The sequence below is a fragment of the Micromonospora sp. NPDC049201 genome (assembly GCF_055586805.1).
The window spans coordinates 1-57,671 of sequence record NZ_JBVJHM010000018.1; the positions used below are offsets into that span (position 1 = coordinate 1).

At 73.1% G+C, this 57,671-nt stretch carries 46 protein-coding genes and 2 pseudogenes (1 of these 48 running past the window's edge); 23 read left to right on the plus strand and 25 right to left on the minus strand.

The genetic code is table 11. From position 1 onward, the window contains the following. Positions 1–265: 265 nt before the first annotated feature. From ACZ6O5_RS29300 to ACZ6O5_RS29315, 4 genes are all read left to right on the plus strand, one after another. Positions 266–679: an Asp23/Gls24 family envelope stress response protein gene (locus ACZ6O5_RS29300; protein ID WP_465981322.1), complete on the plus strand. Its 414-nt coding sequence runs from the start codon at positions 266–268 to the stop codon at positions 677–679. A 173-nt stretch (positions 680–852) separates the two neighbouring features. Further along, positions 853–2,541: an acyl-CoA mutase large subunit family protein gene (locus ACZ6O5_RS29305; RefSeq protein ID WP_357303405.1), complete on the plus strand. Its 1,689-nt coding sequence runs from the start codon at positions 853–855 to the stop codon at positions 2,539–2,541. Positions 2,542–2,676: 135 nt separating this feature from the next. Beyond that, positions 2,677–3,594, plus strand: coding sequence for a tetratricopeptide repeat protein (locus ACZ6O5_RS29310; RefSeq protein WP_465981324.1), 918 nt, complete (start codon positions 2,677–2,679; stop codon positions 3,592–3,594). Between the two features lie 65 nt (positions 3,595–3,659). Beyond that, positions 3,660–4,871, plus strand: a complete 1,212-nt coding sequence (locus tag ACZ6O5_RS29315) for an arginase family protein (protein ID WP_465981326.1) — start codon at positions 3,660–3,662, stop codon at positions 4,869–4,871. Between the two features lie 190 nt (positions 4,872–5,061). Here the strand turns inward: ACZ6O5_RS29315 and ACZ6O5_RS29320 are convergent, their stop codons facing one another. Further along, entirely contained in the window at positions 5,062–7,023 is a 1,962-nt protein-coding gene (locus ACZ6O5_RS29320; protein ID WP_465981328.1) for a penicillin-binding transpeptidase domain-containing protein, read from the minus strand. Positions 7,024–7,311: 288 nt separating this feature from the next. Here ACZ6O5_RS29320 and ACZ6O5_RS29325 point away from each other — a divergent pair, with 288 nt between their 5' ends. Next, positions 7,312–12,372 carry an NAD-glutamate dehydrogenase gene (locus tag ACZ6O5_RS29325; RefSeq protein WP_465981330.1) on the plus strand — a complete coding sequence of 1,687 codons (5,061 nt, stop codon included), beginning with the start codon at positions 7,312–7,314 and terminating at the stop codon, positions 12,370–12,372. Positions 12,373–12,447: 75 nt separating this feature from the next. On the opposite strand, the gene ACZ6O5_RS29330 is transcribed toward ACZ6O5_RS29325, so the two are convergent. Continuing rightward, complete coding sequence (locus ACZ6O5_RS29330; RefSeq protein ID WP_465981459.1) at positions 12,448–13,299, minus strand: class F sortase; 852 nt, start codon at positions 13,297–13,299, stop codon at positions 12,448–12,450. Positions 13,300–13,378: 79 nt separating this feature from the next. Beyond that, entirely contained in the window at positions 13,379–14,602 is a 1,224-nt protein-coding gene (locus ACZ6O5_RS29335; protein ID WP_465981332.1) for a hypothetical protein, read from the minus strand. Between the two features lie 589 nt (positions 14,603–15,191). Here ACZ6O5_RS29335 and ACZ6O5_RS29340 point away from each other — a divergent pair. Beyond that, positions 15,192–16,994, plus strand: a complete 1,803-nt coding sequence (locus tag ACZ6O5_RS29340; RefSeq protein ID WP_465981334.1) for a glycoside hydrolase family 6 protein — start codon at positions 15,192–15,194, stop codon at positions 16,992–16,994. Positions 16,995–17,103: 109 nt separating this feature from the next. Here the strand turns inward: ACZ6O5_RS29340 and ACZ6O5_RS29345 are convergent, their stop codons facing one another. From ACZ6O5_RS29345 to ACZ6O5_RS29365, 5 genes are all read right to left on the minus strand, one after another. Further along, on the minus strand, positions 17,104–17,487 hold the full coding sequence (locus ACZ6O5_RS29345; protein WP_465981336.1) for a hypothetical protein: 384 nt from the start codon (positions 17,485–17,487) through the stop codon (positions 17,104–17,106). Positions 17,488–17,575: 88 nt separating this feature from the next. Next, complete coding sequence (locus ACZ6O5_RS29350) at positions 17,576–17,896, minus strand: hypothetical protein (protein WP_465981338.1); 321 nt, start codon at positions 17,894–17,896, stop codon at positions 17,576–17,578. Positions 17,897–17,912: 16 nt separating this feature from the next. Further along, a complete protein-coding gene (locus ACZ6O5_RS29355; protein WP_465981340.1) occupies positions 17,913–19,568 on the minus strand; it encodes a sodium:solute symporter family protein in 1,656 nt (551 codons plus the stop codon). 141 nt (positions 19,569–19,709) lie between these two features. Continuing rightward, positions 19,710–20,933, minus strand: a complete 1,224-nt coding sequence (locus ACZ6O5_RS29360) for a hypothetical protein (protein WP_465981342.1) — start codon at positions 20,931–20,933, stop codon at positions 19,710–19,712. Between the two features lie 12 nt (positions 20,934–20,945). After that, entirely contained in the window at positions 20,946–21,545 is a 600-nt protein-coding gene (locus ACZ6O5_RS29365) for a hypothetical protein (RefSeq protein WP_465981344.1), read from the minus strand. 302 nt (positions 21,546–21,847) lie between these two features. Between ACZ6O5_RS29365 and ACZ6O5_RS29370 the strand changes: the two genes are divergently transcribed. From ACZ6O5_RS29370 to ACZ6O5_RS29400, 7 genes are all read left to right on the plus strand, one after another. Beyond that, entirely contained in the window at positions 21,848–24,217 is a 2,370-nt protein-coding gene (locus ACZ6O5_RS29370) for a sensor histidine kinase (RefSeq protein ID WP_465981346.1), read from the plus strand. Further along, a complete protein-coding gene (locus ACZ6O5_RS29375; protein ID WP_425786124.1) occupies positions 24,217–24,639 on the plus strand; it encodes a roadblock/LC7 domain-containing protein in 423 nt (140 codons plus the stop codon). Before ACZ6O5_RS29370 ends, ACZ6O5_RS29375 begins: the two co-directional genes overlap by 1 nt. Then, positions 24,629–25,018, plus strand: a complete 390-nt coding sequence (locus ACZ6O5_RS29380; RefSeq protein WP_396777328.1) for a DUF742 domain-containing protein — start codon at positions 24,629–24,631, stop codon at positions 25,016–25,018. The genes ACZ6O5_RS29375 and ACZ6O5_RS29380 overlap by 11 nt, the downstream gene beginning before the upstream one ends. Next, complete coding sequence (locus tag ACZ6O5_RS29385) at positions 24,999–25,601, plus strand: GTP-binding protein (protein ID WP_405090947.1); 603 nt, start codon at positions 24,999–25,001, stop codon at positions 25,599–25,601. The genes ACZ6O5_RS29380 and ACZ6O5_RS29385 overlap by 20 nt, the downstream gene beginning before the upstream one ends. A 97-nt stretch (positions 25,602–25,698) precedes the next feature. Further along, on the plus strand, positions 25,699–26,733 hold the full coding sequence (locus ACZ6O5_RS29390) for a lactonase family protein (RefSeq protein ID WP_465981349.1): 1,035 nt from the start codon (positions 25,699–25,701) through the stop codon (positions 26,731–26,733). A gap of 156 nt (positions 26,734–26,889) precedes the next feature. Next, positions 26,890–28,665, plus strand: coding sequence for a substrate-binding domain-containing protein (locus ACZ6O5_RS29395; RefSeq protein WP_465981461.1), 1,776 nt, complete (start codon positions 26,890–26,892; stop codon positions 28,663–28,665). Positions 28,666–28,879: 214 nt separating this feature from the next. Further along, positions 28,880–30,361, plus strand: coding sequence for a sugar transferase (locus ACZ6O5_RS29400; RefSeq protein ID WP_465981351.1), 1,482 nt, complete (start codon positions 28,880–28,882; stop codon positions 30,359–30,361). Here ACZ6O5_RS29400 and ACZ6O5_RS29405 read toward each other — a convergent pair. Further along, on the minus strand, positions 30,355–31,488 hold the full coding sequence (locus ACZ6O5_RS29405; protein ID WP_465981353.1) for a PP2C family protein-serine/threonine phosphatase: 1,134 nt from the start codon (positions 31,486–31,488) through the stop codon (positions 30,355–30,357). The two genes, ACZ6O5_RS29400 and ACZ6O5_RS29405, sit on opposite strands and share 7 nt — an antisense overlap. 95 nt (positions 31,489–31,583) lie before the next feature. On the opposite strand from ACZ6O5_RS29405, the gene ACZ6O5_RS29410 reads away from it, so the two are divergent. Continuing rightward, positions 31,584–32,162 (plus strand): MarR family winged helix-turn-helix transcriptional regulator, encoded by a 579-nt coding sequence (locus ACZ6O5_RS29410; RefSeq protein ID WP_465981355.1) that lies wholly within the window; start codon positions 31,584–31,586, stop codon positions 32,160–32,162. A gap of 65 nt (positions 32,163–32,227) precedes the next feature. Here the strand turns inward: ACZ6O5_RS29410 and ACZ6O5_RS29415 are convergent, their stop codons facing one another. From ACZ6O5_RS29415 to ACZ6O5_RS29425, 3 genes are all read right to left on the minus strand, one after another. Further along, complete coding sequence (locus ACZ6O5_RS29415; protein ID WP_465981357.1) at positions 32,228–33,223, minus strand: cobalamin B12-binding domain-containing protein; 996 nt, start codon at positions 33,221–33,223, stop codon at positions 32,228–32,230. Then, positions 33,220–34,809 carry a PP2C family protein-serine/threonine phosphatase gene (locus ACZ6O5_RS29420; RefSeq protein WP_465981359.1) on the minus strand — a complete coding sequence of 530 codons (1,590 nt, stop codon included), beginning with the start codon at positions 34,807–34,809 and terminating at the stop codon, positions 33,220–33,222. Before ACZ6O5_RS29420 ends, ACZ6O5_RS29415 begins: the two co-directional genes overlap by 4 nt. 216 nt (positions 34,810–35,025) lie before the next feature. Further along, positions 35,026–36,291 (minus strand): ROK family protein, encoded by a 1,266-nt coding sequence (locus tag ACZ6O5_RS29425; RefSeq protein ID WP_465981361.1) that lies wholly within the window; start codon positions 36,289–36,291, stop codon positions 35,026–35,028. Between the two features lie 51 nt (positions 36,292–36,342). On the opposite strand from ACZ6O5_RS29425, the gene xylA reads away from it, so the two are divergent. The 3 genes from xylA to ACZ6O5_RS29440 all read left to right on the plus strand — a co-directional run bounded on the left by xylA (position 36,343) and on the right by ACZ6O5_RS29440 (position 40,596). Beyond that, positions 36,343–37,530 (plus strand): xylose isomerase, encoded by a 1,188-nt coding sequence (xylA, locus tag ACZ6O5_RS29430; protein WP_465981363.1) that lies wholly within the window; start codon positions 36,343–36,345, stop codon positions 37,528–37,530. 11 nt (positions 37,531–37,541) lie between these two features. Then, positions 37,542–39,032, plus strand: a complete 1,491-nt coding sequence (locus ACZ6O5_RS29435) for a xylulokinase (protein WP_465981365.1) — start codon at positions 37,542–37,544, stop codon at positions 39,030–39,032. A gap of 106 nt (positions 39,033–39,138) precedes the next feature. After that, complete coding sequence (locus ACZ6O5_RS29440) at positions 39,139–40,596, plus strand: MFS transporter (protein ID WP_465981367.1); 1,458 nt, start codon at positions 39,139–39,141, stop codon at positions 40,594–40,596. Between the two features lie 59 nt (positions 40,597–40,655). Here the strand turns inward: ACZ6O5_RS29440 and ACZ6O5_RS29445 are convergent, their stop codons facing one another. From ACZ6O5_RS29445 to ACZ6O5_RS29465, 5 genes are all read right to left on the minus strand, one after another. Further along, positions 40,656–42,296 carry a glycoside hydrolase family 13 protein gene (locus ACZ6O5_RS29445; protein WP_465981463.1) on the minus strand — a complete coding sequence of 547 codons (1,641 nt, stop codon included), beginning with the start codon at positions 42,294–42,296 and terminating at the stop codon, positions 40,656–40,658. A gap of 40 nt (positions 42,297–42,336) precedes the next feature. Then, positions 42,337–43,407 carry a LacI family DNA-binding transcriptional regulator gene (locus ACZ6O5_RS29450; protein ID WP_465981369.1) on the minus strand — a complete coding sequence of 357 codons (1,071 nt, stop codon included), beginning with the start codon at positions 43,405–43,407 and terminating at the stop codon, positions 42,337–42,339. 65 nt (positions 43,408–43,472) lie between these two features. Continuing rightward, positions 43,473–44,432, minus strand: coding sequence for a carbohydrate ABC transporter permease (locus ACZ6O5_RS29455; protein WP_465981371.1), 960 nt, complete (start codon positions 44,430–44,432; stop codon positions 43,473–43,475). 1 nt (position 44,433) lies between these two features. Beyond that, positions 44,434–45,483 (minus strand): carbohydrate ABC transporter permease, encoded by a 1,050-nt coding sequence (locus ACZ6O5_RS29460; RefSeq protein WP_281937485.1) that lies wholly within the window; start codon positions 45,481–45,483, stop codon positions 44,434–44,436. A 73-nt stretch (positions 45,484–45,556) separates the two neighbouring features. Beyond that, positions 45,557–46,897 carry an ABC transporter substrate-binding protein gene (locus tag ACZ6O5_RS29465; RefSeq protein WP_465981373.1) on the minus strand — a complete coding sequence of 447 codons (1,341 nt, stop codon included), beginning with the start codon at positions 46,895–46,897 and terminating at the stop codon, positions 45,557–45,559. Between the two features lie 237 nt (positions 46,898–47,134). On the opposite strand from ACZ6O5_RS29465, the gene ACZ6O5_RS29470 reads away from it, so the two are divergent. Further along, positions 47,135–47,911: a M23 family metallopeptidase gene (locus tag ACZ6O5_RS29470; protein ID WP_425786114.1), complete on the plus strand. Its 777-nt coding sequence runs from the start codon at positions 47,135–47,137 to the stop codon at positions 47,909–47,911. Positions 47,912–47,953: 42 nt separating this feature from the next. Here ACZ6O5_RS29470 and ACZ6O5_RS29475 read toward each other — a convergent pair whose 3' ends face one another. From ACZ6O5_RS29475 to ACZ6O5_RS29495, 5 genes and pseudogenes are all read right to left on the minus strand, one after another. Further along, a complete protein-coding gene (locus ACZ6O5_RS29475; RefSeq protein WP_465981375.1) occupies positions 47,954–48,451 on the minus strand; it encodes a TspO/MBR family protein in 498 nt (165 codons plus the stop codon). A 145-nt stretch (positions 48,452–48,596) separates the two neighbouring features. Then, complete coding sequence (locus tag ACZ6O5_RS29480) at positions 48,597–48,743, minus strand: GPGG-motif small membrane protein (RefSeq protein WP_013288160.1); 147 nt, start codon at positions 48,741–48,743, stop codon at positions 48,597–48,599. Next, a pseudogene (locus ACZ6O5_RS29485) lies at positions 48,734–49,511 on the minus strand (metallophosphoesterase family protein). The gene ACZ6O5_RS29480 and the pseudogene ACZ6O5_RS29485 overlap by 10 nt, the downstream one beginning before the upstream one ends. A gap of 10 nt (positions 49,512–49,521) precedes the next feature. After that, positions 49,522–49,731, minus strand: coding sequence for a hypothetical protein (locus ACZ6O5_RS29490; RefSeq protein WP_281938565.1), 210 nt, complete (start codon positions 49,729–49,731; stop codon positions 49,522–49,524). A gap of 56 nt (positions 49,732–49,787) precedes the next feature. Beyond that, positions 49,788–50,372: pseudogene (locus ACZ6O5_RS29495) on the minus strand (nucleotidyltransferase); the annotation flags it as partial. Between the two features lie 136 nt (positions 50,373–50,508). Here ACZ6O5_RS29495 and ACZ6O5_RS29500 point away from each other — a divergent pair. After that, positions 50,509–51,237 carry a dTMP kinase gene (locus ACZ6O5_RS29500; RefSeq protein WP_465981377.1) on the plus strand — a complete coding sequence of 243 codons (729 nt, stop codon included), beginning with the start codon at positions 50,509–50,511 and terminating at the stop codon, positions 51,235–51,237. Here ACZ6O5_RS29500 and ACZ6O5_RS29505 read toward each other — a convergent pair. Continuing rightward, the gene (locus tag ACZ6O5_RS29505; protein ID WP_465981379.1) at positions 51,222–51,911 is read right to left on the minus strand and encodes an SDR family NAD(P)-dependent oxidoreductase; all 690 of its coding nucleotides are present in this window, start codon (positions 51,909–51,911) and stop codon (positions 51,222–51,224) included. The genes ACZ6O5_RS29500 and ACZ6O5_RS29505 overlap by 16 nt on opposite strands. Positions 51,912–52,503: 592 nt before the next feature. On the opposite strand from ACZ6O5_RS29505, the gene ACZ6O5_RS29510 reads away from it, so the two are divergent. The 3 genes from ACZ6O5_RS29510 to ACZ6O5_RS29520 all read left to right on the plus strand — a co-directional run bounded on the left by ACZ6O5_RS29510 (position 52,504) and on the right by ACZ6O5_RS29520 (position 55,805). Next, entirely contained in the window at positions 52,504–53,418 is a 915-nt protein-coding gene (locus ACZ6O5_RS29510; RefSeq protein ID WP_107157071.1) for a MurR/RpiR family transcriptional regulator, read from the plus strand. After that, a complete protein-coding gene (gene murQ, locus ACZ6O5_RS29515) occupies positions 53,415–54,362 on the plus strand; it encodes an N-acetylmuramic acid 6-phosphate etherase (protein WP_465981381.1) in 948 nt (315 codons plus the stop codon). Before ACZ6O5_RS29510 ends, murQ begins: the two co-directional genes overlap by 4 nt. A 453-nt stretch (positions 54,363–54,815) precedes the next feature. Beyond that, positions 54,816–55,805 carry a sigma-70 family RNA polymerase sigma factor gene (locus ACZ6O5_RS29520; protein ID WP_465981465.1) on the plus strand — a complete coding sequence of 330 codons (990 nt, stop codon included), beginning with the start codon at positions 54,816–54,818 and terminating at the stop codon, positions 55,803–55,805. A gap of 69 nt (positions 55,806–55,874) precedes the next feature. Here ACZ6O5_RS29520 and ACZ6O5_RS29525 read toward each other — a convergent pair whose 3' ends face one another. Further along, positions 55,875–56,840, minus strand: coding sequence for a C40 family peptidase (locus tag ACZ6O5_RS29525; RefSeq protein ID WP_465981383.1), 966 nt, complete (start codon positions 56,838–56,840; stop codon positions 55,875–55,877). 285 nt (positions 56,841–57,125) lie between these two features. Between ACZ6O5_RS29525 and ACZ6O5_RS29530 the strand changes: the two genes are divergently transcribed. Next, entirely contained in the window at positions 57,126–57,635 is a 510-nt protein-coding gene (locus tag ACZ6O5_RS29530) for a DUF6232 family protein (RefSeq protein WP_465981385.1), read from the plus strand. Between the two features lie 7 nt (positions 57,636–57,642). Here ACZ6O5_RS29530 and ACZ6O5_RS29535 read toward each other — a convergent pair whose 3' ends face one another. After that, positions 57,643–57,671, minus strand: partial view of a DUF3817 domain-containing protein gene (locus ACZ6O5_RS29535; RefSeq protein ID WP_343445474.1) — the end only. Its footprint extends 301 nt past the window's final position; only the last 29 of its 330 coding nucleotides appear in the window; the start codon falls outside the window, past its right edge; it ends in the stop codon at positions 57,643–57,645.

Below are 57,671 nucleotides of genomic sequence, written 5' to 3' on the forward strand. Positions count from 1 at the left end.
TGCCTCAAGCGCTACATCGTCCGCGAGGTCCACACCGCCCTCCTCGCTGACTTCACCACCCTCAACACCCCTTGACTTCTATAGGAGCATCCCCCTGCCCCCGACCCCCTCGTCGATCTTGCGGTTGCTGCCCGGGCAAAGGCGACAAAGGGGGCATTCGCCGGGCGCAAAGTCCATGATCGACGGTGGTGTCGGGCGGGGGCGTGGCCGGGGCGGTGTGGCTTGTACGCTCCCGGGGTCGGTTGGAGCGAGGGTGGGGGAAAGCGTGGAGCACGAGGCTACGCAGGAGCTGTCGATCACGCCGGCCGCGACGGCGGGCGGGACGACGCACGTCGCCGACGAGGTGGTGGAGAAGATCGCGGTGGCCGCCGCGAAGTCCGTGCCCGGCGTGGCCGAGCTGGGCGGCGACGTGGCCCGGTTCTTCAACGCCGTGCTGGACCGGGTCGGCCTGGACCAGGTCGGCGACGCCCGGCGCGGCTGCTCGGCCCATGTCACCGACGGCGCGGCCGTGGTCAACCTGGTCATCGTGATCGACGGCGGTCACCCGGTGCCGCAGGTCACCGACGGCGTGCGGGCCGCGGTCACGGCTGCGGTCGAGGCGTACGGGCTGCGCGTCGACGAGATCAACATTCGGGTGGACGACGTGGCGATCGGAGACGCCGGCGCCGCTGTGCGCTGACGACGAGTCGGGCTCGCGGCGCCTGCGGACGTGCTGGCAGAAGTGGGTCGGCCCGCCTGCGCCCACGGGTCGACCCGGCACCCGGGTTACCGGCCGGTACGCCGGTCCTTAGCGATCGTTCAGGCATTCGTTCTACACTCGGTCTTCACGAGGACCGAGGAGGAGCTCCGCGCATGGACGCTGACGAGATCGCCGCCGGCCGGGCCCGCTGGCAGGCCCGCTACGACGCCGCCCGCAAGCGCGACGCGGACTTCACCACGCTCTCCGGCCTGCCGGTCGACCCGGTGTACGGCCCGCCGGAGGGGACCGCCTACCCGGGCTTCGAGCGGATCGGCTGGCCGGGCGAGTTCCCGTACACCCGGGGGTTGCACCCGACCGGCTACCGCGGACGGGCCTGGACCATCCGGCAGTTCGCCGGCTTCGGCAACGCCGAGCAGACCAACGAGCGCTACAAGATGATCCTCGGCGCGGGCGGTGGCGGGCTCTCCGTCGCGTTCGACATGCCGACGCTGATGGGCCGCGACTCGGACGACCCGCAGTCGCTCGGCGAGGTCGGCCACTGCGGCGTGGCCATCGACTCGGCCGCCGACATGGAGGTGCTCTTCGACGGCATCGACCTGGCCGGCGTCACCACCTCGATGACCATCTCCGGGCCGGCCGTGCCGGTGTTCTGCATGTACCTGGTCGCCGCGGAGCGCCAGGGCGCCGATGTGTCCACGCTGGACGGCACGCTCCAGACGGACATCTTCAAGGAGTACATCGCGCAGAAGGAGTGGCTCTTCGACCCCGAGCCGCACCTGCGCCTGATCGGCGACCTGATGGAGTACTGCGCGGCGGAGATCCCCCGCTACAAGCCGCTCTCGGTCTCCGGCTACCACATCCGTGAGGCCGGCTCGACCGCCGCGCAGGAGCTGGCGTACACGCTCGCCGACGGGTTCGGCTACGTCGAGCTGGGCCTGTCGCGCGGGCTGGACGTCAACGTGTTCGCCCCCGGGCTGAGCTTCTTCTTCGACTCCCACCTGGACTTCTTCGAGGAGATCGCCAAGTTCCGCGCCGCCCGCCGGATCTGGGCCCGCTGGCTGCGCGACGTGTACGGCGCGACCAGCGAGAAGGCGATGTGGCTGCGGTTCCACACGCAGACCGCCGGGGTGTCGCTGACCGCCCAGCAGCCGGTCAACAACGTGGTACGCACCGCGGTGGAGGCGCTGGCGGCGGTGCTCGGCGGCACCAACTCGCTGCACACCAACGCGCTGGACGAGACGCTGGCCCTGCCCACCGACGAGTCGGCCGAGATCGCCCTGCGGACGCAGCAGGTGCTGATGGAGGAGACCGGCGTGACGAACGTGGCCGACCCGCTCGGCGGCGCCTGGTACGTCGAGGCGCTCACCGACCGGATCGAGGCCGAGGCGGAGGAGATCTTCGCCCGGATCCGGCAGCTCGGCGGCGACGGGCCGCACCAGATCGGGCCGATGACCTCCGGCATCCTGCGCGGCATCGAGGACGGCTGGTTCACCGGGCACATCGCCGAGTCGGCGTTCGTCTACCAGCAGGCGCTGGAGAAGGGCGACAAGAAGATCGTCGGCGTCAACTGCCACACCGGCACGGTCGCCAAGGAGCTGGAGATCCTCCGCATCTCGCACGAGGTGGAGCTGGAGCAGCGCCGGGTGCTGGCCGAGCGCAAGTCGGCCCGCGACGACGCCGCGGTCACCGCCGCCGTACGCCGGATGGTGGAGGTCAGCCGGACCGGCGGGAACATGATCCCGGCGATGCTGGACGCGGTCCGCGCCGAGGCCACCCTGGGCGAGATCTGCGACGCGTTGCGCGGCGAGTGGGGCGTCTACCGCGAGCCCGCCCGCTTCTAGGCGAGAAGAAGGGCCTTCCTGACGCGGCGTCTGTCAGGAAGGCCCTTCTTGTGCACTCTGAGCAGGGGTGAGAGTCGCAACGTCGCCGTTGCGGGTGAGCGGAGTTCCGTGCGGTACGTGCGAGACTAGACAACCATGAGCGACCCACGGATCACCTCGTCGATCTTCACCCGCGGCGCGGTCGACCTCAGCGCGCTGCGCACCCCCGCACCGGCCGACACCTCTCCCGCCACACCGTCCCAGGGCGGCCCGCCCGCCGGGCTGCCGGGCAGCCGCGCCGGCTCGGCCGCCGTGATCGACGTGACCGAGGCGAACATCCAGTCCGAGGTGCTCGAACGCTCGCTCGCCACACCGGTCGTGGTCTTCTTCGGCGCCGCCGGGTACCCGGAGAGCGACCAGTTCGCACCGGTGCTGGAGCGGCTGGCCGCCGAGGGCGCCGGCGCGTGGCTCCTGGCCCGGGTCGACGTGCAGCAGCAGCCCCGGCTCGCGCAGATGTTCCAACTCCAGACGTTGCCGACCACCTACGCCATCGTCGGCGGGCGGCCGGTCGACGCCTTCCCGGGCGTGGTGCCCGAGGCGCAGCTACGGCAGTGGATCCAGGCCGTGCTCAAGGCCGCCGGCGTCGAGGTGGCCGAGCCGGAGGACCCGCGGCTCGACGCCGCCGACGACGCGCTGATGAGCGGTGACCTGGACGCCGCCGAGGCGGCGTACCGGAAGATCCTGGCCGAGTCCCCGACGGACGCGGCGGCGGAGGCGGGCCTGGCGCAGGTCGGGCTGGCCCGCCGGGTAGGCGGGGCGGACCCGCAGGGTGCGCTCGACGCCGCCGCGGCGGCCCCCGACGACGTGGACGCCCAACTGCTGGCCGCCGACATCGAGGTGCTCAGCGGCCTGGCCGACCAGGCCTACCAGCGACTGGTCGGCCTGGTTCGCCGCACCGCCGGTGAGGAGCGGGACCGGGTCCGCCAGCACCTGATCGGCCTGTTCACCATCGCCGGCCCGGACGACCCCGCCGTGGCCTCCGCCCGACGCGCCCTGGCCAGCGCCTTGTTCTGAATTCGTCGCACGCCCGCGCGGGCCGGCGCGCCGCCGGCCCGCCCGACCATCGAGGACGGGAGCTCATGATGCGCCGGATCGCCGTCCTCGACGCGCCGACGAACCTCGGGCTGCGCCCGCCGACGGTCAGCTCCGTGCCCGGCTGCGGCAAGGCGCCCGGCGCGCTGCGCGACCACGGGCTGCTCGCCCGGCTGCGGGCCCGCGACGCCGGTTGTCTCACCCCGCCCCGGTACGACCCGGGCGACTGGCGGCCCGGCGACGGCGTCTGCCACGCGCCGGAGATCTCGACCTACTCGGTGGCACTGGCCGACCGGATCGGCGCGATCATCGACCGGGGTGAGTTTCCGCTGGTGCTCGGCGGGGACTGTTCGGTGCTGCTCGGCTCGGCGCTGGCCATGCACCGGCTCGGCGAGGCGGTCGGCGGGCGGATCGGGCTGGTCTTCGTGGACGGTCACTCCGACTTCCGGCACCCCGGCAACGCCTCCTACGTCGGCGCGGCGGCGGGGGAGGACCTCGCCCTGGTCACCGGGCGGGGGCAGCCCGACCTGGCCGCCATCGAGGGGCGGCGCCCCTACTTCCGGGACATCGACGTGGTGGTGCTCGGCATCCGCGCGCAGGACGAGTACCGCCTCGACCTCCAGGCCGCCGGCATCACCACCCGACCGGTGCCGGCGTTGCGCGCCGAGGGCGCGGCCCGTACCGCCCAGTGGGCGCACGAGCAGCTCGTCGACTGTGCCGGCTACTGGGTGCACATCGACGTGGACGTGCTCGACCCGGCCGTGATGCCCGCCGTCGACGCGCCGGACCCGGGCGGCATCGCCTTCGCCGAGCTGGAGATCCTGCTCGCCGGGCTGGTGGACACGCCGCACTGCCTCGGCGTCGAGCTGACCGTCTTCGACCCCGACTACGACCCGGACGGGGCGTACGCGGCGGAGATCGTGAACACGGTGGTGGCCGGGCTCGCCCCGGTCGTCGCCCCGGACGCGGTGCCGCCCCGGCTGCTGCCGGCGGCCCCGGCACCCCGGGCGGGTGACGGCCGGGTGCCGCGCCCGGCGACGACGGTGCCCGTACCCGCCGTCGCGGCGGACCCGATCGGCCGGCCGGCGGTCCTGGACGGTGATGACGACGGTGCCGACGACAGGGCGGCGTGGCTGCCGGAGCCGGGCGAGAAGGACTCCGGGCCGGCCGTCGGCCCCGGGCTGCTCCGCCGCGTCGCGGTGCCCGGGATGGACGGCGGACCGGTCGAGGAGGCGCCGGCCACCGGGGAACCCGCCTGAGCGACGCCCGACCGCGCGAACCCGGTCGATGGTCGGGCCGCAGGCGTCGGCGTCGCGCGGCGACACGCCGGTGGCGAGCGTCAACAGCGCGTTGCAGTCGCGCCGGAACTGCCGTGGCGTCGGCCCCGGGCGGGGCCCCGCCGGGACTGCTCGCGGCGTCGGCCCCGCGCGGTACGGCGGGCGGGGCCGCTCAGCGGGCCAGGCCCCGCAGGAACCGCTCGGCGATCGGCACCGCGCTGGCCGTACTGGAGCCGCCCTGCTCGACGAAGACGGCGAAGGCCACGTCGCCCTGCCAGCCGACGAACCAGGCGTGCGTGTGCGCCGGGTTGTTGTCGTACTCCGCAGTGCCGGTCTTGCCGTGCACCGGCTCGCCGGGCACCTTGGCCAGGGCGGTGGCGGTGCCGGCGGTGACCACGCCGCGCATCAGGGTCTTCAGCGCGGCCACCGACTCCGGCTTGAGCGCCGGCCCGGCCGGGGCGGGCTTGCCCGGCGCCGGGTCGAGCAGCAGCTTGGGTTGCTCGAAGCGGCCCCGCGCCACGGCCGCGGTGGCGCCGGCCATCGCCAGCGGGCTGACCAGCGTGGTGCCCTGGCCGATCGCGGCGGCGGCCTGCTCGGTGCGCTCCCCGTTCGCGGAGATCTTGCCGGTGAACACGTCCGCGCCCAGGTCCCACCCGGCCTCCAGCCCGAGCGTGCGGCCGGTCTGGGCGAGCCCGTCCGGGCCGAGTTGCGGGGCCAGCGCGGTGAAGGCGGTGTTGCAGGACTTCGCGAAGTCGGTGGCGAACGGCACCGCGCCGAGCGCGAAGTTGTCCGAGTTCTTGAAGATCCGGCCGTCGACCTCGGCGGTCTTCGGGCAGTTCACCGTGGTCTGCGGGGTCACCGCGCCGCGGTCGAGCAGGCCGAGCGCGCTGACCATCTTGAACGTGGAGCCGGGCGGCACCTGGGCGGTGAACGCGAGGTTCTCGCCGGCCGCGCCGGGGCCGTTCGCGGTGGCCAGCACCGCGCCGTCGCTGATCCGCACCGCGACCAGCGCGGAGCGGCGGGTCTGGCCCCGCAGCGCGGCGTCGGCGGCGTTCTGGGTGGCCACGTCCAGCGTGGTCCGCACCGGCTGGCCGGGCTTCGGGTCGCTGCGGAACACCTCGGTGCCGGTGGGCTCGGTGGCACCCTCGGCGGCGGGCCGCTCGGTGATCACGGTGACGCCGGGCACGCCACGCAGCCGCTCGTCGTACCGGCCCTGGAGGCCGCCGTGGCCGACCAGGTCGCCGCGGGCGTACCGGTCGGGGTGGGCCTGGAGATCGTCGGCCTGGGCCTGGTCGACGGAGCCGAGCAGCGCCCGGGCGAACTCCCGGGTCGGGGCCAGCATGAGCTGGTCGGTGGGGAACCGGGTGCCGGGCAGGTCGTAGATGCGGGACTTGATCTGCCGGTACGCCTCGTCGCGCAGCGTCACCACCTCGACGAGTGCGTCCCGGTCGGCCTCCTTGAGCCGCTTCGGCAGGTCGCTGAGGTCGACCGGCGGGCTGAGCGCGGGCCGGACCGCCTTGAACGCGGCGTCGAGCTTGCGCACCAGGCCGGGCACGTCCTTCACCTCGCCGGGCGCGACCTGGACCCGGACCACCGGACGGGGCGCCACGACGGGCCTGCCGGCGGCGTCCAGCACCGCGGCCCGCTCCGCCGGCTGCCGGCGCAGGGCGAGGCGGTCGCCCTCGGTCAGCTTCTCGTGCACCACGGCCGGCTCCCAGATCACCTGCCACTGGTCGCCGCTGCCCTTGAGGCGCACCGGGTTCTCGTACGCCCAGCGGGCGCCGCCCGGCAGCGCCCAGGTCAGCCGGACCCGGGCGGTGGCGATGTCGCCGGCGGTGGTGACCTCGCCGGTGCGTTCCAGCGTCGGCGGCGTCGCGGCCAGGTCACCGGAGAGCGCCTTCAACTGCTTGGTCACCTCGGCCGCCGGCACCCGCGCGCCGGTCGGCGCGAGGAAGCCGACCGGTTGCAGGTCACCCGAGCGCCAGCCGCTCAGGAAGGCGTCGACGGTGCTCCCCGGCCCGTCCTCGCCGGAGCACCCGGTCATCGCGCCGGCGGCCAGCAGCGCGGCGACCAGCGCCGCGATCGGCCGGCGGCGGGATTGGCGACGGGGGTGGACGGGGTACGACAGGGGCATGAAGCGGTCCCTCCGGTGTGAAGCTGACCTGCACGCTAGTACGCCACGCGGCTCCCCACCGCCCCGCCACCGCCCGCGGCGGGTTCAGAAGTGGCATGTGGCAGTGTGATGAACATCGCCAGCCGGGGTAATCCGCGACCGGCCGACCACGGACCCGCAACAGGTGAAAGGGCACAGTCCCGATCCGGACGTCCGGCCAGTGGTCCGCCGACGGAGGGGCACAACGGCAGGGCCTAGGCTGGGCGGCAGAGTGACCCACAACGCGGTGGGTCGAGGGGAGTGGCACCGATGGACCGGCGTCCGGCGATCAAACCGGGACCCGATCTCCAGGCTGACACCAGCCGGGACGATGACAGCTTCGATTCGGCGACCGACGGGGACGGTTTCGGCCGTCTCGACACAGGAGTGACCGGCCTGACCGGTTCCAGCATCGACACCCTCTACGACCTGGGCCTGCCCGCGCAGGCACTGGCCGACGACGTGGAGGACGCCGAGCTGGACGAGCCGGTGCCCAACGCGGAGCGGCTGGTCGCCCAGGCGGTCGCGCTGGCCGGCGACGACCACGACGCGGCCACGCTGGTGGACCGCTTCTGGCGGTTCGCGCCGGACGAGGAGCTGATCGGCTTCACCGCCGAGGAGATGCTGGAGGCGGCCCGGGCCCACCGGGACCTGGCCCAGCAGCGGGTGCCGGGCGAGCTGAAACTGCGTATCCACGAGCCGGACGCCGAGCAGCACCACACCGTCGTCGAGATCGTCACCGACGACATGCCGTTCCTGGTCGACTCGGTCACCGCGCTGCTGAACTCCCGCCACCTCGACGTGCACCTGCTGGTGCACCCGCTGGTGGTGGTCCGGCGGGAGCCGCTGGGCCGGCTCACCGAGGTCTCCGCGGACGTGGAACCGGACGACGCGATCGCCGGTGACCTGGTCGAGAGCTGGATGCGGATCGAGATCGACCCGGTCCGCGACCCGGCCGAACGGGAGGCGGTGCGCCGCGAGCTCCAGCGGGTGCTCACCGACGTGCGGGAGGCCGTCGAGGACTGGCCCAAGATGCGGCAGCGGGCGTTGGCGCTCGCCGACGAGCTGGCCGCCGCGCGGACGTCGGACAGCCGCCCGCCGGTGCCGGAGAAGGACATCACGGACTCGGTGGAGCTGCTGCGCTGGCTCGCGCACGACCACTTCACGTTCCTCGGCTACCGGGAGTACCGCCTGGTCGACGCGGACGGGGCGGCCGGCGGGCAGGCGTTGGAGGCGGTCCTCGGCACCGGGCTGGGCATCCTGCGGTCCGACTCGCCGGAGGCCCGGTCGCTGAACTCGATGACCCCGGAGGCGCACGAGCGGGTGCTGGAGAAGCGCCTGCTCATCATCACCAAGGCCAACTCCCGGGCCACCGTGCACCGCTCGGCCTACCTCGACTACATCGGCTTCAAGATCTTCAACGACGCCGGTGAGGTGGTCGGGGAACGGCGCTTCCTGGGCCTGTTCTCCACCGCCGCGTACCGGACCAGCGTGCAGGAGCTGCCGGTGGTCCGCCGCAAGGTCGCCGAGGTGCTGGACCGCTCCGGCCTGAGCCTGCGCAGCCACTCCGGCAAGGACCTGCTCCAGATCCTGGAGACCTACCCGCGCGACGAGCTGTTCCAGATCAAGACCGACGACCTCTACCACGCGGTGATCGGCGTGCTGCGGATGGCCGGCCGCCGGCAGCTCCGGGTCTTCCTGCGGCGGGACGCGTACGGGCGGTTCATCTCCTGCCTGATCTACCTGCCCCGGGACCGGTTCACCACGCAGAACCGGCTGCGCATGCAGGACATCCTGCTGCGCGAGCTGAACGGCGTCGGCGTCGACTACACCACCCGGGTCACCGAGTCGATGCTGGCCCGGGTGCACTTCATCGTCCGCACCGACCCGAACAGCCCGCCCGGCGAGATCGACGCCGATCTGCTCGCCGAGGAGCTGGCCGACGCCACCCGGCTCTGGGACGACGACTACCGGCTGGTGCTGGAGCGCAAGCTCGGCGACGAGCAGGCCAAGCACCTGTTCAGCCGCTACGCCGACGCGTTCCCGGAGGGCTACAAGGACGGGCACACGCCGTACGAGGCGATGAAGGACCTGGCCAAGCTGGAGCTGCTGGAGGAGCCCGGCCAGCTCGAGATGCACCTGTTCCGCAAGCAGTTGGCGCCGCGGGCCTACTCGGGCCGGGCGAACGACGGCGACGAGTCGCTGGACGTGCGGTTCAAGGTCTACCGGTACGGCGAGCCGATGATGCTCTCCGCCGTGCTGCCGGTGCTGCACTCGCTCGGCGTGAAGGTGGTCGACGAGCACCCGTACGAGGTGGAGCGCGTCGACGGCCGGATCTGGCTCTACGACTTCGGGCTGGAGCTGCCGGAACGGCACCAGGACCTGGCCGAGGTGCGCCCGCACGTGGAGAACGCGTTCGCCGCCGCCTGGCGGGGCGAGGCCGAGGTGGACGGCTTCAACGAGCTGGTGCTGCGCACCGGGCTCACCTGGCGGCAGGTGGTCGTGCTGCGCGCGTACGCGAAGTACCTGCGGCAGGCCGGCACGGTGTTCTCCCAGGAGTACATGGAACAGACGTTCATCGCGTACCCGAGCATCGCCGGGCTGCTGGTGCAGCTCTTCGAGATCCGGTTCGCGCCCAGCCCCATCACGATGGACGAGCGGCGCCAGCGCGGCGCCGAACTGGTCGAGGCGATCGGCGAGGCGCTGGACGAGGTGGCCAGCCTCGACCAGGACCGCATCCTGCGGGCCTTCCTGACGTTGATCCAGGCCACGCTGCGCACCAGCTTCTACCAGAAGCCGGCGGGCGGGCGGCCCAAGCCGTACGTGGCGTTCAAGCTGGACCCGCAGGCCATTCCGGACCTGCCGGCGCCGCGACCGAAGTTCGAGATCTTCGTCTACTCGCCCCGGTTCGAGGGCGTGCACCTGCGGTTCGGGCCGGTGGCCCGGGGCGGCCTGCGCTGGTCCGACCGCCGCGAGGACTTCCGCACCGAGGTGCTGGGCCTGGTCAAGGCGCAGATGGTGAAGAACGCGGTGATCGTGCCGGTGGGCGCCAAGGGTGGCTTCGTGCTCAAGCAGAAGCCGGGCGACCGGGACGAGGCGGTGGTCTGCTACAAGGAGTTCATCTCCGCGCTGCTCGACGTCACGGACAACATCGCCAGCGGCGAGATCGTGCCGCCCGAGGACGTGGTCCGGCACGACCCCGACGACCCCTACCTGGTGGTGGCGGCGGACAAGGGCACCGCGACGTTCTCCGACATCGCCAACGAGATCTCCACCGCGCACCGCTTCTGGCTCGGTGACGCGTTCGCCTCCGGCGGCTCGGCCGGCTACGACCACAAGAAGATGGGCATCACCGCCCGGGGTGCCTGGGAGTCGGTGAAACGGCACTTCCGGGAGCTGGGGCACGACACCCAGACCCAGGACTTCACCGTGGTCGGCGTCGGCGACATGTCCGGCGACGTGTTCGGCAACGGGATGCTGCTCTCCGAGCACATCCGGCTGGTGGCCGCGTTCGACCACCGGCACATCTTCCTGGACCCGGACCCGGACGCGGCCACCTCGTTCGCCGAGCGCAAGCGGCTGTTCGACATGCCCCGGTCGTCCTGGGAGGACTACGACCCGGAGCTGATCTCGGAAGGCGGCGGCATCTTCCCGCGTACCGCGAAGTCGGTGCCGCTCACGCCGCAGGTCCGCGCGGTGCTCGGCCTCGACGACGACGTCACGCAGCTCAGCCCCCAGGAGCTGATGAAGGCGATCGTCACCGCGCCGGTGGACCTGTTCTGGAACGGCGGCATCGGCACCTACGTGAAGGCGTCGACGCAGACCAACGCCGAGGTCGGGGACAAGTCCAACGACGCCATCCGGGTGGACGGCAAGAGCCTGCGCTGCCGGGTGGTCGGCGAGGGCGGCAACCTGGGCTTCACCCAGCAGGGCCGGATCGAGTACGCCGCCGGCGGTGGACGCATCTACACCGACTTCATCGACAACGCGGCCGGGGTGGACTGCTCCGACCACGAGGTGAACATCAAGATTCTGCTGAACACCGCGGTCGCCGACGGTGAGCTGGACCGCCCGGAGCGGGACGAGCTGCTGGCCCAGATGACCGACGAGGTCGCCGAGCTGGTGCTGCGGGACAACTACGACCAGGCGCGGGCGCTCAACAACGCCCAGACCCAGGCCGCCTCGCTGCTCCCGGTGCACCGCCGGATGATCAACGAGCTGGAGCGGTCCGGCGCGCTGGACCGGGCGCTGGAGGCGCTGCCGTCGGACGAGGAGCTGGCGGTCCGCACCGAGACCGGGCTGACCCCGCCGGAGTTCGCGGTGCTGCTCGCGTACGTGAAGATCGTGCTGGAGCGGGAGATCGTCAGCGAGGGGCTGGCGGACGAGGAGTGGACGACCGACGTCCTGGTCAACTACTTCCCGACCCCGCTGCGGCAGCGCTTCGCCGACCGGATGGGCCGGCACCGGCTGCGCCGGGACATCGTCACCACGGTGCTGGTCAACGAGGCGATCAACCGGGGCGGCATCTCGTTCGTGTTCCGGGTGGTCGAGGAGACGGCCGCCTCGGCGGCGGACGTGCTGCGCGCGTACGTGGTGGTCCGCGAGGTGTTCGGGCTGGGCGAGCTGTGGAACGCGGTCGAGGCGCTGGACAACAAGGTCTCGCCCGAGTTGCAGACCGCCGTCTACCTGGACACCCGCCGGCTGCTCGACCGCGCGGTGCGCTGGCTGGTCACCAACCGGCGCTCGCCGATCGACGTGCCGGCGGAGATCACCCGGCTGCGGGACGGCGTGGCCCAGCTCATGCCGGACCTGGAGCACCTGTTCTGGGGCACCGAGCGGGAGGCGATCGCGGCGCACATCGAGGCGCTCGTCGGCAAGGGGCTGCCGCGTGAGCTGGCCGTGCAGGCGACCCGCCTGATGTACAGCTTCGGCCTGCTCGACATCGTCGAGACGGCGAAGACGACCGGGCGGGAGGTGAGCGAGGTGGCCTCGGTCTACTTCGTGCTCTCCGACCGGTTCCGGGTGGACGCGCTGCTGTCGAAGATCTCCCTGCTGCCGCGGGAGGACCGCTGGCAGACGCTGGCCCGGATGGCGCTGCGCTACGACCTGTACGCCGCGCTGGCCGCGCTCACCGCGGAGGTGCTCAACTCCACCTCGGACAGCCAGCCGCCGGTGGAGCGGGTGCAGGAGTGGGAGCAGGCGAACGCGACCTCGATCCACCGGGCGCACCGGGCGATGGGGGAGTTCGACGAGTCCCGCGCCGACCTGTCCGCCCTGTCGGTGCTGCTGCGTCAGATCCGTACCCTGGTCCGCACCTCGGCGGCGGCCTGACGCGCCACGTCACTGATGCACGGAAAGAGTGCCCATCGCGCTTCGGATGGGCACTCTTTCCGTGCCTGAGGTGGATCAGCGGGTCATCCGGGCGTAGACCACGATGTTGTTCAGGTAGCTGCCGGCGGTCCGGTCGAACACCCCGCCGCAGGTGACCACGCGCAGGCCGGGCACGGTGGACGGGCCGTAGACCTGTTCCGCCGGGAAGGCGGTCTTCGGGTACGACCGGACCTCCTCCACGGTGAACGTGACGGTCGAGCCGTCCTGCCGGGACACGGCGATGGTGTCGCCCGGCACCAGCGCGCCCAGGTTGAAGAAGACCGCCGGGCCGAGCTTGGCGGAGTCGACGTGCCCGACGATGACGGCGTTGCCGACCTCGCCGGGGCTGGCGCCGGGGGAGTACCAGCCCGCCTTCATCGCCTGGTCCAGCGGGGGCACCTGGACCGTTCCGTCCGGGTTGGTGCCGAGCGTCATGACCTCGGCGCGAACCCCGATCCGGGGGATCACGACGGTGGTGGGCGCGGAGCGGGACAGTGCGGCCGGGACACCCGTGGGCCCGGTCGGTGCGGCGCCGGGCGCCACCGGCACGCTCCCGGGCGGTGTGCCCGGTCCGGTCCCGGGCCCGGTCCCCGCCGGTGTGCCCGGCCCGGTCCCCGCCGGCGTTCCTGGCGCGGTGCCGGGCGGGGTAGCCGGTGCGGCGCCGGTTGGCGTGCCCGGCGCGGCGCCGGGCGGCGTGGCCGGATCGGCGTACCCGGTCGACGGGACGTCCCAGGGCGCGCCGCCGTCGGCGTCCGGATCGGTGTCGGAGGCGGTGGGCGGGTCGGTGGCATCCGTCGTGCCGGCCGGTCCGGCCTGCGCGATCGGCTGCGGCGGGGTGGGCGGCGGGACGGTGCGGACGGACGCGCCGATCAGGCCGGAGCCCACCATGGCGAGCAGGACGACGACGGCCGCGCCGACGGCGCGCCACGGTTTCCCGTGACGGCCGCCGGCCCGGTTCGTCGTCCGGTCAGACCAGGCCACCGGCCCGCCGCCGACGCATCAGCACCAGTCCGCCGAGTGCGGCGGCACCGATCATGCCGGCGCCCCCGGTGGCGAGACCACGGTCCAGGCCGGTGGTGGCCATGCCGCCGTCACCGCCGTCGACCCCGCCCCGGGGGAGGACCACCAGTTCGCCCTCGCCGCAGGAGCCGTTCAGTTCGTAGCGGCCCGGGTGGACGTCCTCCGAGACGCGGGCCTCGCCGTAGTAGACAAAGTCCTTCCCGTGCTCCCAGCCGGCCTCGTCCTCGCCGTGGCCGTACCCCTTGTCGTCCTGCCAGTCGCCGTGGTGCTCGTCCTTGGCGTCCCTGCCCTGCTCGTCCTTGCCGGCCTCCGGCGGGGCGCCGTGCTCGTCCTTGCCCTGTTCGCCCTTGCCGTGCTCGTCCTTGCCCTGTTCGCCCTTGCCGTGCTCGTCCTTGGCGTCCTTGCCCTGTTCGCCCTTGCCGTGCTCGTCCTTGTTGGCCTCGGGCGGGGCACCGTGTCCGTCCTTGCCGTCGGCGCCGTGCTCGTCCCGGGTCCAGTCGGCAGCCGTCCAGCCCGGCTCGGCGTCCTGGCCGTACTCCTCGTGGCCCTGCGGTCCCAGATCCCCGGCGTCGGCGGCCATGCCGGCACCCGCACCGCCCGGCTTCGGCGCGTCGGCCGGCGGCTCCGGCATGCCCGCCTCGCCGGGCCCGTGCCCGTCCTTGCCCTTCTCGTCCTTGCCCTCGGGACCCTTGCCCTGTTCGTTCTTGCCCTGTTCTTCCTTGCCGTGCTCGTCCTTGCCGTCCTTGCCGTGCTCGTCCTTGTTGGCCTCGGGCGGGGCACCGTGCCCGTCCTTGCCGTCGGGACCCTGGTCCGCGTCCTCGGCCCAGTCGCCGCCCTTGTCGGCCCAGTCACCGCCCTTGTCGGCCTGGTCCCCGTGCTCGTCGGCCCAGTCGCCGCCCTTGTCGGCCCAGTCGCCCTGCTCCCCGTCCCGGGCCGGGTGGAGGTCGACCTTGCCGGTCACCTTCGACCAGACGTAGGCGTGCTCCTGGGGCTCCGGGCAGATCTGGAGCAGTTCCACGGTGTCGCCCGCCTTGACCACGTGCGGCTTGGCGATCACCTTGCCCTCGTCGTCGTGCCCGCCTGCGTAGGCCATTCCCGGGGTGAACACGAGAAGGCCCGCACCGCCGAGAGCGGCACCCGCGACGAACTTCCCGAGCATCTTGTCAGCCATACCAGCGTCACTCCATCCCTGTTCGTCCTGAGCCCGACGTCAGTCGAGCTACGGCCGACGTTAGACCTTTTCGCGACCTATCCGGGGAAAGTTTCGTTTTTCGGGCTTTGTCGATGATGTGGCATTTCGCGTAGCCCCGGCCACCGCCGAGTCCTCTGCGCCCTCTGCGCCTCCCGCCCGGTCCTCCGCACCTGCGTCCGGGCGGTCGGCGACCAGTGATCATGGAGCCGGTGGCGGGGGAGCGCTTCCCGTCTGCCGTCGACCTCATGATCGACGGGGGTGGGGGTAGGGTCGGGGTGCGTATCGAGGCATTGCCATGGAAGCGCTCCCATGCAAGAATCGCTGCACGCGGTTCGGGGAGCCACACCGCGAGCGCAGACGTCGAGGGCAACCGGTCTCACCGGACGACGTCCGGCTCCTTCGACCGGTCCTGCGGACCGGTCGGCACCACCACCACCCTCACGCCCGTCCGGGTCGGGCGTCCCCCGAAGTAACCCGTGGCGCGCACGGTCGTTCCCGCAGGGCCGACCACCGCCGCCATTCCGCCGGGCCGTACGCGGATCCGGTCTCGCCCAAGGAGATCAGTGGTATGAATCTGTGGAGAAGGCTGTCCGGCCGGAGCCGGACGCTCGCGCTCACCGGCGCCGGCGTCCTCGTGGCCGGCGGGCTGGTGACCCTCCCGGTCACCGCGGCGCAGGCCGCGACGCAGTGCAGCGTGGACTACACCACCAGCGACTGGGCCGGTGGCTTCACCGCGAACGTGGTCATCAAGAACCTCGGTGACCCGGTCAGTTCGTGGAACCTCGGCTTCACGTTCGGCAACAGCAGCCAGCGCGTACAGCAGGGCTGGTCGGCGAAGTGGACCCAGAGCGGCCAGAACGTCACCGCTCAGAACGAGTCCTACAACGGCTCGCTGGGCACCGGCGCCAGCACCAGCATCGGGTTCAACGGCGCCTGGAGCGGCAGCAACCCGAAGCCGACGCAGTTCACGCTCAACGGCACGGTCTGCAACGGCGGCACGCCGCCCACCAGCACCCCGCCCACGAGCACGCCGCCGACGAGCACGCCGCCCACCAGCACGCCGCCGACGAGCACGCCGCCCACCAGCACGCCCCCCACCAGCACCCCGCCCGGGCAGAAGGTGGACAACCCGTTCGTCGGGGTGAAGGGGTACGTGAACCCGGAGTGGAAGGCCAAGGCCGAGTCGGTGGCCGGCGGTAGCCGGGTGTCGAACAACCCGACCGCGGTCTGGATCGACCGGATCGCCGCCATCAACGGCACGCCGGACAGCAGCTCCAACGGCGCGATGGGCGTCCGCGCCCACCTGGACGCCGCGCTCGCCCAGGGCGCCGGCTACATCCAGTTCGTCATCTACAACCTGCCCGGCCGCGACTGCTCGGCGCTCGCCTCCAACGGCGAGCTGGGCCCGGACGAGCTGCCCCGCTACAAGTCCGAGTACATCGACCCGATCGCCGCGATCCAGGGCGACGCGAAGTACAAGAACCTGCGCATCGTCAACATCATCGAGATCGACTCGCTGCCCAACCTGGTGACCAACACCTCGGGCAACCCGGGCGGCACCGCGATGTGCGACACGGTCAAGGCCAACGGCGCCTACGTCAACGGCGTGGGCTACGCCCTGGCGAAGCTCGGCGCGCTCGGCAACGTCTACAACTACATCGACGCCGCGCACCACGGCTGGATCGGCTGGGACAGCAACTTCGGGCCGGTCGCCGACCAGCTCAAGGCCGCCGCCGTCGCGTCCGGCAGCACCGTGAAGAACGTGCAGGGCTTCATCACCAACACGGCGAACTACTCCGCGCTCAAGGAGCCGTACGTCAAGGTGACCGACTCGGTGAACGGCCAGACCGTGCGCCAGTCCAAGTGGATCGACTGGAACCAGTACGTCGACGAGCTCTCGTTCGCCCAGGCGTTCCGGCAGAAGCTGGTCTCGGTCGGCTTCGACAGCAACATCGGCATGCTGATCGACACCTCCCGCAACGGTTGGGGCGGCTCCGCCCGGCCCACCGGCCCGGGCCCGCTGACCAGCGTGGACGCCTACGTCAACGGCGGCAAGATCGACCGTCGCTACCACACCGGCAACTGGTGCAACCAGGCCGGCGCGGGTCTCGGCGAGCGGCCGAAGGCGGCGCCGGAGTCCGGCATCGACGCCTACGTCTGGGTGAAGCCCCCGGGCGAGTCGGACGGCTCCAGCAAGGAGATCCCGAACAACGAGGGCAAGGGCTTCGACCGGATGTGCGACCCGACGTACACCGGTAACGCCCGCAACGGGAACAGCATGTCCGGTGCCCTGCCGGACGCGCCGATCTCCGGCGCCTGGTTCCCGGCCCAGTTCGCGCAGCTCATGCAGAACGCCTACCCGGCGCTGTAGAGCCCGCGGCCGGACCACCCGCCGCGGCGGGAGTGAGGCACCGCCGCGCGGGTTTCCCCGGGCCCCTGGTCGACGCCCACGTCGACCAGGGGCCCCCGGCCGTTCCCGGTCAGGGCACCGTCTTCTCGATCGCCGCGCGGCCCAGCTCGGCCAGGTCACGGCGGGCCCGTTCGACGTTCTCCGGGGTCACGTCCTGGCCACGGGCCCGCACCAGGTCCTCCGGCTCCCAGGGCTGCTCGGCGCCGGTACGGATGTTGTCCCCGCCCGCGCCAGTGCCGGTGCCGGTCGCGCCGGTGCCGGCCGCGTACGGGTCGCCGAGGATGTCCGGCGAGCCGGTGTCGGCCACCGCGCCGTCCGGCTCGGCGAACGCGGGATTGTTCGGATCGGTGCCGCCGCCGCGGAACTGCGGCACCGTGCTGTCGTCGTCCACCGCGGCGGCCACCTCGGGGGTCTCCTCCAGCGGTCGCTCGCCACCGGGGTCACGATCGGTCATGCTGCTGCCTCCTGTCCCCATCCGCGCCTGGCGTACCCGGTGCGACGCCGGGCATGCCGGCGGGGCCGGGGCGGGGATCCGGTGCGGCTCAGGACTCGTCGGAGCGCGTCGACGGGGCCTCGGTCGGGCGCAGCCGCTGCCAGAGCAGCATGAGGAGCCCGAAGACCAACATCACCGCCCCGGCCCACAGGTTGATCCGCAACCCCTGCGCCTTGTCGATCTCGGCCGACGAGTCGAACAGCCCCATCAGCCCGACGATCAGCCCGTACGCGACGAAGAGCCCACCGATGACCCGGCGGATGTCGAACAGCCGGGCCGCGGCGGAGTGCTCCTCCCGGGCGTCCTCGGTCTCGTCGACCAGCGGGTCGTGGGCCTCGCCGTCCTGGTAGCGGTCCGCGTTGTCTGCCATGACGTGGGTCCCTTCCTCAGAAGACCGGGATGTAGAAGAGGGCGGCGAGCACCACGGCGACGACGCCGAGCAGCACCGGGGAGCGGTACCAGGCCGCGTCGCCGGCCAGCGAGTCGTCGGCGAGAGTGGTGTCGCTGAGGCCGTACACCAGGCCGGTCAGCTCGTCGTTCGTCTTCGGCCGGGTCAGCGGCGTGATGATCGCGGCCACCACGGCGACGGTGACGAAGGCCAGGCCGGCGCCCCAGAAGCTCTCCTCCAGGTCCGAGTTGAAGCTGATCACGCCGGTCTTGTAGAGCACGTACGTCGCGACCGCCACCACGGTGCCGGACAGCAGCGACCAGAAGCCGGCCAGCGCGCTCATCCGCCGCCAGAACATGCCGATGATGAACGTGCCGAACAGCGGCGCGTTGAAGACCGAGAACAGCGCCTGGATGTAGTTCATGATGTTGCTGAAGCCGGCCGCGATGAACGCGGTGCCGATGCCCACCACCACCGCGATCACGGTGGCGATCCGGCCGATCTTCACGTAGTACTCGTCCGGGCGGTCCCGCCGGAAGTACGCCTGCCAGATGTCGTACGTGAAGACGGTGTTGAACCCGCTGACGTTGGCCGCCATGCCGGCCATGAACGACGCCACCAGGCCGGTGACCGCGATGCCGAGCACCCCGTTGGGGAGCAGGTCGCGCATGAGCAGCGGGATGGCGTTGTTGTAGACCAGTTCGCCCTGGTCGGCGCCCAGCCCCTTGACCGTGATCAGGGCGATCAGGCCGGGAATCACGGTGACCAGCGGGATGAGCAGCTTCGGGTACGCCCCGATGATCGGCGTACGCCGGGCGGCGCTCATGTTCCGCGCCGACAGGGCGCGCTGCACCTCGGCGAAGTTGGTGGTCCAGTAGCCGAAGGAGAGCACGAAGCCGAGGCCGAAGACGATGCCCAGCCAGTGCGCGCCGAGCGGGTTGTCGGTGCTGCCGGTGCCCTGCCAGGCGTGCAGACCGGCCTCGCCGAGCTTGGACTCGCGTACCGCGTCCATCAGGCCGCTCACGCCGCCGACCTTGACCAGGCCGATCACCGTGATCGGCACCAGGCCGGCGATGATCACGAAGAACTGGAGCACCTCGTTGTAGATCGCGCCGGAGAGTCCGCCGACGGTGATGTACGCCAGCACGATCGCCGCGCCGACCACGATCGCGATCCAGAGCGGCCAGCCCAGCAGCGCCTGCATGATCAACGCCAGCGCGTAGAGGTTGACGCCGGCGATCAGCACCTGGGCGACCGCGAAGCTGATCGCGTTGAGCAGGTGGGTGGGGCGGTTGAAGCGCAGCCGCAAGTACTCCGGCACGCTGCGGACCTTCGAGCCGTAGTAGAACGGCATCATCACGATGCCGAGGAAGACCATCGCCGGCACCGCGCCGATCCAGTAGTAGTGCACCGTCATGATGCCGTACTGGGCGCCGTTGGCGGCCATGCCGATGATCTCCAGCGCGCCCAGGTTCGCCGAGACGAACGCCAGACCGGTGACCCAGGCGGGCAACGACCGCCCGGACAGGAAGAAGTCGACGCTGGTCTTGATGGCGCGACGGGCGGCGAAGCCGACCCCCAGCACCGTGACGAAGTAGAGCGCCAGGATCAGGTAGTCCAGGGCGTTCATGTTCAACCGTAGGCCGCTGCCCATGCCTGTTGCTCCCCTCGTGTGGGTGCGTGCTGCGGCGGCAGGTACCCCGATCGCGACGTTTCATGCCTACTGTTCGATCCGCCGTGCGCGACGGAGCCCCGACCGGGTGACCGGCCGGGGCTCCGTCGCGGGTGCGGGGCGTCAGCGACCCAGGACGCGGTCCAGGAAGTCGCGGTAGCCGCGCACCGCCACCCGGAGCTGCTCGGTGTCCCCGGACTCCTGCCAGGTGCCGAGCCGGCTGCGCTGCTCCCGCAGCGCGGTGGACAGCGCCTCGATCGCCTCCTCGACGAGCGACTCCGCCTCGCCGACCGCGGCCTTCGGATCGTCCACGAAACGCAGCTGGACGTCGCGCCAGCGGTCCCGGAAGCCCTGCGCCGCGTCCGGGTCGAACAGCGTGGCCGCGTCCGCCGGCACGGCGCCGGACGTGGCCCGGCCCGCCCCGGCCACCGCCGCGTCCGCCGCGTCGCCGGTCGGCGTCACGCCCGCCGCGTCGCTGGCTGCCACCGCGCCCACCTCGCCGCCGGTCACGGTCGCGCCCGCCGCGCCGCCGGCCGCCGTCGTGCCGCCGGTCGCCGTGCCCGCCGCGATGGCGGCGTCCCGGTCGACGGTGTCGTGGTGCCGGCCGGAACCGTGGGCGTCGGCGCCCGCCGGGACCGGCACGGCGTCCGGGTCGACCAGGCCCGGCTCGGGGCTGCCGTAGCCGACCGCGCCAGCGGCCACCGCGTCGTCGGAGTCCCGGTCGGCGGTCACCCGGTCGTGGCGCCGGTCCGCGTCGGCGGTCACCGCGTCGTCGTCCCGGTCGGTGACGTCCGCGTCCCGGTCCGCGTCGGCGTGCTCGGCCGCCCAACGGTCCCGGTCGTGCAGCCGGTCCCCGGCGGTCGGGTCGGCCCGCTCGTCGTCCAGCGGTTCGGTGCGGCCCGGGGCGCCGTCGCCCGGCGCGGCGGTGTCCTCACCACGCGCGTCCCGCTCGTCCTGCGGACGACCGCCGGCCAGCGCCGAGGCGGCCACCGCGTCGCCCACCGTGGCCGCGCCGAACGCCGTCGGCAGCGGCGCCGGCTCGTGGAAGGCGGGCCGCTCGCCGTCCCGCGTCCCGTCGGCGTCGTCCGACCGGTCCGCCGCGTCGCGCAGCTCGTCGGCGTCGTACGCCCGGGTCTCGTCGGGCCGGGCGTCCGGCCCGTCGGTCACCGCCGGGTCGTCGAACGTGCCCCGGTCGTCAAGCGCGTCCTCCGGAAGCTCGGCCCGGCCGGCGCGGTCGGTCCCCGACCGGTCGGCGTGGGCGCGGTCGTCCGGCGGCGGGACCGGCACCGGCGCGGATCGTACGGTCTCCGGGTGCTCCGGCGTGACCTGCTGCTCTTCGTGGCGCATGGCGGCGGCTCCTCAGCGGCTCGTGGCGTCGTGCTCGGGATCGGGATCGGGGTGGCGCTGCTCCGGCGACCGCTGGCCGACCGGGTCCGCGCCGAGCAGGTCGGCGAAGAGGGCCCGGTAGTGCACCAGCGCCTGGCGGAGATCCTCGGTGCCGGCCTCGCCGCGTTCGTTGCGCTGCCGGATCTCGTGGGCGTCGCGGTAGTGGGTGAGCGTGCGGGCGTGCTCGACGGAGAGATGGGCGATCTGGTCGGAGAAGTCCCCGGTGGGGTATCCGCGCTCCGCGATCAGCTGACTCACCAGCTCGTCGGCGTCGCCGACGGTTTCGGCCGGCGAGTCCACGAAACGCACCTGGAGTTCCTCCCAGGCGGCGGCGTAACGGGCCCGGGACTCCGGGGTGAGCGGCGTCAGCTCCAGCTCGGCGTGCCGGCGCTCGCGCTCCCGCAGCTCCCGCTCGGCGGCGCCGCGGCTGTCCTGCTCGGCGACGACCCGGTCGTACTCCGGGCCGAAGCGCTGCCGCAGCGCCCGTCGGCGGTTCGCGACCAAGGCGAACGCGACCAACGCGGCGACCACGGCGACGACGATGACTATGACGACTACCTGGGTGGGCGACATGGCTCCTCCTTCGCCAGCTGGTATTCCCTCCTCCGGGTGATCGCCAATCCCGTTCCGGGGCACTTTCCCGGGTCGGGTGCCCGGCGCGGGGTCCGTGGCCGCCGGTCCGGCCATCCGACGGGGGTCCGACGGGGCCCGCCAAGACCATCTCGGACCGTAGTGAGCGGCGAGACGGCCGGTAGTGCATCCGTCGGGGATTACGTATCCTGCCCAAGGCGTCCGGGCCGGGTCCCGGCGTCGTGGCCGTCGACCCGACGGCCACTGCCGGCGCCACCCAGCGAACCTTCCCGGGCGAGGTCTGATTGAACACCCGCGACTGGCCGATCCGCGCCAAGCTGACCGCGCTGGTCATCGGCCCGGTGACCGGGCTGCTGGCACTGTGGATCTTCGCCACCACGCTCGCCTTCGGGCCCGCGCTCGACCTGCTCGCCACCCGCACCCTGCTGTACGACCTGGGCCGGCCGGGCGAGAACGTGGTGGCCGAGTTGCAGCGGGAACGGCGGCTCTCCGTGGTCCAGCTCGCCGGGGACGGCGTCCTGCCGGAGCTGGCCGCGCAACGCGACCGCACCGACCGGGCCGTCGCCGAGCTGCGCCGCCGGATCGACGGCGAGGCGTTGCGCGACGCGGCCGACGACCAGCTCGACGCGCGCCTCGACCAACTGGGCTCGGCGCTGGAGGCGCTCCCCGCGGGGCGGGTCTTCATCGACGACCGGAAGGTCGACCGGGCCGGCGCGGTCGGGCTCTACAGCGGGATGATCGGTTCGGCGTTCCAGGCGTTCTCCGCCATGGCGATGCTGCCCGACGTGCGGCTCAACCGGGAGGCGTCGGCGCTCACCGCGCTGGGCCGCTCCCGGGAGCTGCTCGGTCAGGCCGACGCGCTGCTGGCCGGCGCCGTCACCGCCGGCCGGTACGCCGACGGCGAGCACGAGCAACTGGTGCGCACCGTGGAGAACCAGCGGTTCCTGGCCGAGAACGCGGTCGCCGACCTGCCGCCCGACGAGCGGGCCGGCTACCAACGACTCACCGAGGGCATCGCGTTCCTCCGGCTGCGCGCGCTCCAGGACGCGTTGATCCGGGCCGACGACCTCCCCGCCGGCTTCGACGTCCGGGCCTGGGAGGCCGGCCACGCGGAGGTCTGGCAGGGCCTGCGGGACTTCGAGCTGCGCGGCGCGGACAGCCTCGCCGAACGGTCGGTGCCGATCGCGGTACGCATCCTGGTCCAGCTCGCCGCCGCCGGCGTGCTGGGCCTGATCGCCATCGTGGTCTGCGTGCTGGTGGCGCTGCGGGTCGGCAGGTCGCTGGCGCGCCGGCTGACCGGCGTCCGCACCGCCGCGACCGAGGTGGCCGAGCAGCGGCTGCCCGACGTGGTCGCCCGGCTGCGCCGGGGCGAGGAGGTCGACGTCGACCGCGAGGCCCCGGAGCTGGACCACGGCGGGGACGAGATCGGCCAGGTGGCGCGCGCCTTCAACGAGGTACGCCGGACCGCCGTCCGGGCCGCGGCCGACGAGGTCACCCTGCGCCGCGGCTTCAACGAGGTCATCCTCAACCTCGCCCGGCGCAGCCAGGGGCTGGTGCACCGGCAGTTGGCGCTGCTGGACCGGCTGGAACGGCGCACCGAGGACCCGGACGAGCTGGCCGGGCTGTTCCAGGTCGACCACCTCGCCACCCGGCTCCGCCGGCACGCCGAGGACCTGGTCATCCTGGCCGGGGCCGCGCCCGGCCGGGGTTGGCGCCGGCCGGTCGCCGCGGTGGACGTGATGCGCGGGGCGATCTCCGAGGTCGAGGCGTACGACCGGGTCGACGTGGGCGAGGTGCAGCCGGCCGGGGTGCTCGGCCGGGCCGTCGGCGACGTGATCCACCTGCTCGCCGAGCTGATCGAGAACGCGACCGCGTTCTCCCCGCCGGGCACCCGGGTGGACGTCACCGGCCGGACCGTGCCGGGCGGCTACACCATCGAGATCACCGATCGAGGGCTCGGCATGTCGCCGCCGGCCATGGCGACCGCCAACCGCAAGCTGGCCGCCCCGCCCGAGTTCGACCCGACCGACAGCGCCCGGCTGGGCCTGTTCGTGGTGGCCCGGTTGGCCGCGCGGCACGGCGTCCGGGTGGAGCTGCGCCGGGGCCGGCCGGCCGGGACGATCGCGGCGGTCCTCGTCCCGTCGGATCTGATCACCGACGAGCCACCGGTCGGCCCGGACGCCACGGCCGGCCCGGAGCGCCGCCGGATGGCGAAGGTGAGCCGGCTGACCACGGTGCCCCGCGGGCGGCCCACCCGACCGGGCCGGGAGCGTCCCGAGTCCACCGTCATCCCGTTGCCGGCCGCCCGGGCCTCGACCGTGGAACCGCCCGCCGACGGCGACGGCCTGCCCCGGCGGGTGCGCCGGCGCGGCCCGGCGCGACCCCGCGCGGTGGTCACCGACACCCCGGCCAGCCGCCCGCCGGAGGAGGCCCGCCGCACCATGTCCGCGTTGCAGGCGGGCACCGCGCGCGGACGCCGGGACGGCACGCGCGCCACCGGCAACCCGACGGTCGCGCGGATCCGGGGCGCCGTTCCCGACCCGCCCACCGATGTGCCGGCGGACCCCGGTACGCCGGCCACCGCGCCGGAGCCGGCCCCGGAGCCCTCCCCGCCGGCGCCGGACCAACGAACCGCGACTGAGAGGGACGCCTAGTGGTGCACACGACGCGGCAGAACGCCGATCTCGACTGGCTGCTCGACGACCTGGTGGAGCGGGTGCCGGCCGCCAGCCGGGCGGTGGTGCTCTCGGCGGACGGGCTGCTGCTCGGCGCCTCCACCGACCAGGACCGCACCGACGCGGAGCACCTCTGCGCGCTGGCCTCCGGCTTCTCCGGGCTGGCCAAGGGGGCCACCCGGCACCTGGGCGGCGGCGCGGTCCGGCAGACGGTGGTGGAGATGGAGTCGGCGTACCTGTTCGTCACCGCCGCCGGGCAGGGCGCCTGCCTGGCCGTGGCCAGCGACGCGGACGCCGACATCGGCCTGGTGGCGTACGAGATGGCGATGCTGGTGATCCGCGTCGGGGAGAACCTGGCCGCGCCGGCCCGGGTCCCGGGGGAGCCCAGCGATGCGAGCTGAGTGGCCCGGGCCGCAGCACGAGTGGCTCGACGCCGATGCCGGCCCGGTGGTCCGTCCGTACACGCTCACCGGTGGCCGGGTGCGCCCGCCGGTCGACGGGTTCGACCTGCTGGCGTTCGTGCTGGCCACGTCCGCGGCCGAGCCGGCCGGGGTGCCCGGTCTCCAGCCGGAGCACCGTCGCCTGGTGGAGCTGGCCCGGCGGCCGAAGGCCGTCGCCGACCTCGCCGCCGACCTGGACCTCGCCGTGGGCGTGGTCCGGGTGCTGCTCGGCGACCTCCTCGCCCATGGGTTCGTCGCGGTGCACCGGCCACCGGCCACCGCGTACCTGCCCGACGACAACATCCTCAAGGCGGTGGTCAATGGACTCCGTGCGCTTTGACCCGGATTCGGCCGCGTCGCGGGTGCCGCTGGCCCTGAAGATCCTCATCGCGGGTGGCTTCGGCGCCGGCAAGACGACGCTGGTGAGCGCGTTGAGCGAGGTCCGCCCGTTGCAGACCGAGGAGGTGCTGACCGGGGCCGGTCTGGGCACCGACGACGTCTCCGGGGTGGAGCAGAAGTCGACCACCACGGTGGCGATGGACTTCGGCCGGATCACCATCAACGACGACCTCCAGGTCTACCTGTTCGGCACCCCGGGCCAGGACCGCTTCTGGTTCCTCTGGGACGAGTTGGCGTTCGGCGCGCTGGGCGCGGTGGTGCTGGCCGACACCCGCCGGCTGGCCGACTGCTTCCCCTCGATCGACTACTTCGAGCAGCGGGGCATCCCGTTCGTGGTGGGGGTCAACTGTTTCGACGGCTCCCGGCGGTTCGGCCTGGAGGCGGTCCGCGACGCGTTGGACCTCGACCCGGACGTTCCGCTGGTGCTCTGCGACGCCCGGGACCGGCAGTCCGGCAAGCTGGTGTTGATCACGCTGGTCGAGCACGTGGCCCGGCAGCGCGGCGAGCCGGTGCCGGTGGGCTGATCCGGCCCGCCGGTCGGGGCGGCGTTCGACGACTGACCGGGCGACCGCCCGGGAAGCCTGGTTGGATCGCAGCAGGACCGACGGAAGGTGGGAAGCGGTGGCGGGGCAGCACGAGGTCGTCCACATCGGGGGCTACACGGCGGAGTCGGACGGGCGGGCCGAGGGGATCGTCGCGGCCCGGCGTGACCCGACGACCGGGGCGCTGACCCCGCTCGGCACCGTGGCGGTCACCCCGTCGCCGTCGTTCCTGGCCCGGCACCCCGGGCAGCCGGTGCTGTACGCCGTCAACGAGCTTCCCGAGGGCGGGCTGAGCGCCTTCCGGGTGGCCCCGGACGGCGGGCTCACCGCGCTGGGCGTACGCCCGACCGGCGGGGCCGAGCCGTGCCACCTCGCGATCGCGCCGGACGGGCGGCACGTGTTCGTGGCGAACTACGGCGGCGGCAGCCTGGCGGTGTTCCCGCTGGACGCCGACGGCGTGCCGGGGGAGCGCACCGACCTGGTGCGGCACGAGGGGCACGGCGCCGATCCGGAGCGGCAGGAGGCGGCGCACTGCCACATGGTCTCGCCCGACCCGGCCGGCGGGCCGCTGCTCGCCGTCGACCTGGGCACCGACTCGGTCTACCGGTACGACCTCGACGCCGCCTCGGGGCGGCTGGTGCCCCGGGGCCCGCGGCTGCGGACGCCGGCCGGCACCGGGCCGCGGCATCTGGCCCGGCATCCGGACGGGCGGCGCTGCTGGCTGGTCGGTGAGCTGGACGCCACGGTCACCGGGTACGACCTGACGCCGGACGGGCTGCGCCAGCGGGTCCGGGTCGACGCCAGCGGCCGGACCGGGCACGTGCAGCCCGCCGGGGTGGCGGTCGGGCCGGACGGCCGATTCCTCTACGTCAGCAACCGCGGCGTCGGCACGGTGGCCGTCTTCGCGCTGGCGGGCGAGACGCCGGAGCTGGTGGCCGAGGTGGACGCCGGCGGTGGCTGGCCCCGGCACTTCGCGCTGGCCGGATCGCACCTGTACGTCGCCGACGAGCGGGCCGACCTGGTGCGGGTCTTCCAGGTGGACCCGGCCAGCGGGGTGCCGGAGCCGGTCGGGGAGCCGGTGCCGGTGGCGAGCCCGACCTGCGTGCTGGTGTGACGGAGTGGTCACGCAGCGCGCGATCCGCAGTGGACGGTGGCCGCCTCGGTCACTGATTCCTAACTCAGCGTACCGAATTAGTGATCAACTGTTTCTCCTGCGTAACTTTCGTCCGAACGGTTGTGGCAGTAACCCCACGAGATACGCAAGATGGTCATCGTGTCTGGCCGCCATCGCATGCGTCACAACCTCCGAGGAGCAGGCGCCGCCGCAGCGGCGACCGCGCTCGTCGCTGTCGTAGCCGGTTCCTGGTTCGGTTACCAGCAGCTGGCCGGCCCGAACTGCTCGGGCCGGATCGAGCTGTCGGTGTCGGCCGCCCCGGAGATCGCGCCCGCGGTGCAGGGGGCCGCTGACGAGTGGGTGGCCAACGGCGCGGCGGTCGGCGGCACCTGCATCGCGGTGACCGTCGCCTCGGCCGAGCCGGTCGACGTGGCCGCCGCCGTGGCGGGCAAGCACGGCGCCACGCTGGCCGGCGTCGGGCAGGCCAGCGGCACCGCGGTCACCCCGGACGTCTGGGTGCCCGACTCCTCGACCTGGCTGGTCCGGCTCAAGGCCGGCGGCGCGAGCGCCTTCGCCCCGGCCAACGGCGCCTCGATCGCGCGCAGCCCGGTGGTGGTCGCGCTGCCCGAGCCGGTGGCCACCCGGATCGGCTGGCCGGACAAGGAGTTCCGCTGGTCCGACCTGCTCCAGCAGGTGACCGCCAGCAAGCCGCTGCGGGCCGGGATCGTCGAGCCGACCCAGGACGCGGCCGGTCTGTCCGGCCTGCTCTCGCTGACCGCGGCGGCCAGCTCCACCGGTGAGGCCGGCTCCCCGAAGGCGCAGGAGGCGATGGTCGGGGCGCTGCGCGCGCTGGCCACCAACCGCTCCTCGCTGCGGCAGGACCTGCTCGCGCGGTTCCCGCGTTCGTCCGACCCGACGGCCATCGCCAACGGGCTGGGCGCGGCGGCGCTGTCCGAGGAGGACGTGATCGCCTACAACAACACGAAGCCGCCGATCAAGCTCGCCGCGCTCTACCTCGACCCGCCGCCGATCCCGCTGGACTTCCCGTTCGCGGTGCTGCCCGGCATCGAGCCGAGCAAGGCGTCGGCCGCCCGGGTGCTCTTCGAGGCGCTGCGCTCCGCCGACTTCAAGGACCGGCTCGCCGCGCAGGCGCTGCGCGCGCCGGACGGCAACTGGGGTCGGGGCTTCCAGGCCCCGACGGGCGCGCCGAGCCCGTCCAACGGTGGGGAGAAGCAGGTCCCGCCGTCCGGTCAGGGCGGCGCGGCCGACCTGGACCCGGTCGCCATCTCGACGGCCACCACCACGTGGTCGGTGGCCACCCAGTCCGGTCGGATGCTCTGTGTCGTCGACGTCTCCGGTTCGATGAAGAAGCCGGTGGCCACCGCCAACGGCGCCAGCCGGGAGCAGGTCACGGTGGCCGCCGCCGGTCAGGGGCTGGGGCTCTTCGACGACTCCTGGTCGATCGGCCTGTGGACCTTCTCCACCAACCTGAAGGGTTCGCAGGACTGGAACGAGCTGGTCGGCATCCGGCCGCTGTCCGGCAACCGGGGCGAGTTGCAGCGCGGGTTGGCCTCCATCCGGCCCTCCAGCGGCGACACCGGCCTGTACGACACCATGCTCGCGGCGTACAAGAAGGTCCAGCAGGACTGGGAGCCCGGCAAGGTCAACTCGATCGTGCTCTTCACCGACGGCAAGAACGAGGACGACAACGGCATCTCGCAGAAGGGGCTGCTGGATCAGCTCAAGAAGCTCCGGGACGACGAGCAGCCGGTCCAGGTGATCATCATCGGCATCGGCAACGAGGTGAACCGGGCCGAGCTGAAGTCCATCACGGACGTCACCGGCGGCGGCGCGTTCGTGACCACCGACCCGAGCAAGATCGGCGAGATCTTCCTCCAGGCGATCGCGTTGCGGCCACCCGCGCCGCGCTGATCCCGCACTCAGCGATAATCTTCCGCCGTGCCGTCGATCCGGTGCGGCGGAAGACTTCCCGGGTCAAGACCTGGGAAGTGAACTGACGGTAATGTGTCCGAATCAATCGGTAACCATAATTGTCCTGGCATGATGTCCGGGTGCCTCGACCGCAGGCCCTCCAACCGGGGGCCGGGCGGGGACGGGGCGGTCCTGAGTTAAGTGGGGAGGACCGGTGACCTCGGCGACGTTGTTGACCCCTGCCAGGACGTCGCGTCCCGGGGGTGATCGACCCGGTACGACGACGCGAGCCGCGGAGCGGGCCTACATCCGGGTCCTGGTGGTGCTCGACACCGCCGTGCTGGCCGTGGCCATCCTGGCCGGCTACCTGGCCCGGTTCGGTGACGAACAACCCACCGGGTCCGAGATCCCGTACGTGGTGGTCGCCCCGGTGCTGCTGCTGGTCTGGTTGGTGTCGCTGAAGGCCATGCGCTGCTACGACGACCAGGTCCTCGGCTACGGCGCGGACGAGTACCGCCGGGTCAGCTCGGCGAGCCTGCGGCTGGCCGGCGGCATCGCCATCGCCGGCTACATCGCCGACGTCGGGGTCTCCCGGGGCTTCCTGGCCATCTCCTTCGCGGTCGGCACGATCGGTCTGGAGGTGGCCCGGTTCGCGGCGCGCAAGCGGCTGCACCGCGCCCGTGACCGGGGCGCGGGCTGGTCCCGCAAGGTGCTTGTGGTCGGCGACACCGCGCACGTGCTGGAACTGGTGCACACGCTGCGCCGGGAACCGTACGCCGGCTACCAGGTGGTCGGCGCGTGCATTCCGGACGCGCTGCTCGCCCCGGTGCCGCAGCGGCTGGGTGACGTGCCGGTGGTCGGATCGTTCCGGGGCATCCCGGAGGCGGCCACCGCGATCGGCGCGGACACGGTCGCGGTCACCGCGTCCGGTGAGCTGACCGCCACCCGGCTGCGCCGCCTCGGCTGGCAGTTGGAGGGCACCGGTGTCGACCTGGTGGTGGCCCCGGCGCTGACCGACGTGGCCGGCCCGCGCATCCACACCCGTCCGGTGGCCGGCCTGCCGCTGATCCACGTCGAGGCGCCCGAGTTCCGCGGCGCCCGCAAGCTGGTCAAGGGATTCGTGGACCGGTCGCTCTCGCTGATCGCCCTGCTCCTGCTCTCGCCGCTGCTGGGGGTGCTCGCGCTCGCCATCAAGCTGGACAGCCGGGGGCCGGTGCTGTTCCGGCAGACCCGGGTCGGGCAGGGCGGCGAGGAGTTCGGCGTCTTCAAGTTCCGCACCATGGTGGTCAACGCGGACGCCCTGCTCGCCGAGCTGGCCGCGCGCAACGAGACCGACGGCCTGATGTTCAAGATGCGCGACGACCCCCGGGTGACCCGGACGGGCCGGCTGCTGCGCAGGTGGTCGCTGGACGAGCTGCCCCAGCTCGCCAACGTGCTGCTCGGCCACATGAGCCTGGTCGGCCCGCGCCCGCCGCTGCCCTCCGAGGTGGCCCGCTACGACGGCGACGTGGCACGCCGGCTGCTGGTCAAGCCCGGCATGACCGGCCTCTGGCAGGTCAGCGGCCGGTCCGACCTGAGCTGGGAGGACGGCATCCGGCTCGACCTCTACTACGTGGAGAACTGGTCGCTCGCGGCCGACCTGACCATCCTCTGGAAGACGTTCGGCGCGGTGCTGGGCAGCCGGGGCGCCTACTGATCCTGCGGGCCCAGCCAGTCCAGGCAGACGACCACCGCGTCGTCCACCAGGTCACCGGCGACGAAGGCGCGCAGGTCGCCGATGAGTGACCGGACCGCGTCCAGCGGCTCCATCGGGCCGGTGCGGCGCAGGAACCGGTCCAGGGCCGACTCGCCGTAACGGACCCGGTCCGCGGTGGCGTCGATCACGCCGTCGCTGACCACGAAGAGCCGGTCCCCGCGCTCCAACTGGAACCGCTGCTCGCGGTAGTCGGTGCCCTCGAACATGCCGAGCGGGAACTGCTTCTCCAACGCCTGGGACGTCACCTCGCCGGCGCGCAGCCGGATCAGGTGCGGGGAGCCGGCGTCCACCGCGACCAGCGCCCCGGTGGCCAGGTCCAGCTCCATCAGGAGCACGGAGAGGTGCTGCTCGCCCCGGTGCTGGGCGTAGACCGCCTGGTCGGCCAGCGCGGCCTGGTCGGCCAGGGCCAGCCCGGCGCGGCGCGCGTTGCGCAGCGCGTACGTGGCCAGCGAGGTGAGCAGCGCCGCGGCCACCCCCTCGCCGAAGCCGTTGAGCACCGCGAGCCAGAGCCGGTGGCCGTCGTCGGACCAGTCGAAGCTGTCGCCGCGCACCGCGTACGCCGGCTCCAACTGGCCGGCCAGGCTGAACGACGGGCGGATGCGGCTGCGACCGGGCAGCAGCTCCCACTGCATCTCGGCGGCCAGCGTGAGCCGCTTGCTGCGCCGGGCGCTCAGGTAGATGTCGGTGGTCGAGGTGACGGCGGCCACCTCGTGCCCGAGCACGGTGGCGACGGTGTCCAGCTCGCGGCGGGCGGCCGGGTCGGCGGGCACCGGCGAGACCCGGAGCACGCCGCGTCGTTCGCCGCGCATCCCCACCGGGAACCAGCCGGTCCCGTCGGCGAACACCGGCTCCTGGTGGTCGAACGCGTACCAGGCCGGGTGGCCGGGGCCGGTCAGCGCCTCGCCGCCGCCCAGCGGCAGCAACTCGGCGAGCCGGTAGTCGACCTGGTACAGCTCGGTCCGGGTGATCCCGTACGTCCGCCGCAACTCGTCGGCGAGGCGCGCCACGATGAGATCAGTCGGCGCGTCCGTCACGTTTCGGCGGACGCGCGCCTCCGCTTCGCTCATCTTTGCTCCTTTGCACAGGTCGCCGGGCTGGGCCGGGGGGTAGTCTCGGGCCCACCATGACCGAGGAGCCCGGTCCCGTGGGACCCGAAGCGAGTATGTCCGCCGCCCTGGACGAGGCGGCGGGCACCCTGCTCTCCGTCTGGGAGGCGGCCCGGGAGCGGACCACGAGCCGCCTCTCCAGCGCCCAGTTGCGCGCGGTGATGGTCGTCGAGCAGTACGACGGGATCAACCTCCGCCGGCTCGCCTCGCTGACCGACATGCTGCTCTCCTCCGCCAGCCGGCTCTGCGACCGGCTGGTGGCGGCCGGCATGCTGGAGCGGGAGCCGGGCCGCTACGACCGCCGGGAGATCTCGCTGCACCTCACCCCGGCCGCCAACCGGCTCCTGGCCGAGCTGCGCGCCGACCGGCGACGCCGGCTGGCGCGGATCCTGGCCGGGATGAGCGCCGAGGGGCGGGTGGCGCTGCTGCGCGGGATGCGGGAGTTCGACCAGGTCGGTCGCCGCGACGAGGCGACGGTGGCCGAGGACTGGCCGGTGCTGCGCCCCTCCGGGGAGCGGATCGGCGACCCGCTGGTGGGTCTGGGCGCGCCGCCGGCGCCCGGTCGACCGGGCGCGCCCCGCGGGCCCGTCGAGCCGGTCCCGCCCGACGGCCCCTCGGCGGTCCGCACCGCCTGACACCGCGGCCCGGCCGTTCGCCGACACCGGCGCCGGCCCGCGGCGGCGGGAGCGCGCCACGCCGGTCAGCCGGCCGCAGCCGCGGCCCGCGCCGTCCGCAGCCGCGCGGCCACCCGGGGATACTCGGTCAGGGCCCCCTCCAGCGTGGCGAGCACGTCGTCCAGCAGGCGGCGGCCACCGCGGGCGGTGAGCGCCTCCTCCTGCCACCGGACGAAATCCCGCAACAGCCGGTCGTCGTCGACCCGTACCGCCGCCACCAGTGCGTCGACCAGGTGCGCGATGCCGGAGGCGACGTCCTCGACGCTCTCCTGCGGCGGATCCACCGCGCCCAGCGCGAGCCGGACCAGGTCGCGCCGGCGGTGCAGCACCGCCACGTACGCGTCGTCCTTCGGGGGCGGCGGCGGGCCGGTGTGCGTGCCGGCGGGCAGCGGCCCGGCCAGCAACCGCACCGCGTCCCGCGCGCTGGCGCCCCACGCCGCCGCGCCGATCGCCGTCGCCCACCGGCCCTCGGGGCCGAAACCGGGCCCGCCGACCAGCACCGGCACCCCGGCGGCCCGACTGGCCTCGACCATCCGCGCCGCCCGCACCAGCCGGTTCGGCTGCACGCAACTGAGCAGCACCGCTTCCGGGCCGGTCTGGTGCAGGTAGGAGACCAGATGCCGGGCCGGCACACTGGCCCCCAGGAACGTCACCCGCCAGCCGGCCGCCCGGACCACCTCGCTGACGATCCGGGCGGCCAGCGCGTGCCACTCGCCCTCCACGCAGGCCACTACCACGAGGCCGTGGCGCGGCGCGCCGACGCTCGCGCCGAGCGCGTCCACCACCAGCTCACTGACATGGGTGGCGGCATGTTCCTGGGCGACGCTCCACGAGCCGGTGAGCCACCGCCGGCCGATCTTCCGCTGCGCCACCGCGACCAGGTCGACCAGGACGTCCGCCACCGAACAGCCGCCGGCCACCAGGTCGCGGGCGAGCGCCACGGCGCCGACCCGGTCGGCCCGGTCCAGGTGGTCGAGGTACGCGGCGAGCGTCTCCGGCCCGATCCGGCAGGACGGGCTCACGCGGCGGCCACGGCCAGCATGGCGATGTCGTCGTGCGGCTGCCCGTCGAGCCACTCGTCCACGAGTTGGAGCACCCGGTCGACGAGCGCGGCCGGTGGCAGCCCGGCCCCGGAGGCGAGCGCCTGCCGCAGCCGGTCGTCGCCGAACATGGCCGGCTCGGTGGGGCCGCCCCGGGCCTCGGTGACCCCGTCGGTGTAGGCCAGCAGCAGGTCACCGGGGGCCAGCCGCACCTCGACCTCGGCGAACCGGGCCGCGGTCAGCGCGCCGACCGGCATGCCGCCCACCCGGACCGCGTCGATGCCACCGCCGGCGCGGACCACGAGTGGCGCCGGGTGCCCGCCGCCGGCCATCCGGACCAGCAGCCCGCCGTCGGGTTGCCGGCTCAGCGTGCCGAGCAGGAGCGTGGTGAACTGGGCCCGCGAGGCCGCGCCCGGCGCGTCCAGCAGCGCGCGGTTGAGCAGCTCCATCAGCTCCCGGGGGCGCTGCTCGACCAGCCGCAGGGTCTGCAACGACTGGCGTACCCGCCCGGTCAGCACGGCCGCGCCGACGCCCTTGCCGCAGACGTCGCCGAGCGCGAACAGGCCGCCGTCGCCGGTGGGGAACAGGTCGTAGAAGTCGCCGCCGATGCGCAGGCTGTCCCCGGCGGCGCGGTAGCCGCCGGCCAGCGTCATCCCGGGCAGGCGGGGCAGCTCCGGCGGGAGCAGGCTGTTCTGGAGCACCCGGGCCAGGTGGGTCTGCTCGCCGTACAGCTCGGCGGCGGCCAGCGCGGCGCCGGCCCGGCCGGCGAACTCCCGGGCCAGCGCGATCTCCCGCTGGTCGAAGCCGGCCCGGTCGGGGCGGCGGGCCAGGACCAGCGCCCCGGCCGGCCCGCCGGCGCTGGGCATCGGGCTGATCAGCACGGTGCCCGGCCGGCCGAAGTCGGCGGGCAGCACCTCGGCCAGGTCGGCCAACTCGGCGTCGAGCCAGGGGCTGGGCGCGGTCAGGTCGCCGTCGAGCGCCTCGACCAGACCGGGGACGGACTCCACGGTCCGCCACCCGGCCACGCCGGTGATCGGCCCCGAGTCGCCGGTGGCGTACCGGATCCAGTGCGGCTCGTCCTCGGCCGGCAGCGGCGGTCGGTGCACCACCACGGCCACGTCGGCCAGGTAGGGCACCGGCAGGGCGACGGCGGCGCGCAGCGTCTGGTCCCGGTGCAGGGAGAGCCCGAGCCGGCTGCCGGCCTGGGCCAGGAACGCGGTCCGGGAGCGTTCGGCGAGCAGTGCGTCGGTGCGGGCGTGTTCCTCGGTGACGTCCCGCACATACCAGGCGCCGCGCTCCCCGGCCAGCCCGCGCCGCAGACCGCGCAGTCGCCGGCCGAGGTGCTCGGTCTCGAACGTGGCGGCGCCGTCGCGGGCCGCCTCGGCCAGCGCGGACACCTGGCAGCCGGCCAGGCCGATGCCCGGTGTCAGCTCGGGGAGAAGCTCCGCCGCCATGGCGTTCACCAGGCTCACCACGCCGGCCGGATCGACCGTCACGACGGCCTCGGCCAGCCCGTCCAGCAACTCTCGGGCGAGCCGGTCGTCGGCCGGCAGCGCGACCCCGGCCACTCGCCGGGGTCGTTTCCGCCAGCCGTGTCCACCGCCGCTGACCGGCCCGGCGACACCGTCCCGGCGTGTGGCGGTCACCGCCGCTGGCCGGGCGCTTCGGTCGGTCGACCCGTGTGCATGCTGTCGGTGCACTCCTCGTTCGTGGACAGGTTGCCTGACGGCAAGCGTACCGAGCGGGAGCGACGAATGCCCGTCGAGGAATGCGCGAGGTCCTGCTCAGCCGGTGGCGGCCCGGGCGAGCCAGCCGACCGGGCGGTCGACGATGCGGCGTACCACCGAGGTGGCGCCGCCGACCGCGGCCGACTGGGCGCCGAGCGCGGCGGGCCGCACCGTGACCGGTGACCAGGCGGCGGTGAGCACCCGTCGGGAGATCTCCGCCACCACCGGCGGGCACAACCACGGCGCGAGCGGGGCGTATCCACCGCCGAGCACCACGGTGTCCAGGTCCAGCAGGTTCACCACGCCCGCCACCGCCACCCCCAGCGCCACCCCGGCGTCGGCCAGCGCGGCCAGCGTGGCCCGGTCCCCGGCCCCGGCCAGGTCGGCGAGCCGGGTGGCCGCGGTGTCGGCGGGCAACTCCGCGCCGGGCAGCCCGGCGGCGGCGAGGATGGCCTCCTGGCCGGCGTACTGCTCCAGGCAGCCCTGGCCACCGCACCGGCAGGGCCGCCCCTGCGGCTGGACCGGGATGTGACCGATCTCACCGCTCCAGCCGCGCGCGCCCCGGTAGAGCGCGCCGTCCAGCACGATTCCGGCGCCGATGCCGATCTCGCCGGTGACGTGCAGGAAGCTGCGCGGGCCGGGCGGCCCGGCATACAGCTCACCCAGCGCCGCCAGGTTGGCCTCGTTCTCCACCACCAGCGGCGGGACACCGTCGACCGGCTCGACGAGCGGACGCCCGGCGAGCAGCGCCGGCACGTCCACGTCCCGCCAGCCGAGGTTCGGGGCCAACCGGACCAGGCCGCCGTCGCCCACCAGGCCGGGCACGGCCAGCGTCGCGCCGGCCAGCGTCAACCCGTCGCGTACGGCGGCGGCGCGCGCCTCGGCGGCCAGCGCGGTGAGCCGGTCGAGCGCGTCGGCGGGGGAGACCGGCCGCAGGTCGGCGCGACGGACCAGGTGGTGCCGGACCGTGCCGCCCAGGTCGACCACGCAGGCCGCCAGGTAGTCGACGTTCACCTCCAGCCCCAACCCGGCCGGGCCGTCCGCGGCGAGCACCAGGCCGCGCGCCGGCCGGCCCGCCCCGGTCCGCGGGGCCGGCTCCGCCTCGGCGACCAGCCGCCCGGCGATCAGGTCGTCGACGACGGCGGAGACGGTGGCCCGGGTCAGGCCGGTCCCGGCGGCGAGCCCGGCCCGCGACGGGGGCCGGTCGGCGGCGGCGATCCGCCCGAGCACGACCGCGAGGTTCAACTCGCGCAGGCTGCCCTGCCGGACCGCTCCGGCGGTGCTGGCGCTGGTCACCACTTGACACTGCCACATCCCCGCCATTTAATTCAACCGCTGAACAAATCGCGGACGACACCACCACCGGAGGTCCCCATGGCACCCCGTCCCACCCCCGCGGACAAGTTCTCCTTCGGCCTCTGGACCGTGGGCTGGACCGCCCGCGACCCGTTCGGCGACGCCACCCGGCCCGAGCTGGACGCCGTCGAGGCGGTGCACAAGCTCGCCGAGCTGGGCGCGTACGGGATCACGTTCCACGACGACGACCTGGTTCCGTTCGGCGCGGACGCGGCCACCCGGGACGCCCGGCTGAGCCGGTTCCGCAAGGCGCTCGACGAGACCGGCCTGGTCGTGCCGATGGTCACCACCAACCTCTTCACCCACCCGGTGTTCAAGGACGGCGGCTTCACCAGCAACGACCGCGACGTGCGCCGTTACGCGCTGCGCAAGGTGCTGCGCAACGTCGACCTCGCCGCCGAGCTGGGCGCGAAGACGTTCGTCATGTGGGGCGGCCGGGAAGGCGCCGAGTACGACCTGTCCAAGAACATCGGCGCCGCGCTGGACCGCTACCGCGAGGCCGTCGACCTGCTCTGCCAGTACGTCGTCGACTCCGGCTACGACCTGCGCTTCGCCATCGAGCCGAAGCCGAACGAGCCGCGCGGCGACATCCTGCTGCCCACCGTCGGCCACGCGATCGCGTTCATCTCCACCCTGGCCCGCCCGGAGATGGTCGGGCTCAACCCGGAGGTCGGCCACGAGCAGATGGCCGGGCTCAACTTCGCCCACGGCATCGCCCAGGCGCTCTGGCAGGGCAAGCTGTTCCACATCGACCTCAACGGCCAGCGCGGCATCAAGTACGACCAGGACCTGGTCTTCGGCCACGGCGACCTGCTCAACGCGTTCGCCCTGGTCGACCTGCTGGAGCACGGCGGCCCGGACGGCGGCCCCGCGTACGACGGCCCGCGGCACTTCGACTACAAGCCCTCCCGGACCGAGGACATCGCCGGGGTGTGGGCGTCGGCCGCCGCGAACATGAGCACCTACCTGCTGCTCAAGGAGCGGGCCAAGGCGTTCCGCGCCGACCCCGAGGTGACCGAGGCACTCGCCGCCAGCCGGGTGGCCGAGCTGTCCACGCCGACGCTGAACCCGGGCGAGGGCTACGCCGAGCTGCTCGCCGACCGGACCGCGTTCGAGGAGTTCGACCCGGAGGCCGCCGGCGCGAAGGGCTTCGGCTTCGTCCGGCTCAACCAGCTCGCCGTCGAGCACCTGCTCGGCGCGCGCTGAGGCGGGCCGCCATGCCGCTCGTCGCCGGGGTCGACTCGTCGACCCAGTCCTGCAAGGTGGTGGTCCGGGACGCGGAGACCGGCGCGCTGGTCCGGCAGGGCCGCGCGCCGCACCCGGCCGGCACCGAGGTCGACCCGTACGCCTGGTGGGACGCGCTGCGCGCCGCGGTCGCGGAGGCCGGCGGGCTGGCCGACGTGGCCGCCGTCTCGGTCGGCGGCCAGCAGCACGGCATGGTCTGCCTGGACGAGTCGGGCGAGGTGGTCCGGCCGGCGCTGCTGTGGAACGACACCCGATCCGCCGACGCCGCCCGGGAACTGGTCGACGAGGCCGGCGGCGGGGAGACCGGCCGCCGGTTCTGGGCCGACGCCACCGGCGCGGTGCCGGTGGCCAGCTTCACCGCCACCAAGCTGCGCTGGCTGGCCCGGCACGAGCCGGCGAATGCCGACCGGGTGGCCGCGGTCTGCCTGCCCCACGACTGGCTGACCTGGAAACTGGCCGGTGCGCCCGGGCTGGACGCGCTGCGCACCGACCGGGGCGACGCCAGCGGCACCGGCTACTGGTCACCGCGCACCGGCGAATACCGGCTCGACCTGCTGGAGCAGGCGTTCGGCCGGCGGATCCGGGTGCCGGTGGTGCTCGGTCCGGCCGAAGCGGCCGGGCACCTCGACCCGACGGCGCTCGACGGCGGTTCGGCCGCGCGCCCGGCCGGTGCCGCGCGCTCGTCCGGCGACGGGGCAGCCGGCGCGGTCGGTCCGTCCGGCGGCGCCGGGCCGGTGCTGCTCGGCGCGGGCACCGGGGACAACGCCGCGGCGGCCCTCGGCGTCGGCGCCGGTCCCGGCGACGTGATCGTCTCGATCGGCACCTCCGGCACCGTCTTCGCGGTCGCCGACGCGCCGGCCGCCGACCCGGGCGGCGCGGTGGCCGGCTTCGCGGACGCCACCGGGCGGTTCCTGCCACTGGTCGCCACGCTGAACGCGGCCCGGGTGCTGGACGCCGCCGCGACGCTGCTCGGTGTCGACCTGGACACGCTCGGCGAGCTGGCGCTGTCCGCCCCGGCCGGCGCGGACGGGCTGGTGCTGGTGCCGTACCTGGAGGGGGAGCGGACCCCGGACCGGCCGCACGCCACCGGCAGCCTGCACGGCCTCACGCTCGGCACCTCGACCCCGGCGCACCTGGCCCGGGCCGCCGTCGAAGGGCTGCTGTGCGGACTGGCCGACGGCCTCGACGCGCTGCTCGCGCAGGGCGCCCGCGCGGACCGGATCATCCTGGTCGGCGGCGGTGCCCGTTCCGCCGCGGTCCGGCGGATCGCGCCGCAGGTCTTCGGCCGCCCGGTGGTGGTCCCGCCGCCGGGCGAGTACGTCGCGGACGGCGCGGCCCGACAGGCCGCCTGGGTGGCGCTGGGCGGCACCGCCCCGCCCACCTGGTCCATCGGCGACACCGAGGAGTACACCGCCGAGCCGGTCCCCACCATCCGCACCCACTACACCCACGCCCGGGGGTAAGGCCGGGCCCCCTGTTAACGCCTCGCGCATAACAGGGGGCCCCGCTTAACAACAAGCACCGGGGGGTCGCGCTGCGCGAGGGGCGCGGGCCTGGTTGGCTGCCGGCATGAGCGGCACGAGGGTCTCCCGGCGCGGGAACGCGGCGCACCGGTTCTACAGCGTCGTGGTCTTCGTCGTGCTCGCCTCGCTGGACAACGTGGCGATCGGCCTGGTGCCACCGCTGTACGGGCCGATCTCCGGCGCGCTCGGCGTGCCGCAACGGCTGCTCGGCCTGGTCACCGCCGTCAGCTTCCTGGTCAGCGCCGTGGCGGCGGTGGGCTGGGCGTACGTCGGGGACCGCACCAACCGCAAGCCGCTGCTCATGGTCGGCACGCTGATCTGGGCGGTCGGCACCGGCGGCAGCGCGCTGGCCGGGCACTACTCGACGTTTCTGGTCGCCCAGCTCGTCGCCGCGGTCGGGCTGGGCGCGGTCGGCTCGGTGGGCTTCTCCGTGGTCACCGACCTGATCTCGCCGCGCCGCCGCGGCCTGGTGATGAGCTTCTGGGGCCTGTCCCAGGGCGTCGGCACGCTGGCCGGCACGCTGGTCGGCGGACTGCTCGGCGCGACCGACTGGCGGCGACCGTTCCTGCTGCTGACCTTCGTCGGCCTGGCCGCCACCATGGCGTACCTGTTCACCTACGACATCCGGCGCGGGCAGAGTGAGCCGGAGCTGGCCGAGGCGTTGGACGCCGGCGGCGAGTACGACTACCGGATCAGCCGCGCCGACCTGCCCCGGATCCTGGCCCGGCGGACCAACCGCTGGCTGATCCTCCAGGGCCTCACCGCGCAGGCCGCGTTCGGCTCGCTGGTCTGGCTGCCGGTGCTGTTCAGCCAGCGGGCCGAGGCGCAGGGCTACTCGGCAGCCACCGCGGTGGTGGTGGGCAGCGTCTTCGCCACGCTGTTCCAGCTCGGCGGCGTGCTCTCCATCGTGGGTGGGCTGGTCGGCGACGCGCTGCAACGGCGTACCCCGAGTGGTCGGGCCCGGGTCGCGGCCGTGGGCGTCCTCGCAGCCGTGCCGTTCTACCTGGTCCTGTTCTTCGTGCCGCTGCGCATCGACGTGCCGGACGGCGGCAGCTCCGGCGCGGTGGTGGCGGCGGTGCTGTCCAGCGTGCTGACCGAGCCGACGATCGGGCTGAGCCTGCTCACCGCCGTGGTGGCGCTGGCGCTCACCTCGGCCAACTCGCCCAACTGGTTCGCGCTGATCGCCGACGTCAACCCGCCCGAGCACCGGGGCACGGTCTACAGCCTCGGCAACCTGGTCAACGGCGTCGGCCGGGCGGCCGGCAACGGGCTGGTCGGGGTGGCGTTCGCCGCGCTGCGGGTGGCGTTCCCGCCGCCGTTGAACTACGCGGTCGGGCTGGCCGCGTTCCAGCTCTTCTTCGTCCCGACCGGGATCATGTACTGGCTGGCGGCCGGGACGTCCCCCCGCGACATCGCGCAGGTGCACGACCTGCTGCACGCCCGCGCCGACCGTCTCGACCGCCGCGACGGCCCCGACCGCCTCGAAGGAGGGGCCCCCTCTTAACAGGTGGGTGTTAAGAGGGGGCCCTGCCTATACCGGAGGCGTTAACAGGGGGCCCCTCCTTACGCCAGCCAGACGGTGACGTCGGTGGGGACCGACGCGTCGGTCAGGGGGGCGCTGGCGGCCAGCACCGTTGCGCCGTCGGGCAGCGGCACCGGGGGCGTGCCGAAGTTGGTCAGCACGGTGAGGCCGCCGTTGGTGAAGGTGAGGACCTCGTCCGCGGAGGAGAGGAAGCGCATCGGGCCCCGGGCCAGTCCGTGCTCCCGGCGCAGCCGCAGCGCGGTCCGGTACAGCTCGTACGTCGAGCCGGGCACCCCGCGCTGGCGGTCCAGCGCGTACTCGGCCCAGATCGGCGGCTGGGGCAGCCAGCTCGCGTCGGTCGGGCCGAAGCCGTACGACGGGGCGTCGGCCTCCCACGGGATCGGCACCCGGCAGCCGTCCCGGCCGCGCTGGGTGTGCCCGCTGCGCGCCCAGGTCGGGTCCTGCCGGGCCTCGTCGGGCAGCGTGGTGTGCTCCGGCAGCCCCAGCTCCTCGCCCTGGTAGAGGTAGGCCGAGCCGGGCAGCGCCAGCATCAGCAGGCTGGCCGCCCGGGCCCGGCGCAGGCCCAGCGCCACGTCCGGCTGCGGGTCGTCGACGCCGATGCCGTTCATCCGGCCGCCGCCGGTGGTCAGCCCGAGCCGGGAGGCGTGCCGGACCACGTCGTGGTTGGACAGCACCCAGGTGGTGGGCGCGCCGACCGCGTCGGTGGCCTCCAGCGAACGGGTGATCACCGCGTACTGGGCGGGTGCGGTCCAGGCGGCCATCAGGTACTCGAAGTTGAACGCCTGGTGCATCTCGTCCGGCCGGACGTAGCGGGCCAGCCGCTCGGCCGGTTCCACCCACGCCTCGGCGACCAGGATCCGCTCCCCGGCGTACGAGTCGAGCAGCCGTCGCCACTCCCGGTAGACCTCGTGCACGCCGTCCTGGTCCCACATCGGCGGCCGGGGCTTGTCCGCCTCGTTGCCGGAGAGGATCTCCTGCGGCTCCTGCCAGTCGGCCAGGTCGGCCTGCTTGATCAGCCCGTGCGCCACGTCCACCCGGAACCCGTCGACGCCGCGGTCCAGCCAGAAGCGCAGCACGCCGAGGAACTCCTCGCGGACCTCCGGGTTGTCCCAGTTGAGGTCCGGCTGGCCGGGGTCGAACAAGTGGAGGTACCACTGCCCGTCGGGCAGTCGGGTCCAGGCCGGCCCGCCGAACACGCTCTCCCAGTCGTTCGGCGGCTCGGCGCCGTCCGGCCCCTTGCCGTCCCGGATGACGTACCGCCGGCGTTCCGGGCTGCCCGGCGCGGCGGCCACCGCGGCGGTGAACCAGCGGTGCGCGGACGAGGTGTGGTTGGGCACCAGGTCGACGATCACCCGCAGGCCGCGGGCCTTCGCCTCGGCGATCATCTGGTCGGCGTCGGCGAGCGTGCCGAAGAGCGGGTCGACGTCCCGGTAGTCGGCCACGTCGTAGCCGGCGTCGGCCTGCGGGGACGGATAGAACGGGGACAGCCAGACCGCGTCGACCCCCAGTTCGGCGAGGTGGTCGAGGCGGGCGGTGATGCCCGGGAGGTCGCCGATGCCGTCACCGTCGGAGTCCGCGAACGAGCGCGGGTAGACCTGGTAGATGACTGCCTCGGTCCACCAGCCGGTGGCCGGGGCCTGCTGCGTCGCGTCGGTGTTCAGCGCCTTCTCCCTGTCGTGGATGCCTGACGAACGGGTCCGTTCAGTGTGCCCGGGGTGGCGCGGTCGAGTCCCGCACGACCAGCCGAGTGGGAAGGATCACCGAGGTCGGCGTCCGTCCGTCGCCGGCGGCTCCGCGCGGCGCCGGCACCGGTCCGGGGTACGGGTCGGCGGCGCCCGCCCCCAGCGGGTCGAGCAGGATACGGGCGGCGAGGCGCCCCTGGTCGGCGGCGGGTTGGGCGATGGTGCTCAGCCCCAGCACGCCGGCCAGGTCGTGGTCGTCGATGCCGATCACACTGACGTCCTGCGGCACCCGCAGCCCGGCGTCGCGCAGCGCGCTGACCGCGCCCATCGCCATCTCGTCGCAGGCGGCGAAGATGGCGGTCGGTGGTTCGCCGCGGGCCAGCAGCTCGGCGGTGGCGTGGATGCCGCCGTCGATGGTGAACTGGGACTCGACGTCGAGGCTCGGGTCGGGCCGCAGGCCGGCGACGCGCAGCGCCTCCTGGTAGCCGCGCCGCCGGTCCAGGTGGGTGGTGAACGCCAGCTCGTCGTCCGGGTCGCCGGAGATGTGCGCGATCCGGGTGTGGCCGAGGTCGAGCAGGTGGCGGGTGGCGGTCCGGGCGGCGGCCACGTCGTCGATCCGGACGCAGGGCCAGCCGGGCACTCCGCTGCCGGAGCTGATCGTCACGCCGGGCAGGTCGAGTTTGGTGAGCGCGTGCACGTCCGCCGCGCGCAGCGGCGTGGCGACCAGGATGATCGCGTCCACCCGCTTGTGCAGGCTGGCCGTCCGTAGCACCCGCTGGCGGGTCTGCTCCCGGCCACCGAGGTTGTAGAGGAGCGTGTCGTAGCCGTGCTGCTGGAGGGAGTCCTCGACCGCCTCCACCACGGTGCCGAAGAACCACCTGGTGATCCGCGGGACCACCACGGCGACCGTGCCGGTCCGCCCGCCGGCGAGCCGGGAGGCGCTGGGCGAGACCGCGTACTGGAGTTGCTCGGCGGCGGCGAGGACCCGGCGGCGGGTGGCGGCCGAGACCGTCGGCAGGCCGCGCAACGCGCGGGAGACGGTGGCCGTGGAGACCCCGGCCAGGCGGGCGACGTCGTCAATCTTGGTCATCGTGGCTCCCCGCTGCGACCCGTGTCCCGCCGCCGCCGGCACTCCGGCGGCGGCGGGGCGGTGGATCAACCCTTGACGCTGCCGGCGAGCAGGCCCCGCACGAAGTAGCGCTGGAGGGACAGGAACACGATCAGCGGTACGACGATCGACACGAACGCGCCGGCCGTGAGCCGCTGCCACTCGTTGCCCCGGGTGCCGGCCAGCTCGGCGAGCCGGACGGTCAGCGGAGCGGTCTCGTCGCCGCCACCGGCGAAGATCAGCGCGACCAGCAGGTCGTTCCAGACCCAGAGGAACTGGAAGATGCCGATCGCCGCCAGCGCCGGGGTGATCAGCGGCAGCACGATGGTGCGGAAGATCTTCGGGTGGGTGGCGCCGTCGACCCGGGCCGCCTCCATCAGGTCGCCGGGGAGCTGCGAGATGAAGTTGTGCAGCAGGTAGACGGCGAACGGAAGCGCGAAGCAGGTGTGCGCGAACCACACCTGGGCGAACTTCTGCTCGTCGACCAGGTCCCACGCGGGGAGGACCTGGACCCCGGCGATGGTGACGCCGGTGGAGAAGAACCGCAGCAGCGGCACCAGGGCCATCTGGAGCGGCACGATCTGCAACGCGAAGATCGCGATGTAGAGCCAGTCCCGCCCCCTGAAGTTGATCCAGGCCAGCGCGTACGCGGCCAGCGAGGCGAACGCGATCGGGAACAGCACCGACGGGATGGTGATCGCCAGCGAGTTGATGAAGTAGCTGGCGAGCTGCCCCGACGATCCGCTGCTGAACAGCACGTCCTGGTAGTTCTGGAAGGTGAACTGGGGGTCGCGGAAGAACGTCCACCAGCCGGTGGTCTTGATCTGGTCCTCGGGCCGGAACGAGGAGACGAACAGGCCGAAGGTCGGGACCGTCCAGAGCAGCGCGAGCACGATCGAGACAAGCGTGGCGGTGCGGCTGTTCAGCCGCTTGCGGACCCGGGCGGCCCGGGTGGTCGGCCCGGTCGCCTGGACGCCGGCTCCGACGGTGGGCGTGGCGGTGGTCATCTCAGCCCTCCCGCTGCTTGCGCAGGTTGCGGATCTGGTAGATCACGAGCGGCAGGACCAGGACGAACAGGAAGACCGCGAGCGCCGAGCCCTGGCCGTTCTCGCCGTACCGGAACGCCTGGTTGTACATCTCGTTCGCGATCACGCTGGTGTCGTAGTTGCCGTTGGTGGCGGTCCGGACGATGTCGAAGACCTTGAGCGTGGCGATGGAGATCGTCACCACCACGACGATCAGCGCCGGCCGGATGCTCGGCATGGTGATCCGCCAGAACATCTGCCACGCGGTGGTCCCGTCCAGCCGGGCCGCCTCGATGATGTCCGCCGGGATGGCCTTGATGGCCGCGGAGAGCACGACCATGGCGAAGCCGGCCTGGATCCAGATCATGATCACGATGAGCAGGAGCGTGTTCAGCGGCGAGTCCAGCAGCCACTGCTTCGGCTCGCCGCCCAGGCTGACCACGATCTGGTTGAGCAGGCCGATCTGCTCCTGCCCGTCGCCCCGGTAGGCGTAGACGAACTTCCAGATGATGGCGGCGCCGACGAACGAGATCGCCATCGGCAGGAAGATCAGCGACTTGGCCGCCGACTCGAACCGGGCCTTGTCCACCAGGACCGCGTAGATCAGCCCGAACGCGCTGGCCAGCAGCGGCACCAGGAGCACCCAGACCAGGGTGTTGAGCAGCACCCGGACGATCGAGTCCTCGGCGAACATCCAGGCGTAGTTGTCCAGTCCCACCCAGTCGGTGCTGCCCGAGTCCATGAACGAGAGCAGCGTGGTGCGGACGGCCGGGATCACCAGCCCGACGGTCAGCAGCAGCAGCGTCGGCAGCAGGAAGAAGAACGCGAAGGCGCCCTCGCGCGGCTTGCGCCGCCGGGGTGCCGGTCCGCCGCCCGCCGCGACCGCGACCAGTTGCGCCTCCCGACGCCGGGCGAACCACGTCGGCACCACGTCGAGGAGCAGGAGCAGCCCGCCCACCACCGCGACGAAAGCGATCAGCCCGTACATCAGCATGAGGAACTTCGGCTGTTCCGCCGCGAAGTCGAACTCCATCAACCCTCCCTCAAGGGTTCGGATGCGGGCGGGTGGCCCGGCCCGTGCACACGGACCGGGCCACCCACGCGGATCACTTCCAGCTGCCCTCGATGTCGTTCAGGACGGTGGTGGTGTCCTTGCCGTTGATCCAGGCCACCATGCCCTTCCAGAACGTGCCGGCGCCGACCGCGGCCGGCATCAGGTCCGAGCCGTCGAAACGGAAGGCGGTCTTCGGGTCCTGGAGGATGCCCACGGAGAGCTTGTCCACCGGGTTCGGAACGTTGTTGATGTCCAGCTTGTTGTTCGCGGACACCCAGTCACCGATCTTGGCGCGGCTGTTGGCGTACTCGCCGGAGGCCAGGTAGGTCTGCACCGCCTGGATCTCGGGCCGGTCGGCGAAGGCCGCGACGAACTCGCCGCCGCCCAGCACCGGCTTGCCCTTGGCCGGGTCGATGGCCGGGAAGTAGAACGCGAAGACGTCGCCGTCCTCGGCCACCTTGGTGCCCTTCGCCCACTGGTTGGCGTAGAAGGACGCCTGGCGGTGCAGCGCGCACTTGCCGGTGAGGACCGGCGCGCCGGCCTCCTGGAACGAGGTGGTGGCGATGCTCTTCACGCCGCCGAAGCCACCGTTGACGTACTTCTCGTTCTTGAGGATGGTGCCCGCCTGGTTGACGGCGGTGGCGACCTGCGGGTCGTTGAACGGGATGCCGTGGGTGGTCCACTTGTCGTAGACCTCGGGCCCGCCGGTGCGCAGCAGGACGTCCTCGATCCAGTCGGTGGCCGGCCAGCCGGTGGCGTCACCGGACTCGATGCCCGCGCACCACGGCTTGGTGCCGCTCGCCGCGATCTTGTCGCTGAGGTCGATCAGCTCCTGCCAGGTGGTCGGGACCGACCAGCCCTTCTCCTTGAAGGTCTTCGGCGAGTACCACACGAAGGACTTCACGTTGGAGCCGAGCGGGGCGCCGTAGAACTGCCCGTTGACGGTGCTGTACTTCAGCCAGTCGGGGGAGTAGTTCTGCTCGGCCATGGCCTTGGTGTCGGCGCTGGCCGGCTTGAGCTTGCCGGAGTCGACGAACCGCTTGAGCAGGCCCGGCTGCGGGATGAAGGCGATGTCGGGGGCGTTGCCGCCGTCCACCCGGACGGGGAGCTGGGCCTCGAACTCGCCGGAGCCCTCGTGGTCGATCTCGATGCCGGTGCAGTCCTCGAACTCCTTCCAGGACTGCTGGAGGCGCTCGTCCTCGATGTCCCGGATCGACGAGTAGATCGAGACCTTCTTGCCGTCGTGGCCCTGGTACTTCTCGTATGCGGCGCACTCGGCCGAGCCCGCCTTGTCGCTCTTCTTGTCGTTGCCGGTCCCGCAGGCGGCGACGCCGAGCGCCAGCCCCAGCACGCCGGTGACCGCGAGAGCCTGGCGCGATCTGGCAAACGCCATGCCGATCTCCTTCCTTGCCGGCGCGTGGGGGAATTCGAATGCGCGCCGGTCCGATGGTCGTCCCCACATGTAAGCGCTTGCATCCCGTCCGGTCCACCCCCGGCCGGACACGGCCCGGTAACAATCCCGAAATCCGGACATCGCCACTGGGCGCGCTCCCAGGGATCTTCCGTCGAACGGAACTTTCTGCCACGCTGTCCGTATCGGATTGAAGACTTTCAACATAGGAGGTAGTGGATGCGCAAGCGGTGGCTCAGTCTGGCGGCGGGTGTGGCGGTCCTGGCCGCGACCCTGGTCCCGGCGGCGCCGGCGATGGCCGCGCCGACGTTCAAGGTTCCGTTCCCGTGCAACCAGTCCTGGTCCGGCCAGACGCGGACCAATCACAGCCCGGCCAACGCGATCGACTTCAACCGCACCGACGACCTCGGCGACCCGGTGGTGGCCAGCGCGCCCGGCACCGTCGACGTGGTGACGAACCTCGGTGACACGAGCTACGGCAAGTACGTCCGGATCAACCACGGCGGCGGCTGGACGACCTACTACGCGCACCTCAACGCGTTCAACGTGTCGGTCGGGCAGACCGTCGGCTACGGCCGCGTGATCGGGTACGTCGGCACCACCGGCGGCTCCACCGGCCCGCACCTGCACTACGAGCAGCGCTCGAACGGCAGCGCCGTGAAGATCAATTTCAACGGCGCGCAGGCCCTCTACTGGGGCACGAAGACCTACACCAGCGACAACGGCTGCGCCGGCGCGGACACCGGGGCCGGCACGGTGAACACCTCCGGCACGGCCCTGACGGTCCGCTCCGGGCCGGGCACCGGCTACAGCGCGGTGGGCACGGTGGCCGACGGGGCCAAGGTGACGATCTACTGCCAGACCAGCGGCACCAGCGTCACCGGCACGTACGGCACCAGTTCCATCTGGGACCGGATCGGCTCCGGCCGGTTCATCTCCGACGCGTACGTCTACACCGGCTACGACGGGTACATCCCCGGCGTGCCCCGCTGCTGACCCCGGTGGGCGCGGGGGCGTCGGCTCCCGCGCCCACCCCGGTCAGGCGTTCAGCCGCCAGATGGCGAAGTTGAGCGCGGCGGCGAACGTGACCCACGCCCAGTACGGCAGCATCAGCAGCGTCGCCGGCCGGGACACCCGCCGGAACAACACCACGGTCACGCCGATCGCCAGCCACATCAGCACGATCTCGGCGAACGCCAACCCGTAGCGGCCGGCGCCGAAGAAGAGCGGCGTCCAGACGGCGTTGAGCACCAGTTGGACGCACCAGGCCCAGAGCGCGGGGCCGAAGCCGACCCGGCGCCAGACCAGCCAGCCGGCGATCGCGATCAGCGCGTACAGCAGGGTCCACACCGGGCCGAACAGCCACGACGGCGGTGCCCAGGCGGGCTGTTCCAGGCTCTGGTACTCCGCGGAGGTGCCCCGGACGCCCAGCCCGCCGATGGCGGCGGCGGCGAACGTGGCGGCGCCGAAGCCGAGCAGGGCCCACCACTTCCGGGCCCCGGCGGTACGCCGGCCGGCGCGTTGCGACATCTCCATGGTCGAGATATTGCCGCTGGCCGGGGGAGGCAAACCCCGCCGGATACGGAAAACGCCGGGATCGTCGGGTCCGGACGCTCCGGTCTGGGAGGACAGAGCGCCGGGCCCGACGACCCCGGCGGGTCTCGGGTGCTGCGGGCGGGCGTTACGTGTTGAAGATGCTGACACCACCCGGGCCGACCAGCAGGCCCACCACGATGAGGACGATGCCCCAGAGGATCTGTCGGCGGAAGAGGGCAAGAATTCCGGCGACCACGAGTACGACTGCGAGAATCCAGAGAATCAGCTCCATGGCGGCTGGATACCCGGCGGCCCGATCCCGGAAACCTCCCTCTCAGTCGACCTGATCCCCGAGGTGGAAGACGCTGTAGGCCTGCTTGATCACGGGGTGCGCGACGTTACGGACCCGCACCCCGCCCGGCGTGGTGCCGCGCTCGGTGCCGTGGTGGGCGTGCCCGTGCAGGGCCAGCGCGGTGGGCGCCGAGTCGATCGCCTGCCCGAGCTGGTAACAGCCGAGGAACGGGTAGATCTCCAGCGGCTCGCCGGCGAGCGTGTCCGGCACGGGGGAGTAGTGGGTGAGCGCGACCAGCGCGTCACACTCCAGCGCGAGCAGCGCGGCCGCCAGCGCGTCGGCGCTCTCCCGGGTGGTTCGCACGAACGATTTCATCTCCGGCTCGCCGAAGTCGCTGGCGCAGCGCCCGGCGAACCCGCCGCCGAAGCCCTTCACACCGGCCACGCCGAGCCGCCCCCCGGGGCACTCCACCACCGTGCCGGTGCCCTCCAGCACGGTGATCCCGGCGTCCTCCAGCACCTTGACCACCTGCGGCACCTGGTCGCACTGGTGGTCGTGGTTGCCGAGCACGGTGATCACCGGCACGCCGAGATCGCCGAACTCCCGCGCCACGCAGCGCGCCTCGGCCTCCGTGCCGTGCCGGGTCAGGTCGCCGGCGAGCAGCAGCACGTCGGCGCAGTCCGGCAGCTCCTCCAGCGCCGGACGGAACCGGCCCACCACGTCCTCGTCCAGGTGCACGTCGCCGACGGCGGCGATCCGGATCACCATCGAACCTCCCTCACGGCAGTTCCTCCACCTGGGTGGGCGCCTGCGTACGGATCACACCGATGTCGCTGGTCACCGGCGTGTCCGGGAAGCGCTCGGCCACCCGCCGCAGGATCTCCTCGCGCCGGTGCGGGCTCTCCACCTCGCCGGAGAGCACCAGCCCGCGCTCGCGGCGCAGCACCGTGATGCCCTGCTCGGCCACGGACGGGTCCTCCGCCAGCATGTTCTGGATCTCCGCCTCGACGTACTCGTCGGGCGGCACGTCGCCGGGCTGTCCGGTCACGGGGTCTCCCTTCCGCCGGGCACGCCGTCGGGCAGCACGTCCAGCCGGTCGAGCAGCACCAGGAACGCCTCCGCGTACGGCGAGTGCTGCGTTTCCTTGCGTACCCGGTCCCAGTCGATCTGTTCCCGCAGCGAGCGGGCGAGCGGCAGGGCGCGGGCGAAGTCGCAGTAGTGCTGGGAGAAGCTGAGCAGCTTGTGCACCATGAGCTGGCTGGCCGAGAGCACCGGCATGTGGATCGCGTCGACCGGCCGCACGATGGTGTCGGCGAACGTCTCCTCGGTCACCGGGGTCTCGATCGGCCGGTGGATCAGGTCCACCATCCGGCCCTCGTCGTAGACCTTGACCAACCAGTCCTCCGGCGGGCGCTCGGCCGTGAAGCCGGCCTCGACCAGCGCCTCCAGCGCCCGGTCGACGTCGGCCTCGCGGAGCAGGAAGTCGACGTCGTGGTCGCTGGAGTGGCCGCCGTGGGCGTACACGGCGAAGCTGCCGCCCAGGGCGAACGGGATCTCGGACTGCTTGAGCACGGCGGCGACCTTCTTCAGCGTGTGCACCAGGGTCTCGTCCCCGCGCTCGGCCATCTGGCTCTCCCGTCGTCGTCGTGGGCGGTGAGATTGAGTTGCCTACCCGGCGGACGCTCCGGTCACACCTTCCGCATCCACCTGGGGAGGAACGCGACAAAAAGGCGCTTGCGAGCATCCGTCGGATAACCTCGGGGAGGTGGCCAGCTCACTGCGGACGCGGCGCGGCGGAGCCCGACTGCGCACCGTCGCCCTGATCGGTATCGACGGCTCGGGCAAGACCACCCAGGCCCACCTGCTCGCCGAGGCGCTGACAGCGGCCGGCCACCGGGCCACCTACCACCGCAACGCCGGCGGTCGACGCTGGCTCGGCCGGCTCGCCCAACGGGTCGGCCGCCCGGACGCGCAACGCCTCGTCGGGCGCGACGGCCTGCTCGCGGTCGAGTCCGTGCTGCGGTGGCTGGCCATCGCGCTCGCACTGCTGAGCTGCCTGGCGACCGGCCGCACGGCGGTGATGGACCGGTGGTCCGTCTGCCAGTACGCCAGCATCCGGGCGCACGGTGGGCAGCGCTGGGAGCGGCTGGCCCGGGCCGGCTACCGGATCTTCCCGCCGCCCCGGGTCACCATCCTGCTGACCGTGGACCCGGCCGAGGCGTACCGGCGGATCGAGCGGCGCGGCACCGACCACGAGAGCATGCGGTGGCTCACCGCCGCCGACGCGGCCTACCGGGCGCTGCCGGAGTACGCCGGCTTCGTGGTGGTGGACGGCAGCGGCCCGCCGGAGGAGGTGTCCCGCCGGATCCGGGCGCACCTGAGCGAGTGGCTGCCGGACGACCCGTCCACACTCGCCGGCCCGTCGCCGGACGGCACCCCGCGCCCGTCGGGCGGCGGCCGGGAGGGCCCGGTGCCGGCTCAGGCCCGCCCGTAGACCGGGACGCTCGCGCCGCTCGTCGGGGCGGACTCCGCGCCGGCCAGGAAGCGGATCACCGTCGCGATCTCGGCCGGCGGCACCCACCGCCGGTGGTCCGCCTCGGGCTGGGCGGCCCGGTTGGCCGGGGTGTCGATGACGCTGGGCAGCACCGTGTTGCAGCGCACCCCACGCGGTCGGTACTCCACCGCGACCGCGTTCGCGAATGCCTGCACGGCGGCCTTGGCGGTGGCGTAGCCGGCCGCGCCGGGGAACGGGGCCACCGCCGCCCGCGCCGACACGCAGACCACCGCGCCGCCGCCGGCCGCGACCAGGTGCGGCAGCGCCGCCTGGGTGACCAGGTAGGTGGGGCGCAGGTTGATCCGCAGCATCCGCTCGAACTCCTCGACCGGCGTCTCGTGCACCAGCCCGCCGCTGGCGTACCCGCCGACGAGGTTGACCACGGCGCGCAGCGGCGCCGCGGGCTCGGCGGTGGCTGCCGTCACCGCCCGCGCGGCCCCCTCGGGAGTGAGCAGGTCCGCCACCACCGGGACCGGACCGGACGGCTCGGTCGTCGTCGGGCCGCCCTCCCGACCGGGTACGACCACCCGCCAGCCGTCCCGCAGGAACGCGGCGGTGACCGCGCCGCCGAGCCCACCCGTGCCTCCGGTCACCAGCACCGTGCGATCCGCCATGGCCACACGTTAGCCGCCGGGAAAGACGGGACGCCGGGCACGCCGACCCCGCAGGCGGACCGGTGCGCCGGCCGTCCGCCGCCGGCCGCACTCGCTGGTCACGGAGAGCGAGACGGAGGCGCGGCGGCCGGATGGGCCGCCGTCGCCTTTGCTCTGCAGCCATCCCCGCAGCAGAAACCGAGTGCAACCACCCGAACTGCCGGCCCGCGCCGGTCCCGCTCACTCCTGCCCAGGTAGAGGAGCTGCTGCGCATATGGGTGCAGAGCAAAGGCGACGGAGGGGCGTCCCGCCGCCCCTCGGCGGCAGTCACGCTGAGAAACCAACTCCCTCGTCACTGTTCGTGATGTAGTCGACGCGTGCGGGGAGGGCTCGCCCGGCTGACCGGTGGTCCCGTGGCGGCCGTCCGGGTCGGAGGGTCGGCGTGCGGTCGATCGGACGATCCTCCGGCGGGCGCGAGTCGACCGGACCGGAGGAGGCGGCCGGGCTGCGGTAATGGGACCCTGGGCACGGAGAACAGGCGCGGATGGCGGTAAATTTCCCGATACGCGGCGTCATGGTTGACGCTTACGCCCAGTGAAAGTAAGTTTCATCCGTGGCGAAGAGTCCGAAGATTTCTGCGAGTCACGAGCCCGGTGGACTGATCGTCCACATCAGCGGCCTCCTGCCCTCGCTGTCCCCGGCCGAGCAGCGGGTGGCCCGGCTGGTCGTCGCCGATCCGGCGGACGCGGCCCGGCGCACGATCACCGACCTCGCCACCGCCGCCGAGACATCCGAGGCGACCGTGATCCGGTTCTGCCGCTCGGTCGGCATGAACGGCTACCCCCAGCTGCGGATCCGGCTCGCCGCCGAGGCCGCCCGCCGGGTCGAGCCGCCGGACGCGCGGGTCGTCGGCGGCGACATCCCGCCCGGCGCCGACCTGGCCCAGATCATCGCCACCATCGCGTTCAACGACGCACGGGCCGTCGAGGAAACCGCCGAGCAGCTCGACCCGGCGGTCTGCGAGCGGGTGGTCGAGGCGATCGGCGCGGCCGGCCGGATCGACGTCTACGGCGCGGGTGCCAGCGGCTTCGTCGCCTCGGACTTCCAGCAGAAGCTGCACCGCATCGGCCGCATCGCGTTCTACTTCCCGGACGTGCACACCGCGCTCACCTCCGCCGCGCTGCTGGGCCGCGGCGACGTCGCGGTCGGCATCTCCCACACCGGCACCACGTCCGACGTGATCGAGGTGCTGGAGCAGGCCCGGGCGCGCGGCGCCACCACGGTGGCGCTCACCAACTTCCCCCGCTCACCGATCACCGAGGTCGCGGACCACGTGCTCACCACCGCCGCCCGGGAGACGACCTACCGGTCCGGCGCGACGGCCAGCCGGCTGGCCCAGCTCACCGTGGTCGACTGCCTCTTCGTCGGGGTGGCCGCCAGGAGCCGGGCCCGCACCAAGAAGGCCCTCGAGGCCACCGCCGAGGCGGTCCAGTCGCGTCGGGTGGGTCCCGGGCGGAGGCGGGCATGACGGCGGGTCGGGTGGAGCGGGACGAGGTGACCGCGGTGCGTCCGGTGGTGCGGGTCGGCGCGCCGACCGAACGGCGTAACCCGCACAGCGTCGACCTCGACCTGATGTCGACCCGGGACGTGCTCACCGTGATCAACGAGGCCGACCGGCGGGTGCCGGCCGCGGTGGCCGCCGTGCTGGACGAGATCGCCGAGACCGTCGACCTGGCCGTGGCCGCGCTGCGCGGCGGACGCCGGGTGCACTACTTCGGCGCCGGCACCTCCGGCCGCCTGGGCGTGCTGGACGCGGCCGAGCTGGCCCCCACGTTCAACTCGCCGCGGCACTGGTTCTGCGCCCACCTGGCGGGCGGCCCGGAGGCCATGTGGCGGGCCGTCGAGGACGCCGAGGACGACGAGCGTGGCGGTGCCGCCGAAGCTGCCAAGTGTGTCCGCGCCGGGGACCTGGTGGTCGGCCTGGCGGCCAGCGGGCGCACCCCGTACGTCCTCGGGGCGCTCGCCGCGTCCCGGTCCCAGGGTGCCGGGACGGTGCTGCTCTGCGCGAATCCGGAGGCCGAGGCCGCCACGTCGGTGGACGTGTTCATCGGGGTGGACACCGGACCCGAGGTGGTCACCGGGTCGACCCGGATGAAGGCCGGCACCGCGCAGAAGCTGGTGCTCAACACGTTCTCCACGGCCGTGATGGTGCGTCTCGGCCGGGTCTACTCGAACCTCATGATCGACATGGTGGCCACCAACGCCAAGCTGCGCGGCCGGATGATCTCGATCCTGATGGAGGCCACCGGCTGCGCCGAGGAGGTCTGCGCCGTCGCGTTGCGGGAGGCCGACGGCGACCTCAAGACCGCCCTCGTCTCGCTGGTCTCCGGCGCCGAGGTGCCCGCCGCCCGGGCCGCGCTGGCCCGCGCCGCCGACCAGGTCCGCGGCGCTTTGGCCCTGCTCGCCTCCTGATCCCACCCGATCCCACCCGCCGGGCGCATCCGCCCGGCGGGTGCGACGCGTATCACGTGGCGGGAGGGGACGGCTCTCCCCGTGCGGATTGTTCAACGAGGCGGAGGGTAATCCTTCCCGTGGCTGAACCGACTGGTCCAAGGGCGCGTATCAGGCAGTGACCAGGATCCCAGTGCGGCGGTGACGCGGCTCGCTGTGTTCATGGAACAGGCAATGGTGCCATTCCATGGGCGGACGGCGATTTCGCTGTTCCGGACCCCGTTCACCAGGGGGTCCGCCGGCCGTCGAGCAGGGGTCCTGACAGGAAACATGGACCGGGCTCTCAGCTAGCACTCAGGCATTCGTGACAGTTTCGACTCACGGCATGGAATCCCCGACACGTCACATCTGTTGTGTAGGTGTCAGCACCTACGGGCACAGCGGAGGTTACGGGGAGGGCTGATGAACGTGGGGATGGCAAGGAACCGGGCAACCGGCGCGAGCGAGGGGACCGTGGCAATCGTGGACAAGAACATCGGCATGCGTACCGACGAGGTCGCCGAGGAGCGGGACCTGGTCGGCGTCTACCTGCACGAGATCTCCCGGACGCCGCTGCTGGACGCCGCCCGGGAGGTGGACCTCTCCAAGTCGATCGAGGCCGGCCTCTACGCCGAGCACCTGCTCGACACCGACCGGATCCCCGACGGGTCCACCCGGGAGGAGCTGGAGCGCGTGGTCGCCGACGGTGAGCGGGCGAAGGACCTGTTCATCCGCGCGAACCTGCGGCTGGTCGTCTCCATCGCCCGCCGCTACGTGCGCTCCGGCATGCCCATGCTGGACCTGATCCAGGAGGGCAACACCGGCCTGGTCCGGGCGGTCGAGAAGTTCGACTACGAGCGGGGCTTCAAGTTCTCCACCTACGCGACCTGGTGGATCCGGCAGGCGATCAGCCGGGCGATCGCCCAGCAGGAGCGGACCGTACGGCTGCCCGTGCACCTGGTGGAGGACGTCAACCGGATGCGCAACGTGGCCCGGCAGCTCACCCGCGAGCTGGGCGCCGACCCGGAGCCGGAGCAGATCGCGGCCTCGCTCGGCGTCACCGTCGAGCGGGTGAACGAGCTGGTCCGCTGGTCGCAGGACACCGTCTCGCTGGACACCCCGGTGGGCGACGACGGCGACACCAACCTCGGTGACCTGGTCGCCGACAGCGACGCCCCGTCGCCGGAGGAGATCGTGCTCACCGGCCTGGAGCGGCAGCGGATCGAGGGGCTGCTCAACCACCTCGACGACCGGTCGGCCGGCATCATGCGGGCCCGCTACGGCCTGGAGGACGGACGGGAGCACTCGCTGACCGAGGTCGCCTCCCGGTTCTCGCTCTCCCGGGAGCGGATCCGCCAGCTCGAGATCCAGGCCCTCGGCCGGCTCCGCGAGCTGGCCCGCGCCGAAGGGCTACAGGCGGCCTGACCTGGTAGTAATGAACGACGAAACGGCCGGCGTCCGACAGGGGGACGCCGGCCGTTTCGCTGCCGTGGATCAGACCCGGCCGTAACCGGCGATCGACATGATGTTCATGCCGCGTTTGCTGACGTTGCGGCCCGCGCTGGGCGCGTCGATGATCTGACCGCCGCCGACGTAGAGGGCGACGTGCCCGAGCCCGGAGTAGAACACCAGGTCCCCCGGTTGCAGCGCGCTGCGGCTGATCCTGGTCGTGGCGCTCCACTGGGCCGCCGCGTTGTGCGGCAGCGACTTCCCGGCGGCCCGCCAGGCGGCCAGCGTCAGGCCCGAGCAGTCGTAGCTGCCGGGGCCCTCGGCACCCCACCCGTACGGCTTGCCGACCGCGCCGTACGCGTACCGCACCGCCACCCCGGCCTTGCCGGAGACGGCCGGCGGCTTACCCGCCGAACTCGCCTTGGCCGGCGCCTCGGTGGCCCGCCCGTACGCCTGGCGGCGCATCTCGTAGAGGCGGGACAGGTCCCCCTCGATCCGCTTCTTACCGGCGGCGAGCTGCTTGGCCTGCGCCGCCTCCCGGGCCAGCGTGACGTCCAGCTTGGTCTTCTGGTCGATCAGCCGGCGCTGGTCGGCGGTGAAGCCGGTGATGGTGCGCTGCCGCTGGCGGGTGAGTTGGTCGAGCGTGCCCAACCGTTCCGGCAGCGCGGCGGTGCCGCCCGGCTCCAGCAGCGCCGCCGCGGTGCGCATGCCGCCGGTCTTGTACGCCGTGGCGGCCAGCACGGCCACGTCGGCGCGGCTCCGCTCGGCCTGTTCCTGCAACGGGCCGATCTTGGCCGCCAACGTGGCGGCGGTGGCCTTGTTGGCCTTGATGTCCTCGTTGAGCTTGTTGTAGGACTCGACGATTCGCTCCAGCTCAGTCGAGGACTTCTCGATCTGCTTCGTCAACTCGGCGGGGGTGGGCTCGGCCCGAGCCACCGACGCCGGGGCGAGCAGCGCGGCCGACAGGCCGGCCACCGCCAGCGAGCGGAGCAGCATCCGTAAGGACGACAAGAGCGGAAAGCTCCTCTCCATGGTCGGCGGGTCGCGTCTGAACGACCCGTCGACGCCGGACCGGCGCCATCCGGACGGATGGCGGTCGACCGGACCGACCTGCACAACCTAACCCGTGATCGGAGTGAACGGGAGTTCAAGCAGGGGCGAAAGTTGGCAAAGTGTCGGAAAGTGACAATGATGACGTTCACGATCGGTGACCGTTTCCGGCATGGCGAATGCGCCACACAATGGGACCCGGATCCGGGATTCCCACCCCGGAATCCATTCCCTCGGGAGGCCACCGTGCAGACCGACCGCTCCGCCACCCATCCGCCCCGCAGCACCGCGCCCGGCCTGCTCTACGCCCGGCCCGGCATCGTCGTCACCGCCGAACGCTTCACCGTCGGCCGCACCAGCTGGCCGGTCGCCGAGATCACCCAGCTTCGGACCGCCCGCGGCCCGCACGACCGGCTCGCCGTCCGGGCGGTCGCCGGCACCGCCGCGCTCATCGCGTCGGCCGGGCTGCTGCTCGGCTTCACCGGCGGCCTGCAACGGCTCACCGCCGGGGCGTACCTCACGCTCGGCGCGGTCGGGCTGCTGCCGCTGCTGCTCGTGCTGGTCGGCGACCGCTGGCGGCCCCCCGCGTACGAGCTGTGGGGCCGGATCCGGGGCACCGAGGAACTGCTGTTCACCAGCGACGACGAACGGCAGTTCGGTCAGGTCGCCGACGCGCTGCGCCAGGCCCGGGAGCGGGCCCGCCGCGACGGCCGGGCCGACCCGCCGGGCACCGGCCCGTGGCGCCCGGCGCGCTGAACCCCGGTCAGCCGGCCACCGGCTCCGGGGTGCGCG

Coding starts and splice junctions, on each gene's coding strand:
- ACZ6O5_RS29305 (WP_357303405.1), top strand. CDS start 853: ATGGACGCTGACGAGATCGCCGCCGGCCGGGCCCGCTGGCAGGCCCGC.
- ACZ6O5_RS29310 (WP_465981324.1), top strand. CDS start 2,677: ATGAGCGACCCACGGATCACCTCGTCGATCTTCACCCGCGGCGCGGTC.
- ACZ6O5_RS29315 (WP_465981326.1), top strand. CDS start 3,660: ATGATGCGCCGGATCGCCGTCCTCGACGCGCCGACGAACCTCGGGCTG.
- ACZ6O5_RS29320 (WP_465981328.1), bottom strand. CDS start 7,023: ATGCCCCTGTCGTACCCCGTCCACCCCCGTCGCCAATCCCGCCGCCGG.
- ACZ6O5_RS29325 (WP_465981330.1), top strand. CDS start 7,312: ATGGACCGGCGTCCGGCGATCAAACCGGGACCCGATCTCCAGGCTGAC.
- ACZ6O5_RS29330 (WP_465981459.1), bottom strand. CDS start 13,299: ATGGTGGGCTCCGGCCTGATCGGCGCGTCCGTCCGCACCGTCCCGCCG.
- ACZ6O5_RS29335 (WP_465981332.1), bottom strand. CDS start 14,602: ATGGCTGACAAGATGCTCGGGAAGTTCGTCGCGGGTGCCGCTCTCGGC.
- ACZ6O5_RS29340 (WP_465981334.1), top strand. CDS start 15,192: ATGAATCTGTGGAGAAGGCTGTCCGGCCGGAGCCGGACGCTCGCGCTC.
- ACZ6O5_RS29345 (WP_465981336.1), bottom strand. CDS start 17,487: ATGACCGATCGTGACCCCGGTGGCGAGCGACCGCTGGAGGAGACCCCC.
- ACZ6O5_RS29350 (WP_465981338.1), bottom strand. CDS start 17,896: ATGGCAGACAACGCGGACCGCTACCAGGACGGCGAGGCCCACGACCCG.
- ACZ6O5_RS29355 (WP_465981340.1), bottom strand. CDS start 19,568: ATGGGCAGCGGCCTACGGTTGAACATGAACGCCCTGGACTACCTGATC.
- ACZ6O5_RS29360 (WP_465981342.1), bottom strand. CDS start 20,933: ATGCGCCACGAAGAGCAGCAGGTCACGCCGGAGCACCCGGAGACCGTA.
- ACZ6O5_RS29365 (WP_465981344.1), bottom strand. CDS start 21,545: ATGTCGCCCACCCAGGTAGTCGTCATAGTCATCGTCGTCGCCGTGGTC.
- ACZ6O5_RS29380 (WP_396777328.1), top strand. CDS start 24,629: ATGCGAGCTGAGTGGCCCGGGCCGCAGCACGAGTGGCTCGACGCCGAT.
- ACZ6O5_RS29385 (WP_405090947.1), top strand. CDS start 24,999: ATGGACTCCGTGCGCTTTGACCCGGATTCGGCCGCGTCGCGGGTGCCG.
- ACZ6O5_RS29405 (WP_465981353.1), bottom strand. CDS start 31,488: ATGAGCGAAGCGGAGGCGCGCGTCCGCCGAAACGTGACGGACGCGCCG.
- ACZ6O5_RS29410 (WP_465981355.1), top strand. CDS start 31,584: ATGTCCGCCGCCCTGGACGAGGCGGCGGGCACCCTGCTCTCCGTCTGG.
- ACZ6O5_RS29425 (WP_465981361.1), bottom strand. CDS start 36,291: ATGGCGGGGATGTGGCAGTGTCAAGTGGTGACCAGCGCCAGCACCGCC.
- xylA (WP_465981363.1), top strand. CDS start 36,343: ATGGCACCCCGTCCCACCCCCGCGGACAAGTTCTCCTTCGGCCTCTGG.
- ACZ6O5_RS29435 (WP_465981365.1), top strand. CDS start 37,542: ATGCCGCTCGTCGCCGGGGTCGACTCGTCGACCCAGTCCTGCAAGGTG.
- ACZ6O5_RS29440 (WP_465981367.1), top strand. CDS start 39,139: ATGAGCGGCACGAGGGTCTCCCGGCGCGGGAACGCGGCGCACCGGTTC.
- ACZ6O5_RS29450 (WP_465981369.1), bottom strand. CDS start 43,407: ATGACCAAGATTGACGACGTCGCCCGCCTGGCCGGGGTCTCCACGGCC.
- ACZ6O5_RS29455 (WP_465981371.1), bottom strand. CDS start 44,432: ATGACCACCGCCACGCCCACCGTCGGAGCCGGCGTCCAGGCGACCGGG.
- ACZ6O5_RS29460 (WP_281937485.1), bottom strand. CDS start 45,483: ATGGAGTTCGACTTCGCGGCGGAACAGCCGAAGTTCCTCATGCTGATG.
- ACZ6O5_RS29465 (WP_465981373.1), bottom strand. CDS start 46,897: ATGGCGTTTGCCAGATCGCGCCAGGCTCTCGCGGTCACCGGCGTGCTG.
- ACZ6O5_RS29470 (WP_425786114.1), top strand. CDS start 47,135: ATGCGCAAGCGGTGGCTCAGTCTGGCGGCGGGTGTGGCGGTCCTGGCC.
- ACZ6O5_RS29475 (WP_465981375.1), bottom strand. CDS start 48,451: ATGGAGATGTCGCAACGCGCCGGCCGGCGTACCGCCGGGGCCCGGAAG.
- ACZ6O5_RS29480 (WP_013288160.1), bottom strand. CDS start 48,743: ATGGAGCTGATTCTCTGGATTCTCGCAGTCGTACTCGTGGTCGCCGGA.
- ACZ6O5_RS29490 (WP_281938565.1), bottom strand. CDS start 49,731: ATGCTGGCGGAGGACCCGTCCGTGGCCGAGCAGGGCATCACGGTGCTG.
- ACZ6O5_RS29505 (WP_465981379.1), bottom strand. CDS start 51,911: ATGGCGGATCGCACGGTGCTGGTGACCGGAGGCACGGGTGGGCTCGGC.
- murQ (WP_465981381.1), top strand. CDS start 53,415: ATGACGGCGGGTCGGGTGGAGCGGGACGAGGTGACCGCGGTGCGTCCG.
- ACZ6O5_RS29520 (WP_465981465.1), top strand. CDS start 54,816: ATGGCAAGGAACCGGGCAACCGGCGCGAGCGAGGGGACCGTGGCAATC.